Below are 57,671 nucleotides of genomic sequence, written 5' to 3' on the forward strand. Positions count from 1 at the left end.
GGAGCCGTACGGAAATGTGGCTCGCGCCGGCGTCGATGGCGTTCTCGACCAGCTCCTTGAGCGCGCTTGCCGGGCGCTCGACGACCTCGCCCGCCGCGATGCGGTTGACGAGGTTTTCGGGCAGGCGGCGGATGGTTCGGACCGGTTCGGACATGCGTCGCGGTACACTAGCGGTGAGCATACGGTTTTTCGAGACCAGCGGGCGCACTTATCCCGCAAAGTCGCACACAAAATATTGGGTTTTGCCGCGTTCGCCTGCTAATGCGCGCACTTCGCAAGCCCCGCCGGAGCCTACCTCGCGCTGAGTGCGGGCGGGCTCAACCGCAGTTTTATACGGATTTCCTGATGGCATCGTTGCTTTCCCGATTCTTCAAGTTCGGTTCCCAGAACATCGCAATCGATCTCGGCACCGCCAACACGCTGGTCTATGTGCAGGACCGGGGCATCGTGCTCAATGAACCGTCGGTCGTGGCGATCGAGACGATCAACGGCATCAAGCGCGTCAAGGCCGTGGGCGACGATGCCAAAATGATGATGGGCAAGACCCCGGACAACATCGAGGCGATCCGCCCCTTGCGTGACGGCGTGATTGCCGACATCGAAGTCGCGGAAGAAATGATCAAGCATTTCATCCGCAAGGTGAACGGTTCGAAGAGCCTGCTGCGCTATCCCGAGATCGTGATCTGCGTGCCGTCCGGTTCGACTTCCGTGGAACGGCGCGCGATCCGCGATGCGGCGAGCAATGCGGGGGCGAGCCAGGTGTTCCTGATCCTCGAGCCGATGGCGGCGGCGATCGGCGCGGACATGCCCGTCACCGAACCGGTGGGTTCGATGGTGGTCGACATCGGCGGCGGCACGACCGAAGTCGCGGTGCTGAGCTTGCGCGGTCTTGCCTACACCACCTCGGTGCGCGTGGGCGGCGACAAGATGGACGAAGCCATCGTTTCCTACGTGCGCCGCCACCACAACCTGCTGATCGGCGAATCGACGGCGGAGCGGATCAAGAAGGACTTCGGCATCGCCACCGTGCCCGCCGACGGCGTGGGCGAGACGATCCACATCAAGGGCCGCGACCTTGTGAACGGCGTGCCCAAGGAAATCACCATCACGCAGGCCAATGTCGCCGAGGCGCTGTCCGAACCGATCGGCGCGATCGTCGAGGGCGTGCGCATCGCGCTCGAGAACACCGCGCCTGAACTCGCGGCGGACATCGTCGACCAGGGCATCGTGCTGACCGGCGGCGGCGCGCTGATCCGGGGGCTTGACGATCACCTGCGCGAGGAAACCGGCCTGCCCGTGAGCGTGGCGGAAGACCCGCTCTCGTGCGTGGCGCTGGGCACCGGCCGGGCGATGGAAGATCCGATCTACCGCGGCGTGCTGATGACGGCGTGATGCCGCTGGGCTGCGGGGCGGCAAAAACGAAGAAGGGTTGCTAGATGGCGCGGTCGCCAGACCGGCGCCCGGGCTTTTCGCGCAGGGCGCAATACGGGATCTTCACCGGCTACGTCATTGCCGTGGCCGGCTTCCTTGCGGGCGCGGGGCTGCTGATCGTGAGCATCGTCAACCCGCAGGCGTTCAGTTCGGTGCGCAGCGCGGCAAGCGAGATCGCACGGCCTGCGGGCGAAGCGGGGGCCGAGACGCGCGCGGCGGGCCAGAGCGTGATCGCGGCCATCGGCGCCTATTTCCAGGCGGGGCGGCAGAACGCCGCGCTTTCCCGCGAAGTCGCCGCGGCGCGGGCAAATGCGCTGACGATGCAGGCGCTGGAAGGCGAGAACAGGCGGCTGAAAGCGCTGCTCGGGATCGTCGAGCCGCAGATGAAGCCGATCACCGCCGCCCGCCTGATCGGCTCGACCGCCGCGAGCGCGCGGCGCTTTGCGGTGCTTTCGGCGGGCTCTGCGCGAGGGGTGCGGCCGGGCCAGCCGGTGCGATCGGCGGCGGGGCTGATCGGGCGGGTGATCGAGGCGGGGCCGGGCACGGCGCGGGTGCTGCTGGTGACGGACCCGGAAAACGTGGTGCCGGTGCGGCGGGTGCGCGATGGCCTGCCCGCATTCGTCGAGGGCAAGTCCGACGGGCGCATCGCGATCCGCCTGCTCAATATGGGCAACAACCCGCTGAAGCGCGGCGATGTTTTCGCGACCTCGGGTTCGGGCGGGCTCTACCCGCCGGGCATTCCGGTCGCGGTGGTGACCGAAGTGCTGCATGACGGGGGTGTGGGCCATCTGGCGAGCGATCCCGCCGAAGCCGATTTCGTGGTCGTGCTGCCGGTGTTCCAGGCGCCTGCCGTCGAAGCGCTGGGGGCGAGCCAGCAGGCGGCAGGACCGGCGCCCGAAGCCAGCGAGGGCGGAGGGGGCAACTGATGCCGTTTCCCCGGCTGCCCGACCTGCCCAGCCTGCCGCGCCGGCCGGAAGACCTCGTCCCGCAGCGGATCAACCGCGCGCCCTCCCCCCTGCTCGCCTCCGGCCTGCCGTGGGTTTCGGTGATGCTGACCTCGCTGGCGGTGTTCTCGCCGGTGATCGCGTCCGCGCCGGTGGTGCCGCCGCTGGCGTTCATGGTGTTCCTCGCGTGGCGCATGCTGCGGCCGAGCCTGCTGCCGCTGTGGGCGGGCCTCCCGCTCGGCGCGTTCGACGATCTCTACAGCGGGCAGCCGTTCGGATCGGGGATCGTGCTATGGTCCGCCGCGATGCTGGTGATGGATACCGTCGACAACCGCCTGCTGTGGCGCAGTTTCGTGGCTGACTGGGCGGTCGCTTCGTTGCTGATGACGGGCTATCTCGTGCTTTCGGCAGGGATCGCGGGGCTGGCTGCGGCCTATCCGCTGCCGCTGGTGATCGGGCCGCAGCTGCTGGTGACGCTGGCGCTCTATCCGCTGGTGACGCGGGCGGTCGCCCTGCTGGACCGCGTGCGCCTCCTGCCGCTCAGGACGGTCTGACCCGCCATGCGCCAGAAGTGGTCCTGGCCCTGGTCGAAGCCGGCGAAGCCGCTGCCGGTGACGGGCGCGCAGCTCACCCATTCGTTCGAGCGGCGCACGTTCGTGCTGGGCATGGCGCAGGCGGGTGTGGGCATGCTGCTGGCCGGGCGGCTGACCTGGCTGGCGGTGGCGGAGAATGCCAAGTACCGCGCGGCGTCCGAAAGCAACCGCGTCAACCTGACGCTGATCCCGCCCCGGCGCGGCTGGGTGATCGACCGCACCGGCGCCTCGCTGGCGGCCAATCGCGCCGATTTCCGCGTCGATCTAGTGCCGGACCGGGTGGTCGATGCCGATGCAACGCTGCGGACCCTGTCGCAGCTGCTCGGGCTGACGGCGGACCGGGTGAGCGACATCAAGGACAAGCTGGAGAAGGCGCGCGGATTCCAGCCGGTGGAAGTCGCCTCGAACCTCGATTGGGACAAGTTTGCTGCCGTCAGCGTGCGCCTGCCCGAACTGCCCGGCGTGATCCCGCAGCGCGGCTTCTCGCGCTATTATCCGACGGGCGCGGCGGTCGGCCACCTTGTCGGCTACGTCGGCCCGGCTTCGGCGGAGGATTACGAGAAGGAGCCCAACCCGCTGCTGATCACGCCAGGCTTCAAGATCGGCAAGGACGGGCTCGAGAAGCACTTCGAGGAACGCCTGCGCGGCATTCCGGGCGCGCGGCGGGTGGAGGCGACGGCGGGTGGCCGCGTGGTGCGCGATCTGGGGACGCGTGAGGATGTGCCGGGGAGCCCTATCCAGCTGACCATCGATGCGGGCCTGCAGGACTATGCGGCGCGGCGCATCGGGCTCGAATCCGGCTCGGTCGTGGTGATGGACTGCGCGACGGGCGACCTGCTTGCGATGGTTTCGATGCCGAGCTTCGATCCCAACAGCTTCGCCGACGGCATCGGCCGCATCGAGTGGAAGATGCTGTCGGAAGATGACCATGTGCCGCTGCGCAACAAGGTGCTGCGCGGGCTCTATCCGCCGGGTTCGACGGTGAAGCCGATGGTGGCGCTCGCGTTCCTCGAAGCGGGGCTTGATCCGGAAGCCAGCGTCGGCTGCGCGGGCGGGCTGCGCGTGGGCAACCGCGTGTTCCACTGCTGGAACCATCGCGGGCACGGCACGACCAATATGTCGAAGGGCATTTACCAGTCCTGCGACGTGTACTTCTACCATTTCGCCCAGCAGATCGGGATGGACAAGATCGCCGCCATGGCGCGGCGGCTGGGGCTGGGTCAGGAATACCCGATGCCCTATCCCGGCCAGTCCTATGGCACGGTGCCCGATCCGCAGTGGAAGCAGCGCAAGTATCAGAAACCATGGGCGATCTATGACACGGTGAATGCGACGATCGGCCAGGGCTACATGCTGGTCAATCCGCTGCAGCAGGCGGTGATGGCCTCGCGCCTTGCCTCCGGGCTGCAACTGACCCCGCGCCTGCTGCTGGACCGCCATGCGCCGCGTGCGCCTTCGCTGGGGATCAAGCAGGAACACCTCGACATCATCCACGCGGCGATGAACGAAGTGGTCAACGGGCGCGGCACGGCGGGCAAGGCGCGCATTCCGGTCGAGGGCGTGCAGATGGCGGGCAAGACCGGCACCGCGCAAGTCGTCGGGCTGAACGTCGGCAACGGCAAGGGCGGCCTGTGGAAGCACCGCGACCACGGGCACTTCATCTGCTTCGCGCCGTTCGACAAGCCGCGCTATGCCTGTGCGGTCGCCATCGAGCACGGCGGCGGATCGGGCGCGGCTTACCCCATCGCGCGCGACGTGATGACCTACCTGTTCGACCGCGCCAAGGCGATGGAAGTGCTCGAAGGCTTCGAGAGGGAATGGGGCGGCAACGTGCAGCAGCGCATGGCGGCCAAGTACAACGCCTATGCCGCCAAGTTCGGCGCCACCGCGCCAAAGGCGCCCGACGAGGAGCAGGCGGCGGAGGCGGTCGCGGCGGACAACACGCCGGTGGCCGAGCCGACCGCGGCGCAGACCGACGCGGCGCCGCCCGCGCCAGAGCCTGAGGCACCCCCTGCCCCGGCTGAAACCGCAGCGCCTGCCGCCGCACCGACGCCTGCTGCTGCAGCGCCTGCCGCGCCTGCACCGGGAGCATAGGGCATGCAGCGCGCCTATATTCCGGCGTTTATCGCGCGCCAGCCGTGGGGGGTGATCCTGCCGCTTTCGGCGCTGGTCACCTTCGGCGGCGCGGTGCTCTATTCGGCGGCGGGCGGGCACCTGATGCCCTGGGCGCTGCTCCACGTGGTGCGCTTCGTGGTGTTCCTCGGCATGGCGATGGTCGTCGCGCGCATCCCCTCGCAATGGTTCAAGAACGCGGCGCTGCCGTCCTATGCACTGCTGTGCGTGCTGCTGGTGCTGGTCGAACTGCTGGGCCGCGTGAGCGGAGGCAGCCAGCGCTGGCTCAATCTGGGCTTCATGCAGTTGCAGCCCTCCGAGCTGATGAAGCCGGGCATCGTGCTGGTGCTGGCGTGGTTCTACAGCGTGCTGCCGCCGAGCGAGATCCGCAGCTGGCGGGCGATTGCCCCGGCGGTGGTGCTGCTGGGCCTGCCGGCGGGCCTCGTGATGCTGCAGCCTGATCTGGGGACTGGTCTTGCGATCAGTTTCGGCGCGGTCGTCATCATGTTCCTCGCGGGCCTGCCGCTGTGGCTCTTCATCACCGGCGGCGCGACCGTCGCGGTGGCCGCCCCCCTCGCCTTCTTCACCGTGCTCCATGATTACCAGCGCAAGCGCGTGCTGGTGTTCCTCGATCCGGAAAGTGATCCGCTGGGTTCGGGTTATCACATCACCCAGTCGAAGATCGCGATCGGATCGGGCGGCCTCTTGGGCAAGGGCTTCGGGCAAGGCTCGCAGAGCCACCTCGATTACCTGCCCGAAGCGCATACCGACTTCGTCTTCGCGACGATGGCGGAGGAATGGGGGATGGTCGGCGGGTTCTTCGTCCTGTGCGTCTTCGCGCTGGTGCTGCGCTGGGGCCTGAAAGTGGCCCTCAATGCGCCGGACCGCTTCTCGCGCCTGCTGGCGGCGGGGATGGTGACGACGATTTTCTTCTATGTTTGCATCAACCTGATGATGGTGATGGGCCTTGCGCCGGTGGTGGGCATTCCCCTGCCCTTCGTCAGCCACGGCGGCTCGTCGATGATGACCAACATGCTGTGCATCGGCACGCTGATGGCGGTCGATCGCTGGTCGCGCGCGCCGGGTAGAACCTTGCGATAATTTTTCAAAAATGGGGCTTGGCAGCCGGTGAGAAATCGCTAAAGGGGCCGCTCCCGGTCGCCGGTGACGGTACGGTGTGGACGCATAGCTCAGTTGGTAGAGCAGCTGACTCTTAATCAGCGGGTCCTAGGTTCGAGCCCTAGTGCGTCCACCAAATTTCTCATGAGTTTTAATTAGTTACTGCCGCACATCGATGCTGCGGGATATGGCGCTCACGCGCTAGGTAGCTTTCTAGGTAGCAGCACATTCAAGCGTCGCTGAGGTTACTCAGCCTCCATGGAACCGGTGATTCTTTCACGCAACGTGACTAATGATCGATGCTCGGGCTTGGCGCTTTGCCTTGGCCACGGTCGACGACGAAATCTGTGAAGGCAATGAATCACTCGTCGAGCTTACTCGCGCTCTTCCAGGACTTGTAAATGCGGCCAATCGGTCGATGGCATCAAAGTTTCTCTAGTCACTGCTGCGCGATCTTGCGCGTTGCTGGCGAGACATTCTTCCTGCCGCGGGCGCCAAAGGCCCGCTTCCCCGTCCATGGCCTGACGGCGGGGTCTTGGACTCCCCAGAAGGGGGCGTCTGACAATCCTGTCGCCGTCTTTAGGTCGCTCGGCGCGCAGCGCGAAGCGAGGTCTCGCGATGCATGCCGCATTTCATTGGCAATCTTGTGGCGGGGTTTGCCGACGGCTTCGCACGCATGGGCACGCACGCGAGCTAAGTTCTTGATAGCCGGTCTAACGGCAACAGGCTAAGAGCGAAGTTGGAGAAGTGCTGCGCGACGACCGTTGCAGCTGCATAGCAGATTTGCATACCGCCATCATCGCTGGTTCAAAGTGACGTAATTCCTACCGGATGTTGCTGATCTATTTTGTAACAAGGAAGGTCTTTGGATCGGTATAGGCCATCAATCCCTCGATCCCATTCTCCACCCCCATGCCCGATTGCTTGCGCCCGCCGAAGGCTGCGAAGGGTGACAGGGCGAGCCCCTCGTTGATCCAGACATTCCCAGTATCCATTCGTTCAGCGATCCGCATGGCGGCGTCCATGTCGGCGGACCAGACGGTTCCGGCCAGCCCCATGTCGGTGTTGTTGGCTTTGGCAATCGCATCTTCGACATCCGTAAAGCGCACGAGCGGCAAGATCGGCCCGAACTGTTCCTCCTGGACGATACGGCTGTCTTCGGGCGGATTGTCGACCAGCGTGACGGGAACAAAGAGGCCATCTCCCTCTGGCGCTTCCCCCTGGAGCAACTGGTAACCGTTCGCTTCGCAATCGGCGAGCAAGCCCTTGACGCGGTCGTACTGCGGCTTGTTCTGGATCGGCCCGAGCGCGGTGCCCTGCTGGCTGCCATCACCCATCGGCACAGCCAGCGCCAGCTTTGCCAGTTCATCGCGGAACGCATCGTAGATGTCACTGTGGACATAGGCCCGCTTGGTCGCGACGCAGACCTGCCCGCTGTTGGTGAAAGCCGACCAGAACAGCTTTTCCGCCGTTTCCGGGACGTTGACGTCCGGCATGACGATCGCCGCATCGTTGCCGCCCAGTTCCAGTGTCAACCGCTTCAGCGTCGATGCCGCGTTTGCCATCACCCTGCGTCCGGTCGCGGTCGAGCCGGTGAAGCTGACCTTGTCGAAGCCCGGATGCGACGTCATCAGCGGCCCAAGTGCATCCCCTCCAGTGATGATATTGAGCACTCCGGCAGGCACAAAATCCCGCACCAGTTCGCCGATCCGCAGCACGGTCATCGGCGTGAACGGTGACGGTTTCAGGACCAGGGTATTGCCGGCCAGCAAGGCAGGCGCGATCTTCCAGATCGACAGCACCACCGGGAAATTCCATGGCGAAATCCCGGCCACCACCCCGATCGGTACATAGCGGGTGACCTGGCGGCGTCCCGGCCCGGCCTCGATCTCGCGGTCAGGCAAAGTCAGGGTAGCGGTTGCCTGACACCACTGCGCGGCGGCCATGACCTCGAACTGAGCCTGCTCCGCGGGTTTGCCCTGCTCGCGGGTGAGCATCGCGGCCAGCTCCGCCGCATTCGCCGCGATGGTCTCACCGATCCGGTTGACGATTGCCGCCCGTTCAGCCCAGGGCGTGTCACGCCAGGCTGGGAAGGCGTTTCGGGCCGCGGCGATGGCCGCTTCAAGTTCTGCCGCACCGGCATCGGGCACAGCGGCAAAGACCTGCCCGGTCGCGGGGTTGCGCACATCGAGTTGGCTATCGGACGATGCCGCCTTGCCGCCGATCGTCATGGTCAGGGTGTCTTGGGTCATTTTCGGGTTCCTTCAGGCCGGGAGTTCAAGGATTGCCTTGACGCATTTGCCGGAATGGCTGTCGGCAATCGCCTGGTTGATCTGGTCGAACGGATAGATGGTCGAGAACCGCTCGATCGGCAGCTTTCCGGCGGCGTGCAACGCGATCAGCTCGGGCAGGAATGTGTCGGGGTCGCTGTCGCCTTCGATGATTCCCTTGATCGTGTAGCCATAGGTGATGGCCGGCACGATCGGCAGCGGCAGGGCCGCATCAAGGCTGCCGGGCACGCCGACCAGGCCCAGTGCGCCGTGCGGTGCGAGCATGTTGAGTGCAGCGGAAATCGCCCCGACATTGCCGCTGGTGTCGACCACGTTGTTCGCGCCTTGCGGGAGGATGGCCCTGACCTGTTCGGCAGTGTCGCCCGTAGCCGGATCGATGGCATGGTCCGCGCCGAGTTCGAGCGCCAGTTGCCTCCTGGCCTCCTGCGGTTCGATCATGATGATCTTCGAACAGCCCGCGATCTTGCCGCCCAGCACGGCGCTGAGGCCCACGGCGCCGCCCCCCAGGACGACCAGGTTCGATCCGGCCTGCGCCTTGAGCGAGCGCAGCACTGCGCCAACCCCGGTCTGGATACCGCAACCGAGCGGCGCAAGGCTGGCAAGATCGGCATTGTCCGGCAGGGCAATCACATTGCGCTCGTCGGCAATGGCGTGCGAGGCGAATGACGATTGCCCGAAGAATCGGGCCGATACCTGGCCAGCATCTTGGTGGACGCACGAGCTGCCATCGGACCGAACGCAGGCAAAGTTTAGCGCAACGAAGTCCTGGCAATAGGCCGGATCGCCGCTGTGGCACTGGCTGCACTGCCCGCAGGAATTGAAAGTCAGCAGAACCTTCTGGCCGGGCCGGACCTTGGTCACGCCTTCGCCAACCGCTTCGACCACGCCCGCGCCTTCGTGCCCGAGGATCAGGGGGAAGGGCGATCCCATCGCGCCAGAGGCGAAAACCATGTCAGTGTGGCAAATGCCTACCGCGTGGATCCGGACGAGGATCTCGCCAGCACGCGGCGGATCGATCCTGACCGCTTCGATCGAAAAGGGCTGGTTCGGTTCGCGCAAGATTGCTGCCGTGCCTTGCATCACCACTCTCCTGGAATTGTCGTCACGCCTACTTTTCCAGTTCGACCGGCGTTCGGCCCCATACTTTTGTTTTGGCCGAACGCGCAGGCATGGACCTACTCACTCCATCGAATGCTGCTCCACCGGGCCACCTGGTGCCGAGACCGGCGACGGCCAGCGCATGTGAGGGACTAGAATGACCGAAGCCTATATCGTTGACGCTGTCCGCACGGCTGGTGGCAAGCGAAACGGGAAGCTCGCCAATTGGCATCCCGCTGACCTCGCTGCCGAAATGTTCAACGCTCTGATCGACCGCAATGCTTCGCTCGATCCGAAGGCGATCGACGATGTCATTCTTGGCTGCGTCATGCAAGTCGGCGAACAGTGCTTTGCTTTTCCGCGCAATGCGATCCTTGCCTCGCGATTGCCTTCGACGACACCCGGGGTGGCGGTCGACCGCCAGTGCGGATCATCGCAGCAATCGCTGCAGTTTGCGGCGCAGGCCGTAATGTCTGGAACCCAGGATGTGGTGATCGCGGCAGGTGTCGAGAGCATGACCCGGGTGCCGATGTTCTCGAACTTCTCCCTGCACGAGAAGGAAGGGATAGGCACCGGCCCGCTGAGCCCGCGCGGCAAGGAACGCTACAACCGTACAACGCAGTTCAGCCAATTCGAAGGGGCCGAACTGCTCGCGCACAAGCATGGATTCAACCGAGAGGCGCTCGACCGCTTTGCGCTGGAAAGCCACCACAAGGCTGCGGCCGCCATCGAGTCTGGCGCATTCGACGACGAAATCGTGCCTATCGATGTAGGTGGTGAATTGCACAGGGTCGACGAAGGCGTACGGATGGATGCGACGCTTGAGGCAATCTCGTCAGTCAAACCTATGCGCGAAGGTGGTGTTGTTTCAGCTGCCAATGCCAGCCAGGTTTGCGACGGGGCGAGCGCCGCGCTGGTAGCAAGTCAGCGTGCACTCAAGGAGTTCAACCTGACCCCAATTGCGCGTATCCATAACCTGACAGTGACCGCGGGCGATCCAGTCATCATGCTGGAAGAGCCGGTTAATGCGACCCGCAAGGCCTTGCTGCGTACTGGCATGTCAATCGGCGACATCGACCTCTATGAAGTCAATGAAGCCTTTGCACAAGTGCCACTGACGTGGCTGAAGGAGATCGGCGGCGATCCCGAAAAACTCAACGTCAATGGCGGCGCCATAGCTCTCGGCCACCCGCTGGGAGCGTCGGGAACAAAGCTGATGGCGACCCTGATCAACGCGCTTCATGCGAGAGGCAAGCGCTGGGGGTTGCAGACAATGTGCGAGGCGGGAGGTGTCGCCAATGTAACCATCGTTGAGGCGCTCTGATTGATGCCAATGCCACTATCAGTCACCCTTATGATCGCGTCCTCCAGTGATGCCATTAAGCAAGGCGCCTCTCGTGGTAGCATTTGCCACCCCGCCATGTCGAATTCATCAGCTTCGCCTCTCACCTTCTCTCCTCCCTTTTCAGGGGAGAAGCGATCCTTCGATCGATGCAGGGGGCACTTCGGCCGGGATAGCGTTCATCCAGATACAGCCTGGATAAGCCTCATCACTCAGCGCATCATGATTAGCAGTGGTCTTTCGCGAAGCTCCTGTCATTAAGGCTTCGATATCACGATGATTGGGGTCGAGCTTAGCGTATTCACACTCGGCTCACTAACCGATCTACACCGAGGCAAGACCGAGCGAGCGAGCGCGATGGATTGCTGCGGTCCGGTTGTTCACGCCAAGCTTGCTGTATAGATTGTAAAGGTGCCACTTAACCGTGGCTTCCGACATGGCGAGCCGCCCGGCAATTTCGCGATTGCGCAAGCCCGCTAGCAGAAGTTCCACCATCAGCTTTTCCCGGGCGGTCAGCGGCTCGAGCGGAGCGTACATCTCGTCGTTGGGCTTGGCGATCTGACTTTCAAGACCGAGGCGCGCTTGCAAATTCTGCAAGAACCTAAGTTCGTTCATCTGTCCGCCGAGACTTTGTTCTAATCTGGCCAATGTCGCCGCTACCAGCGGACGGCAAAGCTGGGCATCGTCGAGGAAGATCTGGTTGAGCCCCCGGTCACGCGCAACCGACACCGCGTCGAGGAAGGCACGGACCGCCTTCACGCTGTCACCCTGGTTGTAGTGGACCGCAGCCTTGAGGATCAACGCCTGAACCAACCGCAAGTTGCGCCCCCCGTGCCGCGCGGCGCTGATCAGGCCGGTCAGGATGCGCAGCGCCTCGTTCCAGGCCTGGTCCGCTATAGCCACCCGGGCCGAAACGATCTGGCGCAGTTCCTTGACGCTGGGCAGGTCGGGATCACCCTCGTCGGGCCGCCGTTCACCCAGTGGCTGGACTTCCGTGATGCCGCTTGCCTCCTCGATCGCCTCTTCGCTGCGACCGGCCCGAAACAGCAGCAGGACCCGCTCGTACCGCAAGGTAAAGGCGAGGCGCGGGGCATAGGCCTTGGCCAGGCCGGCCTCCATCTTGCGGGCCAAAGTCAGCGCGTCCGAAGCGCCCCCCCTGAGCGCTGTCACTCGCAGGCAGGCCGCGAGGCCAAACGCGGCGGTTTCGCTGACCCCATGTTCGGCAAGCATGTGGAGGTTTTCGTTGACCAGCGCTTCGGCACTGTCAATCTCGCCCAGATGATAGTGGGCCGCTGCGGCAAGAAGAGCCAGGGTCGATGAGATGTTGCTGGGTGCTGTGGGTGTTTCGGTCCATCCAGCTCCCAGTGCTTCAAGCCGGGCGAGCGCCTGCCGCGGCTCGCCCGCGACCAGATCCATTGTCATTCCGATCCCGCAGACCCAGGCGGTGCCATAGGCGCTATCGCTTTCGGCAATCGCCCGTTGCGCCAGATCAAAGGCGCGCCGCGCCGCCGGGACATCAAGGAAAGCCAGCGAAGACAGCACTAGGCTGCAGGCAACGGTCGCGCGGTCGAACGGATCGGCACTTGGATTGCTGCTCAGCCAGTCGCTGGCCGCGCGCCGTGCCGAAAGCATGTCGTCCATGAAAGTCGCCGACAAGGTATCGAGCAGCCCGATCTGGTTCTGCAGGCCCGCATCAATTTCGCCCCCGCTACCGATCTGCGCATTGCGGTGGAGGCTTGCGACCAGGCTGGCGGCCTGGCGATAGCGGCGGGCGAAGAACATGGCCCAGGCTTGCCAGTAGAGCAGCGTCGAATCGTCTTCGATCATGCCCTTGGGAAAGCGCGACAACAGCTGCAGGAAGGTCGCCAAATCTCCGCGAACCGAAACTAGCTCCGGTGCCAACCTGGCAAGAAGCGACCGCGCCCGGCCGGCATCGCCCGAAAGCAGGGCCATATCGATCGCTTCGGCCAACTGATCGTTGGCCTCGTACCAGCGACCGGCTGCGCTGCGCATCCCGGCCTGTTCCTGACGGGGAAGGCGGTCGAACTGAATCAGCAGGTACTGGCGGAAGATCGGATGATAGCGGAACCAACCGCTGTCGCTTTCCAGCCTGACGATGAACAGGTTGTTGCGCTGCACCTGTTCGATCATCTGGGCGGCGTCGGCGTGGGGAGTAACTGCCTCACAAAGCGCAAGGTTGAACTGTTCCAGAAAGCAGGTCGCCACCAGGAAATCCTGAACCTCGCGCGGCTGACCGCGCAGGACTTCTTCCGAGAGATATTCGGCGACGTCGGCATCGCGCGAGGAAATCTCATCGAGCAGGCGCTTGGTGTCGGCCCCTTCCTTCAGGGCGAGCAAGAACAGGCGGATGGCGACGGGCCACCCTTCGGTCCGTTCCAGAACGCCAGCCAGATCGGCCCTGCTGCCATCGGGCATGACCGTGCGGGCCAGCGCGCCCAGTTCGCTCTTGGTAAAGGCCAGGTCCCGGACCCTCAGTTCGGCGACCCGGCCAGCAAGCATCAACTTGCGCGTCGCAAAGCCCGGCTTGACGCGCGAGGAGATCACCAGGTGCAGGTAGGGCGATTCGGTCGCCAGCAGAGCTTCGATCAGCGCGTCGGTTTCCGGTGACTGCGCCAGGTGATAATTCTCGATCATCACAGTGACATCGGCCTTCCGCCGATCAAGACCAACGGCGATCAGGCCAGCCGACAAGGCGGCGCTGGCTTCAAGACCAAGGCTGTCGTCGGCGGCCAAACCGCCTTCGGCAGAGCTCACTTCCAGCAGGAACGCGGCGAGCTTGCGGGGCACCACATCGGTGCGGTCGCAGTTATACCAGAATGCCCCGCCGCTGGCCGCCCCAAGCGCTTCGTAAAGCGAGGTCAGCAAGACAGTCTTGCCATAGCCAGCCGGGGCGACAGCTAGCACAAGATCCTTGGACTGAACGTCAAGAAGGAGCTGATCGATCAGGGCATCCCTGCGGATCAGGTCACCGCCCGACACCGGCGGCGCGGTTTTACCTCTGGGGTAATTCAAGCTGGCTATCCTGCGCTCCAGATCCCAATCCCGTTTCGCAGGCTATAGCCGCAGATGCCCCAGGCACCCATACTTTTGTATGGGGCCTGTGTATGGGTGTCTGGGACTGCGCCTTCAATGGCCTAGTGGTTCGCCAGCTCCTTCGTACGCGGTGACAACCCGAAAGTCGGGGGCATCAGCGGATCCCTGGCCAGAATCTCATCACCACGCAGCTTCATGATCTTGATGTAGTTGTAGAACGGTGCGGTCGGGTAGAGGTGGTGGATCAGGTGGTAATTGTGGTTGGCCATCAGCGGCGAGAGAATCCATTCGCCGCCCATCCGCAATGCCGTCGCCTTGTATTCGTCTTCCTTGGCATAGGTTTCAAACGGTTGGTGAGTCAGGAAGCTGAACACCAGCACGAACAGGAATGAGCTGATCCGGGTCGGGATGAACCACAACATCAGCAGCTCCATCCCATATCCCAGCCAGACGATCAGCGCGCAGCTCGCGAGGATGAAAGCTACGTAGGCAAACAGAGCCGGGTACTTCCGGCGCGCAAAATCGCCGCCCTTCTGGAAGAACCACTTGGTATAATAGTAATCGAAATTGAGCCAGCGTAGCGGGAACCACATGTCCAGCTTGTGCGCGTAGCCATCCGGATCGCGCTCGGGATCATTCGCATATTTGTGGTGCGCCATGTGGATGTACCGGGCCACGTCCATCGGCGCGAGCGGGGCGAAATAGACCAGGCCGATCCGGCCGAGCAGCTCATTGACGAACTTGTTCTTGCTCACCGCATTGTGCGAGGAATCATGGACAACGCTGAACAGGTAGTACGCGGTAACCCCGTTCACGATTGCACCCAGCCAGAGCGGAAACCCATGGGCGATGGCGGCGTACCAAACCCCGCCGATAATGCTGGTGCAAACGACGAACAGTGCCACGGTCGGCCATGCTACCTTGGGGCAGGACCGCAACGCATTGAACTGGGCAACTGCATTCTGCGGTGACGTGGACATCAGACTCTCCTGGACCAAGTGTTTCCGCATCAATGCCTGCCCACGATGGGCAGCGCCTCGACGAAAGTTTGGCTTGTCGATTTTTCCGCGCGGCCTGGTCCTAGCCCACTGCCCTGTCCCGCCCCTTCCAGAAGGGTTCGCGCAGTTCGGTCTTCAGGATCTTTCCGGCTCCGGACAGCGGCAGGCTGGGCCTGACTTCCATGCTGCGCGGCACCTTGTATCCGGCAATCAAGGCCCGACAATGGGCCTGGAGTGCCTCAAGTGACAGCTCACTACCTGGCCGCAAGACCAGGGCGACATGCACGGCTTCACCCATCTGCTCGTGGGGAATCCCGATCACCGCATTGGCGGCAACGGCGGGGTGGCTGGCGACGGCATTCTCGACCTCGGCGGAATAAATGTTCTCGCCGCCCGATATGATCATGTCCTTCGCCCGGTCGACGATGAAGACATAGCCCTCCTCGTCCATCCAGGCCATGTCGCCGGTATGCAGCCAGCCGCCGCGCAAGGTTTCGGCGGTTGCTTCGGGCATGTTGTAATAGCCCTGCATTACATTCGGCCCCTTGACGATGATTTCGCCAATCTCGCCGCACGGAAGCTCGCGGTCTTCGGGATCGACAATCTGGAGATGGACATCGAAAGTCGATCGCCCGGCCGCGCGCAGCCGGTTCGGGCCATCATTGTCCACGACATGCTGGTGCCAGGGCAGCGCGCAGATGAAGGCCGCGCTCTCGGTCATGCCATAACCCTGAGTCAGGCGCACGCCCGGGAAGGCCGCCATGGTGCGCCGCAGCAGTGTTTCGGAGGCGGGTGACGCGCCGTAGAGGATGTTACACAGGCTCGACGTGTCGAAATTCCCGATCGCAGGGTGATCGACGATCGCCTGAAGCATGGCCGGAACCACCAGCGTGTCGGTGACCCCAAACCGCGCGACATGGTCGAGCACAGCATCGGGACTGAAGGTGGGGAGCATGACATGGGTGCAGCCGCGCAGGACCAGACAGGTGGTGAGCAGCATGTCGGCAAGGTGGAACATCGGTGCCACGTGCAGCCCGACTGCGCCCTCGTTGAACACGCCCTCGGCCAGCATTGACAAGCCGGATGAGCACAGATTGGCATGGCTCAGCATCACGCCCTTGGGCCGTCCGGTGGTGCCGCCGGTGTAGAAGATGCCCAGCAGGTCATCGCCGCCAGCCCCTGCGTTCTGCAAAGGCTCTGCCGCTGCAATCAACGCGTCAAGGCCAGGAAGGTCATCCGATTCCTCGGTCCCGCCCATCAGGAAGATATGCTGCAGACCGGGGCATTGCTCCCGCAATGTGGGAACCAGCGCGGCATGATGCTGGTCGACCATCAGCGCCACGCAGCCAGCATCATTGAGAGAATAGGCTATCTCGGCGGGGCTCCAGCGGAAGTTGACGGGCACGATCACGCCGCCTGCCCAAGCCGTCGCCAGATAGACCTCAAGGTAATGATCGCTGTTGAGTGCCAGCACCGCGATGCGCGCACCTTTGGCAAGGCTCCGGGATGCCAGGCAACCGGCCAGCCCGGTGACCCTCTCATAGAGCTCCGCGAAAGTCTGACTGCGGGCACGGCAGATCGTCGCCGTCACGTCCGGATGGTGCTGGACTGCTCTTTCGAGACCTTGTGTGAATTGCATGGGTTGCCTCCTTCCTGTCCGCCGGCCGTAAATGCACTACTACAGTGCGCGAGGCGCTGCTGCCTGCTTGTCCGATGCCCAATCAGCTATCATTGCCTCCGCTGCTCGGTCCTCGGGGATTGTCGCCCGGGTTCGTGAAAACCGCGGCGCGGGCGCAGGATGAGCAAACCCGTCGCGATCGACGTAGGTGCCACGGGACTTCATATGGGGATGCTGTCCAGCCTCGCGGAAATCAAGGACGGGGACGAAGCACGCGTCGATACCTTCGATCTGGTTTGCCCATTCATCCCTGGACTTGGTGAGAAACTTAGCCGCGAACCATGCACAACGGTCCGGCCAATTTGTGGTGTCGTGTTGGTCCTTGACCCATTCGGCAGGTGCGCCAACTGCTGCAAGCAAGCGCGAATAGAATTGCGGCTCGATGGCTCCGACCGCGATTTCCTTACCATCCTTGCAAAGATAGCAACGATAAAATGGGGCCGCGCCACCCAGCATGTTGGCCTCGCGATCAAGCGAGATTCGTCCGGAAGGCACCAGCCCTGCAAACATACTCATGATCGATGCGACACCATCGACTATCGCGGCATCCACCACCTGTCCAAGACCAGACCGCTCGCGCTCCCACAACGCAGCCATGATGCCGAAAGCAAGGAACACGGATCCACCGCCAAAATCGCCGATCAGATTGAGGGGCACTGTCGCCGGTTCGCCAGGCTTCCCAATCGCAGCCAGCGCGCCCGTCAGCGCGAGATAGTTGATGTCATGGCCAGCCATACGCGCCAACGGCCCATCCTGACCCCAGCCGGTCATCCGCGCATAGATCAACCGCTTGTTCAGCGAACAGGCGTCGTTGGGACCAAGACCAAGCCGTTCCATCACACCGGGTCGGCTCCCCTCGATGGACACGTCCGCCTGAGCGATCAACTCGAGACTCTTAGCCCGTCCAGCTTCCGACCGGATATCTAGAGTCAGGATTGCCCGCCCGCGATCTGCAACGGGATTGGGCTGACCGTTACCGTTAGGCCGATCAATACGCAGGACATCGGCTCCCAAATCTGCCAACAACATTGCACAGTGCGGACCTGGTCCGATGCTCGCAAATTCAACGACCCTCAGTCCAGCAAGGGGTCCGCTCGTCATGGCATGGCCCTTCCTGGCGAAGTCGCCGGCGCAATCGGGTTGAACTGATCAATCAGGACTTGATGATGAACCATCTTGCTAAGTCCAATACCTTCGGGGGTGGCCAAGGTAGTTTGAAATTGCGCATCCGCTTAATCGCGATAGACGGGCAGGCGCTTCTCTGCATAAGCCAGCAATGCCTCTCGGTGATTATGCGAAGCGAGAAGTCCTTGCTGCTCGGCAGCTTCGGCCAGGAGCAAGTCGGGGTCGGATGCTCCCGCGGTTGCTGCATTTGCCAGACGCTTTGCGGCTTTGACCGCGTCCGGGCTGGACGATGCAATTTCTTGCGCAAGTGCGCGGGCGGCCGTCAACGGGTCTGCCGCCAATCGGGTCGCCAAGCCAAGCTCCAACGCTTCCTCGCCCGAAACTATTTTCCCTGAGAACAGCAAGTCGCGCATCACATCCGTGCGGACGAGCTGACGTAGCAACACTGTGCCCGCCATGTCGGGGATCAGTCCCCATGCGATTTCCCGGATCGACAACCTGGCATCCGGCGCGACGATGCGGATATCCGCGCCCAAGGCCAGTTGCATTCCGCCGCCAAGCGCGTGCCCCTGGATCGCCGCGATAACCGGCACGGGTAATTCGCGCCATTGCATAGCGACATGCTGAAAAAGGTTTGCATCGCCATGGGTGCGCGCCGCCAGGTTTGACAGGATTTTTGTTCCGCCTTGGGCCAGCGCATCAAGGTCGATTCCGACTGAAAAGCTGCGTCCGTTCCCGCTCAGGACCACTGCCCTCAAACCCTCTTTTGCCGCGAGCGTGTGACCGGCTTTGACGATCAGGTCGAAAGTCTCGAAGTCAAGTGCGTTGAGTTTCTCGGGGCGGTTGAGCCGAACTTCGGCGACCCCATCAAGAACAACCAGTTCAACCCGATCCGCCAATGTTCCGCTCCCGATGTGGCTTTCAGGCTTCACGCCAGCGCCGGATGCCTGTGGTAGCGATTGATCGAGGCGCGTCGAGTTCTGGCCAACCAAAAGTATGGGGTGGCTCCATCCGATCCTACCCTAGTCGGGGTCACAGTTCTGATGGGAAGCCCTCGACGCATGATCACCGACACATTCAATCCCGAGGTTCTGCGCGGCCAGGTGGCTTTCATTACGGGAGGCGGCAGCGGCATCAATCTGGCGATTGGCAAGGCGCTCGCCCGGTTGGGAGCCAACGTCGGCATTTGTGGGCGAACGGCCGAGCGGCTCGACGCGGGGCGGAAGGAACTTGAAGCGGCCGGTGCCAAGGTCTTCGCGGCGGTTGCCGACGTCCGCGATGACCTGGCCGTGCAAGCTGCCGTTGCGGCTTGTGGCGAGGCGCTGGGGCCGATCAGCTTCGCGGTGTGCGGGGCCGCCGGCAACTTTGTCGCGCCGGCCGAAGCCATTTCGCCCAAGGGCTTCCGCACCGTGGTCGAGATCGACCTGCTCGGCGCATTCCACGCCGCACACGCCTGTTTCGAGCAGCTGCGGCAGACACGAGGGAGCCTGCTGTTTGTCTCGGGCGGGCAGTCCTATGTGCCCTTCGCCTATCAGGCCCATGTCGGCGCGGCCAAGGCCGGGATCGACAACCTCATGGCAAACCTCGCGCTTGAATGGGGGCGTTACGGGATCAGGGCGAACAGCATCGTGCCCGGACCGATCGAAGGCACCGAGGGCATGAACCGGTTGGGTGGGGACAACGCCGAAGCCATCTGGAAGGCGATGACGCCGCTTGGCCGGATGGGGACAATGGAAGATGTTGCCAATGTCGCGGCGTTCCTGGCCACGCCCCTCGCGTATTACATTTCAGGCGCGCGCATTGCCGTTGATGGCGGGCAGAACCTGACCGGTTCACACGTTTTCAACCGGGCAATTGGCGATGCGCTGGATGCAGCGAAGGGGGAAACGGCATGAACTTCGTAAAGATAACCACCGTCCTGCTCTCGTTGATTGCCTTGCTGACCGGAGCGATGGACGTGATCGTGGGAGTGGCCGGGCAAGCCAACATCGGTGTCGGCACAGCGGCAGTGGCTCCGTTCGATCCAGTGCTCGACAGCCAGGTCCGCTTCCTTGGCGCGGTCTGGCTTGGGCTCGGCGTGATCCAGCTGGTCTGCCTTGGTGACTTGCGCCGCTACGGTCTCATTCTCCAGCTTTGCTTCGCCTTCGTGGTGCTTGGCGGGATAGGACGGGCGCTGTCGCTGCTGCAGGCGGGTCATCCGTCGAGCGATATTGGCACCGCCTTCATCGCTGTCGCCTTGGCCATCGAACTCTTGCTGGTGCCACTTGCATGGCTGGCCTTCCGACGCGGAACATTGGCCGCCGACGAGGGCTTCGTTCGATGACCAAATGGCAAGCAACCAACGGCAACAAAGAACGGAATGCTCGTCAACGCCATCAACGCCCGATCCAGAGGGAAATCGCTCTTTACCGCGCCAAAAACAAATGCGGAACATTGACTCAAAGGAAAAGGTCGTGAGCCGAGTTTTCAAAGACGCCCGCAAGGCAGCCTATTTCAATCCTGAGGGAGCCGATAAGCCGCTTCGCAGCCCCGTGCCTCTCGACACGCTCAGGGCTGCCCGCGCCTATCGCAAGCGGCGCTTGGTAGACCAGGTTATCAAGCATGATTGTGCGGCCATCCTGCTCTTCGATCCGGTCAACATTCGATATGCGCTGGATGTGTCGAACATGCAGTTGTGGGCGACGCACAACCCGTTCCACTATGCATTGGTCTTCGCTGATGGCCACGCGATTGATTTCGAGTATCCCGGTGCCGAGCATCTCGTGAACGGACTCGAGACAGTCGATGAGATCCGCAGCGCCAATCCGTTCTTCTATATGTATTCCGGTCCCTATCTTGAGGAACGGGCGGGGCAATGGGCTGCGGAAATCGCCTCGGCAGTGCGCGAGCGTGGTGGTGGCAACCTCAGGCTTGGCACCGACAAGCTCGAACTTCCGGGCGCCGATGCGCTGCGGCGGCAAGGGCTGACGTTGGTCGAAGGCCAGCAGATGACCGAGCAGGCCAGGCTGATCAAGAGCCTAGATGAAATCGAACTGATGCGCTGGACGATTCGAGTGTGCGAAGCAGGAATGGCGCGGATGTATGAGCACTCGCTCCCCGGCAAGACCGAGCAGGAAATCTGGGCGGAACTTCATTACGAGAATATCCGGTCAGGTGGCGAATGGCTGGAAACGCGACTCCTGACTATCGGAGAGCGCACCAATCCTTGGTTTCAGGAATGTTCCGACCATGTCGGCAAGTTGGGGGATATGCTAGCTTTCGACACCGATATGATAGGACCCTATGGTTATTGCGCGGATCTTTCGCGATCCTGGACCATCGGCCACACACGGATGACCGATGAACAGAGCACGTTGTACAGCACCGCACTCGAACAATTGCTCCACAACACCAACTTGATCCATCCGGGCATGGAGTTCCGGGAGTATATGGAAAAGACTTGGCGAATTCCCGAACGCTTCATGGCCAACCGCTACTCCTGCGCATTGCACGGTGTCGGCATGGCTGATGAATATCCCGGCGTACCCTATGCTACCGACCCAGCCGACCTGTTGCCTGGCCGGTTTGAAGACGGCATGGTCTTTTGCGTTGAGAGCCTGATCGGCGAGCAGGGAGGAAGTGAATGCGTCAAACTGGAAACCCAGGTTCTCGTGACACCCAACGGCACAGAACGGCTCGACAGTTTTCCATGGGAAACACGGTGAGCGGTCAGACCGCTCAGCTTTGCCCTGATTGCAGCCAATAGTATACCAACATGGGCACGGGATGGTGTGTTTGGCGATTTACATCGCGATAATTCGCAACTAGCAACTATTTTGGTATACTAGGACCAAGGGCAGCCATGGCAAACACCAACGCAGACTGGACGCATCGGGCAGCAAGAGTATTGACTGGGCCACAGAGCAACCTCGCGCCCGCATTGCCGATCGCTCCCATTTTCGCACAGCGCGCGGCTGGCCACCGCATCTTCGATGTTGAGGGTCGAGATTATATCGACCTCGCCCTGACCATGGGGCCGCTGATATTCGGTCACGGACACCCCCAGTGGATCTCAGCCGTCGAGGCGCAGCTGCGAACTCTGCCCTCGCCCCTGCCCGGCCAGTTCTACTCCCCGCTCGAAGTTGAACTCGGCGAGCGGATGACCAGCGCGATCCCCTGCGCAGAACTGGTAAAGTATGGCCTGTCCGGTTCCGAAGTTGTCCAACTCGTGTTTCGTCTGGCCCGGGCCTTCACCAGCCGTCCCTATGTGCTCCGTTTCGATGGTCACTATCACGGCTGGATGGACAGTGTTCTCGGTGGATCAATCAACCCCGACCCAGACGCACCGCCACACCCAATCGATCTTCCGGGAACTGCGGGCGGCTTCAATACGTCTACCGAAGGTCGATCACCGGTGGCACTCCTCGACCAATACAAGATCAAATGGAACGATGCTGATGCTCTGGAAGCGGTACTGGAGCGATACGGCGACCAGATCGCTCTGGTACATATGGAACCGATCATGTGCAACTTCGGTGGTTGCCCGCCCCGCCCGGGCTATCTCGAAGCGGTTCGCAAGCTGTGCGACCGCTTCGGTGTTCTGCTGTGCTTCGACGAAGTGATAACCGGTTTCAGGGTCGATCTGGGCGGAGCGCAGAAAGTGTTCGGGGTCACTCCCGATCTGGCCACCTACGGCAAGGCGATTGCGGCCGGCCTGCCCTTCGCCGCCGTGGCCGGCCGCGCCGATGTCATGGAATTGCTCAGCGATCGCCGGGTCGTGGGAGCTGGCACGTTCAACTGCTTCCCGCTGGGCATGGCCGCCGCAATCGCAACCTTCGACCTGCTGGCCGAAGACGACGGAGCATGGTACCGCAATGTCGACCGCATCCAGGCCCGCTTCAGGGAGGGGCTGCGCGAAATGGCTGCCGCGCACGGCCACGACGACCTGTTCCTGCAAGGACCGCGCGGCCAGATCTACGTCGATTTCCTAAAGGCGGATGTTGCCTATTCCCCGACCGAACTGGAAGCCGCCGATGCAGCCCGACGCGCCGCCTTCCGCGTGATCTGCATGGAGGAAGGCCTGTCGATCGGCGCCGGCAGCCGGATCTACATTTCCGGGACAATGGCAGAGGATGACATCCGCGAAGCCCTTGCCCGCCTCGACAGGGTATTCGCACGCCTGCCCCGGCCGGCCGGCTGACTTTCCGGTTCCGAGCAGAGCGCAGCCCTGCGGCATCAACCGGCGATGGGGTGGATGTCGGTTTCCAGCTCGATGTCCGACGCCGGTCGGGCCGTGCACAGCAAGACAGTTCCGGGATCAGTGGGCGCAGTCACGCCGGGCAGATATTCGACCTTGCCTGCGACAAGCCTGGCCGCGCAGGCCCCACATGCCCCGTAGCGGCAACCGTTGGGGGCCGCATAGCCTGCCGCTTCGATCCATTCCAGCAGATTGCTGGCATCGCCCCAGGCCCCTTCAAGTGTCGCATTGACCTTTACCCCAAAGGAGCCGGCCGAAGCGCTTCCGGCCTGGAAGTGAGCCTTGCCGGCGGGAATGAATAGCTCGCTGGTCCATCTGGCGTCAGCGACCCCGTGCGCGCGCAGCTGGCCGCCAAGACGTTCGACAAAACCGGGAGAGCCGCACAGCATGATTCTGGCGCCCGCGCCGAAAAGGGGACTTGAAACGAGCCTGACTGCATCCAGCCTGGCCTGGCTAAAGGCAAGGCGCTCCTCGCTGCAGCGCGGCGCCTTCGCCAGAACATCGATCTGAAGGTTGGGCAAGAGGCGCAACGCCGATCGCAACTCACCTTCGAAGGCGAAGCCTGCCGGAGTATCCGTGCAGTGAAACAGATGGATCGGACGCGTCGGCCGCAGCGCGATCGCGCTGCGCAGGATACTGAGGAACGGGGTTATCCCGACTCCCACACTGGCGAGAACAAGCGGGCTGGAATCGGCGGGATGGACCGCGAAACTGCCCATTGGCCCGTTTATCCTGAGAGCATCACCAACCTTGATCCGATCGACGAGCATAGCAGTGAAGCCCGCATCGCGCGATGGATCGCGGCGGACGCTGATCCGGCAGGCCGTGTCTGCGACCCCGCTCGATAGCGAATAGACCCGCGAATCCCCGCCGCCCGGCATTCGGACAATCACATGCTGGCCCGGCAGGAACGGCAACAGCGCGCCATCTTCGGGCTTCAACCAGAACGAGGTAATTTCCGCCGATTCCCGGATCACTTCTGTGACGCGCCACAACCGGTCGCCGCGGGGGCTGGGAGCGGACGCTTCACGACCCGGTTGTGCGAAGGCGGGGATATCATAATACCTTCGTTCTCCCAGGTTCGGTTCAACGCCGACTTCGGCCCCGCATTCCAGCATTCCGCCCCGGATCACGCGGGCATAGACCCCAAGCACATGGCCGGTCTTGTCGCGCAGCCTCGACGAAACCGCGGGATTGTCGGGCAGGTCGGGCTGTGCATAGCGCGGCATGGCGCAGCGAACGGTCGCCTGGGTTATCGCGATCACGGCATCGCCGATGCACAGGCGGTGCCCGATCCAGGCCTGTTCCGGCCAATCGGCCAGCGTGTCGCAGTCCAGCACCAGGTTTGCCCGATAGCGTTCCAGACGTGCGATATCGTCCGAACCGCCGGCCAGCTTCTCCAGCGATTGCCGGGTCACGACATGCAGGGGCGCAACATCGAAATGGCTGCCTGGCCAGGTGACATACTGGCGCAGGACCAACCTGACTTCGTCAGGAACATCGGCCTTGGGAAGTTCATCCTGGAGCGACAGTCCGAGCAGGCGCTTGACCCCGTCGGGATTGAGCGGCACCCGTCGCCGGTAGTGTGCGTCATCTTCCATCAGGGGCAGCAGGCTTACTACCCGGCCGAGCTGCGCGCCCAGCAGCGCGGAGGCAAATGGATCGGCCGAATCGATCAGGTCGCCCGCCGTGGTGACGATCATGACACCGCCGCTTTTCTCGTCATACCGGGCCTGCAGGCCCAACATCACGGGAAGGCGCTTGGCGCTCAATATTTCCCCATTTCCCTCGTCGCGCAGACACAGAATCCGGTCGCCGGGCAAGCCGGCCGTGTCGAGTCGCGAACGGATCAGGCGTTCGCCGCCGAGTGACTTGACCGGATAGCGCCACAAAGCATCAAGCGTTCCAACCTGCATACCCCCTCCATCAGGCCCCACTGCTCACCGCGCCGCTACCGGTTCTTCGACCCATTCAGTCCTCAGCAGGCGCCGACGTATTGCGCGGCATCTCCGATTGTCTTGCCGTCGGGAAAAGTCGGCGTGATTTTGCCTGCACAGTCCGGTTGTTCGGCAAGCGCCCAGCGACCGGTCAATGGGAACAGCAGGCTACGACCAGGCGAATTGCGCCTGGCGATACGCAGCCCCCAGTCAAACGGCATGATCCCGTCGCCCTCACCATCAAAGAAACATGCGGAGAACGCCACATGCGGCGGCTGACAAAGGAACCGATCGGCAGCGAAGTCAGCCACCGAGGCGTACCGCATGCCAGCCGATGTGATCGGCCACGAAGGTGGAGATGAAGTAGTACGAATGATCGTAACCCGGCTGCATCCGGATCGTCGCCGGGATACCGGCCTTGCGACAAGCCATGACCAGCAGCCCGGTCTTGAGCTGCTCGTGCAGAAAGTTGTCAGCATCGCCCTGGTCGACCAGCAGATCGGGCAGACGAGCACCATCCTCGATCAGGGCACAGGCATCGTACTCGCGCCAGGTCGACTTGTCGGGCCCCAGATAGCCGGCCAGCGCCTTCTCGCCCCAGGGGCAGTTCAGCGGGCTAACGATTGGGGAAAAGGCGCTGACCGAGCGGAAGCGATCGGGATTGCGCAAACCGATGGTCAATGCACCATGGCCACCCATCGAATGGCCTGTAATCCCCTGACGCGCCATATCGACCGGGAAATTCCCACCGATCAGCGCAGGCAATTCCTGCTCGATATAGCTGCGCATCCGGTAATTGGCCGACCACGGCGCCTGTGCCGCATCGACATAGAACCCGGCGCCCTTGCCGAAGTCATAGCCTTCGTCATCCGGCACCAGATCGCCGCGCGGGCTGGTATCCGGGGCTACGAAGATAACCCCATGCTCCGCGCATGCGGCGCGGAATTCGCCCTTTTCGGTCACATTGGCATGGGTGCAGGTCAGGCCCGACAGATACCACAGCACCGGCAGCTTCTGCCCCGGTGCGTGATCCGGCACGAAGACCGAAAAGGTCATCGGCGTGCCGGTCTCGGTCGACTGATGGGTATAGACGCCCTGCGTGCCGCCATGGCTCCGCCAGGCCGAGACCTGCTCCATCAGAACACCACGACCGAGCGGATCGACTTGCCCGCATGCATCAGGTCGAAGGCGGTGTTGATCTCTTCAAGGCCCATCACATGGGTGATCATCGGATCGATCTGGATTTTGCCCGCCATGTACATGTCGACGATCTTGGGCACATCGGTGCGGCCCTTGGCCCCGCCAAAGGCCGTGCCGCGCCAGTTTCGGCCGGTCACGAGTTGGAACGGCCGGGTGGCGATTTCCTTGCCGGCCTCGGCCACGCCGATGATGATCGAGGTACCCCAGCCACGATGGCAGGCTTCCAGCGCGGTGCGCATAACTTCGGTATTGCCGGTGGCATCGAAGGTATAGTCCGCGCCGCCATCGGTCATCAGAACGATCTTGGCGACCACGTCCTCGCGGCTCATGCCCTTGGAGTTGAGGAAGTCGGTCATCCCGAACTTGCGGCCCCACTCCTCGCGGGTCTCGTTGATATCAACGCCGATGATCTTGTTCGCCCCGGCCAGCCGCGCGCCCTGGATCACGTTGAGGCCAATGCCGCCGAGGCCGAAGACCACGACATTGTCACCGACCTGGACCTTGGCCGTGTTGATCACCGCGCCGACCCCGGTGGTCACACCGCAGCCGATGTAGCACGAGGTCTGGAAGGGCGCGTCCTCGCGGATTTTGGCGACGGCGATTTCGGGCAGGACGGTGAAGTTCGAGAAGGTGCTGCAGCCCATGTAGTGGAAGATGGTCTGCCCCTTGTAGCTGAACCGGCTGGTGCCATCGGGCATCAGCCCCTGGCCCTGGGTCGCGCGGATCGCGGTGCACAGGTTGGTCTTGCCCGAGAGGCACGACTTACACTGGCGGCATTCGGGCGTGTAGAGCGGGATCACGTGATCGCCTGGCTTGACCGAAGTCACCCCGGCACCAACCTCACGCACCACGCCGGCGCCTTCGTGGCCCAGGATTGAGGGGAATATCCCTTCGCTGTCGAACCCGTCGAGGGTGTAGGCATCGGTGTGGCAGATACCCGTTGCCATGATCTCGACCAGCACTTCGCCCGCCTTCGGACCCTCCAGGTCGAGCTCGACAATCTCGAGCGGCTGTTTCGGCGCAAAGGCAACGGCGGCACGGGTCTTCATGTTGTACTCCTTAAACTTGAGAAGTCGAAACCAGATTGGCGGCGGCGATGATCACCATCGCGCTCGCTGTTATGTATTCCTGTCACTTACCGCTAATGCCCTGCAATAACGTCGCTTGTTTCGTGGCGTTCGCCTCTGACGAAGGTGAGTGCGGCAATGCTTATCAAGGGCACAGCAGCAATTGCGAAGAAGAGGCTGCTTGGCGTCCAGTCTCGAGCCATCAGAGCACCTGTCACCAACGGACTTAAAATAGATCCGAGCCGACCGAAACTGAGAGCCCAGCCCACTCCGGTTGCACGCAATGGAGTGGGATAAAGTCCGGTCGTGTAGGCGTTCAAACACAGTTGTGCAGCAAGTACGAAAACACCAGAAACGAGAGCCATCAGTAGAGCGAAGTCCGATGCTGCAAACATGCCAAGACCAGCAATGAAGACGATTGATCCGAAATTCACGGCAATCAGAACCGGGCGGGCACTCAGGCGATCACTCAGCAGGCCGAACGCAAGGCTGCCGAAGACACCACCGAGGTTGTGCAGCATCTGGGCATAGGCCCCCGTATCCTGGCTATGTCCGGCCTGTGTAAGCAGACTGGTGAGCCAACTTGCAAGGGCGAACAGGACGAACTGCGTCGCAAAGAACGTGATCCAGAGAAAGACAGTCTGCGATCCCCGATTGGCCTTGAACAGATCGGCGACGCTCCCCCGAGCCACTGCCTGTTCACCTGTCGTAAGCTGCGCGCCTGCGGTCACGCGCGCTGTCGCATTAGCCTTCGTGAGTAGTCCGATCGCACGTGCTCTGGCGGCAGTCGTGCCCTGCGCTGTGAGGTAGCGGGCGGACTCTGGAAGGAGCGCGAGGAGAGCGAAAACCAGGATTGCCGGCGCGATGCCTCCTGCGAAAAAGACACTTCGCCATCCGAAGTTGTTAATCAGGAATGGCGCCAGGAGACCCGCCAATGTGCCGCCCAGAGCGTGTCCGCTGAACATCACGACCAACAGGAAGCTGCGATGCCTTTTTGGCATGTATTCGGCAACCAGAGCAGCGCCCAGCGGGATGGTGCCGCCGATACCGAGGCCAGTCAGCAGCCGCAGTGCCTCCAACTGCTGAATATTCTTGGCGAAGGCCGAAGCGAGCGTTGCCAGGGTGACGATTACGAACATTATGATCATGACTGGTCGGCGACCAAACCGATCACCGAGCATACCCCCTATCGCCCCTCCAAGGGCCATGCCGACGAGCGAAGCCGCCAGAGCGGGCGCGAACGTCGGCAGGCTCAGGCCCCAGTCCCGTGCGACCGTCGGTGCGATCACGCCAAGTGCTGTCGTATCGAACCCGTCAACAATGGCCACTAACGTGCACAGCAGGATGAGTCCGAAATGGAAGGCGGAGAACGGCGCATTGTCTAGCACGTCGGAGACGGCTATCATTGGACGTTCGTCCTTATTGGAAGCCATTCAATCTCTCCCGGCTTGCCATCGTCGATCGCAAAAGCTGCAAGACCTCAATTCTGGTATACCAATATGCAGGCCTGCGCAATCCGCGCATTGATTTTCTGCCGATAATCGTAGGATTTTTGGCTCATAGTGCCTGCCCCCATAGGTCGTAGTATACCATGGGCCGCCTGCACCGTCTCTGCATAGACCTACTTTAGAACCCATCTGGTTTCGGGCAGCTCATCGACACATGCCCGATCCAGCGGATCAACCGGATTCTCGAAGAACTTGACGATCATACGACCTGCGCATTCGGAATGGTTCAGCAGAACGAAGTGAAAGGTCAGCGGAAACTCGACGATCCGGGCAGTGGTGAAGTTGCCTGCGGTCTCCTCGCTCTGGAACCGTGGAGTAACGAGGTCCAGTTGACCAGCAAGAAACAGAGCTGGCGTATCGGACCGGGCCACGGCAATCGTAGCAGGATCGCTCATACTGAAGCCCATTCTGGGGCAGAACCTGGCCCAATCATAGCTTTCGAACGCCGTCATCCTCGCGCCCGAAACCACTGCTGGCGCCAGTTTACGGGTCGGGAAGGCGCCAGTGCCAGGGCGATCCATGCGGGGAAACTCGTCGCGGCAGACCGAACTCGGCCAGGTGAAGGCCGGATCCTTCCCACCGCTATTGGCTTCCGGGTTGGCGAGGCCCTGCCAAGCGAGCAGGTCGCCCTTGGCAGCGCGCTCTACCGCCAGCGGAATCTTGCCCCGCAGGTCCGGATGGGCCAGCGCCAGCCTGACCTGATCGAGGAATTCCACGTTGGAGACCTTGCGGCCCTCGATCACGCGGGGGCGGCGTTCAAGACTGGAGGCTGCCTTGCCCAGATTGGCTTCGAACCGGGGGAATGCTGCGGCGCACTCCGGCGCGGCCGAGCATTCGTCGATCAGCTCGACAAGCGGCTGGACCACGAAGGCCTTGCCGAAGGCATTGGACTCCATGCCCGACATGCCGTCGAGCACGACGGCTCCGATCGCCTTGCCATCAATTACATTGAGGCGCTGCGCAATCGTGGTGCCATAAGAGACGCCATAGACGTTCCAGCGATCAATGCCGAGTGCAAGCCGCACGTCCCGCAGATCCTGCGCGGCCTCGTAAGCACCATAGGCATTGAGGTCCATCCGCTCGGTAAGGCTTTTGCGGCAAGTCTCGACCTTAGCCGGATCAACCTTGGGATCGGCTGCCTCCATGCCTTCCGGGAATTCCGGGCACGACATGTCAGGCTTCCCCCACGGTGTCGATCCGCGATGATCGACATAGATCACCGCATCCTTGCGTGACAGGATTTGAGCCAAGCCCGGTTGCCTTTGCAGGTTCTTGAGGCCCGCGCCATTGCCCCCCATGACGAACAGGATCGGAGCGCGGCCCGCAGCCAGCTGTTCAGGCTGGACGATGGCGAAGTGGACAGTCACCGTTCGGCCATTGGCCCTTTCCCGGTCCTCGGGAACCTCGATCTTGCCACACTGGACGCGCCCGCCAAGCGCCGGTGCAACCTCGATCGGGCAGGGAGCGGGTGCCACAGCACGCTGGGGAATAGTCATGGTCTCCGCCCTACCAACCTGGGCGATTCCGGTTAGTGCGAGCGTCGCACCTCCGAAAAACCAAGAGTTCCAGCGCAGAAAATTTCCCTTGGGCATCGATCTAAGCTCCCTATTATTTGTCAAATTGTCATGACGGTTTCACCAAAAAGGTGCCCTTCACAACCCACCGATTTCGATGAAAATATTGAATCCAGTCAGTTTCCGTTACGCGGGATACGATTGGACCATTGCCTCGCAAACAGAGCCTTATCGTTCAGCTTGGCCTCGATGCTTTCCTCGACGATAAATTCGCTGGGGGTGCTGGTCATCGTGGTTTTGACGCGTGCTTCCGTTTTCCATCCATCGCGCGACGAAGCATTCTCGGAGGTAAATGCAATGCGGTAGGAATTGACATCTCCCTCCGTGATCGTGGCATCTAACGAAAGCCCTGAACCCAATTGCATTTTTATCGGCTCCAGATTTTGGAGCTCCATTGGCAAGGCAACTTCCATAACCCCTTTGCGCTTCCCGGCTGCTCCCTCAATTCTTGCCAGCCTGCTCGTCGGCTTCATTTCCTGTGCAGGAGATCGTGCAGGATTGGGCAATGTCTTGATCGGCATATCTGGTTCGGTTGTCCTGCCAATGCGTAGGGGCAACTCCAGATGGGTCACGCCAGTAATCAAGTGCAGCGCAACATCTTCGGGCGCGGGCCAAACAATTGGCCACTGGTTTTGGGATATCGAAAGGCGAAGCCGGGAGCCTTTTCTTATACGCCGGGAAGTATGCTTCAAAAGCACCTCGTGGGTCTGTTCGGTTCCTGGTGCAATAGGGACATAGGCCGTATGATCAGAGTTGTGCGCGAGATTGCGGACGCCGTACGTCAACAGCCAAGATCGTCCGTCTGGCGTAACTTCGTTAAGTCGTACTGCGATCTTGGCAATGGGCTTGTCAGCGACGAAATGAAGTTTCAGTCTTGGCTGCCCAACAATATCAATGCCTTGTGTGAGCGGCGCTGTTTCGAATAGAATCGAAAAGTCGTCGTCAAATGATTGCTCGACAGGTGCCTGGGATGTCATGTCGATCGGAGACAGGACTGGTATAGCCGTACCTACAAGGACATTAGCGGGAATCTCGACTTTGCCTTTGGGCGAGCGCTTGCGGCTTAGTATTCCGCCCTGTCCCAATCGGTAAGAGGTCTTGCTGATCTGGGCAGACGGCCAGGCCTCATCCGCTACCCAACGGCCCGGAACGTCTTGGGGATAGCATTGTGCCACCGTTGCTTCGGCCACGAACGACCGCAACATCGGCTCTTTCATCAAGCCTGTGTCATGACCATTCAGCCAATGGTCCCACCAGCGCGCTTCCTCAACCGCCCAATCGAGCCGCGGTCCCGGATCGCCCTCCTGCGGCCAGTCATGACCCCATGGGCCGATTATGCCCTTCCGTGGGCAGTCAAGCCTCTCCAATATTCGAGGCACGGTATCAATGTAGGAATCCTCAAGTCCGCCGATTGCATAGACAGCGCATTTGACCTTTGAGTAATTCGAAAGAATTCTATTTCTCCAGTACTGATCAACCAGCTGGTGGCGCATCCATTCAGAAACCAGAGGAAGCTGTGCCTGCAATCGCTCAAGCCACATTGACTGCCAGACTTCGCCCACGAGCTCCGGATCGGGCGGCACCGTCATGACCTGTTTCCAGATTGTGCCCCAAACCACTTTTTCGTTGATGACGCATCCGCCCAGTGTATGGACATCGTCTGTATAGCCGTTTTCCGTGCCCATTGCGGCGATGATTGCCTTGAGCTCGGGAATATCTTTGCCTGCCGCCTGGTAGGCCGTGATCGCACCGTATGAAATGCCCCTCATCCCGACATTGCCATTGCACCAGGGCTGGCGTGCTATCCACTTTATCAAGGGTGTAACGTCAGCTTGTTCGGGCAAGTCATACTCGTTGACAATTATGCCGCCTGACTCACCAGTGCCGCGCACATCGACCCTCACTAGGGCGAAACCACGTGGGACCAACCACGATGCGGTTCGGTCGTCGACACGCCGATAATTTCTACGTTTGCCGTAACCAATATACTCGAGGATCGCTCCTACCGGGCGGGCATCAGCATCTTCGGGCAGGAAAATTCGCGCTGCCAGCTTCACGCCGTCAGGCATCTCAATCAAGCTGTGCTCAACAACTTTCAGCTTCCGGTTTGCTGGCGGTAACCAAACGTCCGTCTTGGCCCAAGCCGGCCGATACCAACCGCCAATCGCCGAAAGCGCGCCCGCGCCAGCAATGAACTCCCGCCTCGACCCTTGCATGCTCTTCTCCTCGTCGCAGACACCGGCCTCGCGCTCCGCCCGAGGACTCAATCGGTCGCCCTATTGAAGGTCGCGCGGGATGCGCTCATTCCATTCGCGTTCACGAACGACCTTGCCGTCCCTCAATAGCTGCCGGACATGCCTATAATGGAAGGCCCCGGCATCGCTCTTGAGCTCCGTCGTGCCGCGCCATTCGACATCATGCTCTCGCCATTTGCTTTTCATGAACGATCGGCCAACAAAGCTGGCTTTCGCGGGATCATCATCGGCAACGGAAAATTCGACTGATACGTCCTCCCCGTCAGGGCTGGCCCACTGATAACCGCGTTTGACGGTCGTCGTCCGCTTCAGATCGTCGCGCAGGATTTGACTTCTGACCGGGCCGTTCCAGGTCGTTTCAGCATGGCCGCTGCCTGCTGCTTCCGCTTCAGTCACTGTCAGATTGCGGCTACCCATGTCGGCCGCCGCCTTTTCGGCAGCTTCGGGCGCTTGCGGCGGAATGACCGGCAGCGCGAGCGTCGAGCCGCCCTCCCCCACGCCGAGCGTCATGACCAGCGGCTTCGCCGACGGCCAATAGGACGGGAACAGGGCATTGGAGACCGAAATGCGCATGCGGTGACCAGGTTGGAAGATCCATGAGGTGGCGTGAAGTTTCACTTCCAAGGGATACCGGGTTCCGGGCACGAGTGGCTCCGGCTCGACAGATGATTGGCGTTGTGCGCCGTTCAACGCCCCGCCCGTGACCAGCGTTGTGGTCCCGTCAGGAGCTACGTCGGATAGCTTCACGAACCAGTTCGCATGATCGACATCGACTGAGGACAGCAGCGACGCGACCGGAGAGCCAAGAATCTGCAATTCACTCGTCAGCGGCGAGCTTTCATAGATGAGCGCTGTCGCGTCGCCCTCGCGCTGATCCGGAGACACATCGATCCAGCCCAGTCCTGCGCCGACCCCCGTACTGGCAATCATGCGCAATCGGTGATCCGAAGCCGGCCCCGCAATGGGCGCTAGGGCGTGGCTCTCGGTCAAAGAGAAGATCTGCGGCCGGATGGGCGCATTGTTCCAGCGCGCAATCGAGCGCCACTCGCCAGGGATTTGCGAGCGCGAAATGATCGGGCGGTAGGGGCGCCGCATGAAGACACTCACTTGCGGCTTTTCAAGCACGCCGTTCTGCTTGCCTTTCAGGAAGTAATCCCACCAATCGAGTGTTACTCGCCCAAGATCGGCGGTCGGCCCGGGATAATCCGAGCTGTGATTCCAGGGGCCGATCACCGCCCGCACAGGCCCACGCGAGTTTTCCAAAGCGCGAATGGCCGCGTTTCGATAGGGATCATGCCACGCTCCGACCATCATAGTCGGCACATCACCTGCAGAGGGATTAAGATCACGGCGCAAGCCGCGGTGCCAGAACTCACCGTCCCGCTGCTGCCGCAGAAATGTAAGACTCATCGGCTGCTGGTCGAACCGGTTTCGCAGGATCTCCTCATCGAACGGATCCTGATCCGGCGGTGTCACAAACAGCATGCTGTCGGCGGCGACTGTATAGTCGTCCATATGGAGGATACCCGAAGGATAGCGAACATCTTCGGAGTAAATGTCTTCGGTCGCCATGAATGTGACGATGGCTTTGAGCGCAGCCGGTTTCCTGGCACCCACCAGCATGGCGGTGAAGCCACTCCACGAGGTCCCAAACATGCCTATGCGGCCGGTTGACCAAGGCTGACTTGACAGCCAGTCCACGGCCTCAGCCGTATCATCAAGCTCGGTTTGGGAGTATTCCCGGTCTGCCAGCTTCCCTTCACTGGCTCCCGTTCCACGAAGATTGAGATAGGCTACGACATAGCCTGCCTTGACGTAGTCGGCATACCACGGGCGTCCGTGGCTTCCACAAGGACTAGCATATCCATCGACCGTGAGAAGAACTGGGAATCTCTCTTTCGGAGGCGCCTTGGAAGGTTTGGCAAGGCAGATTTCCAGTTGCACTCCATCCTTCATCGCAATCTTTTGTCGCAAGAAGCTAGCTTGCGGGGCATCTTTGGCACTGGCGTAGGACGTGGTAAGGATCGCAAACGCTGCCGCGAAACCCAGACTTAGACGACTCATTGTACGAGAACTGCGCGAAACCAGGCAGCCCGGTTCGATCTCGCGCTTCTGTAGCTTCTGATCGCCGTCACTTGCCCAGACAGCAATTTCTCCCGCCATTCTCCGTCCTCCACTCGGTGAGTGGCCGAATCATCCAGCCTTGACACTACCATACAGTTCTGTATTGTAATGCCAAGCGCGATGAAATCGGGTTTCGTCAATATCTCCGGGGCGCCGATCCACAGCCTCCCACTGGCGTCAAATCTCAAAGACTCGGTGCAACGACCAAGCCACGCCCCGCAAGTACTCACCGCATCCGAAGGAGTTTGTTGAGTGCACAGAAGTTTTCGACGGGTCTCCTGCCTGATCGCCGGGGCGGTTGCTGTCTCAGTTGCTGGCGCTGCGTCGGCCGGAACCACGGCAGTTTCAGACGCCAGGCGCCTAACGTTGCAAAACGTCGGTGCTGAGAATACTGAATATCGGGACCGCAGGGCCTTGAGACTCATCGTTTCTCCTGAAGCGGAAGCAGCTGATATCGACGCGACCTTCGCGGTGCTTCCCTATCCGCCGATCAGAGATTTTGTAATTGAGGCGGATGTAGCAGGCATGCCCGTATCCGCGGAAACCACCGCGAGAGGTTTTGTTGGTATTGCCTTCCACATCGCCGAAGATCGGAGCAGTTTCGAAGCCATCTACTTGAGGCCGACCAACGGCCGCGCCGAAGATCAGGTGCGCCGGAATCGCGCCATCCAGTACATCTCCCATCCAGACTATCCTTGGCACAGATTGAGGACTGAGGATCCGGGGCAGTTCGAGTCCTATGTGGATCTCGAACCGGGGCGATGGACTCGCATGAAAATCGTGGTCGAGGGTGCGCGCGCCAGCCTGTTCGTTAACGGTGCCAAGCAACCTAACCTGATCGTCAGCAATCTCAAACTTGGCGAGCGTTCGGGGCGAGTTGGTCTGTGGGTCGGACCAGGTTCGATCGCCCATTTCTCCAACGTTGTAATCAAGCCGATTCCCGCTCGATCAAAGCCGCATGAGCTGACAAAAGACAGCGAGCCAACGTCCGCCACCGCCCGTTAAACGGGACGTCATTCTGTTACGAGGCCTTCTGCCAGCATCGCCTTGCGCATCGGCTCCAGATAGGGCGCAAAATCGCGCCATCCGCTCAACCCTCTCGTATGAATGGGCTCCCTGATCTGGGCCGCGCTGTGCGAGGTGTTCGCAGTTGACCCCTTGTGTGGTGACAGGCAATCTTCATTCCAGTCGAGGCCGCAGGCAGCCACGAGTTCGCGGATGCCGGTTGTCGGATCGCGCACCAAATCGTCATAAAAAACATGGTGAATCCTGCCGGGCAGTTCGCGGCTCCAGTGGTCCATCAGCCTATGGAATGCCGCGATGTAGCGTCCAAGCTCAACCTGATCATAGGAAAAAGGATAGCCTTGTACGAACAGCGTCTTGAACATGCCCCAGCCCACCGCAAGTGGCGGCTTGTGGACATGTACGATGCGCGCACGTGGCAAAGCTTTGGCGATGAGCCCAATATAGAGATAATTGAGCGGCAGTTTGTCGATAATATGCAGTGACGGGTCCCGGCCTGCCGATGCGAGCGCGTGATAGAACTCACCCAACATGACTGGATCCAGCGTCTTGCTGAACGGGATCAAGGCATGTTTGCCGCCCCCCCGGAATCCACTCGCTTTTGCGCAATGCTCCAGCGCGCGCGCGAAGGCCGACATCTCTCCACCAGATACGACGTCGGGATGAGCTTCAAGAATGCGCTCCACCAGGGTCGTCCCCGAGCGCGGCAGGCCAAGGACAAAGATCGGCGCAGCACCGGAAAATCCCTCGCCCATCGACGCCAAGGTAGAACTAGTAAAGGTGCTGCGAATTGCCGCTAGCGCCGCGAGATCATCGTCAATGTCATAATCCAGATGGCATCGCCGCAACTTGGTGGCTGCGTCCAGGGCAGCAAAGGCCTGGGCAACATGACCAAGGTCCTCCCGCTCTTTTGCAAGCGCATAAAGTAGCCGCATTCGATGCTGCCAAGCCGGGTGATCACCGCCCAGTGCTGTCTCGATCTGTGCAATGTGATTGCGAACGCTTGTTTGGCGCCTGAGATGACTACGATTCAACCACGCTTCGCTATCTGCAGGGTCCACAGCTATGACGGCATCATAGTCCTTTTCGGCAGATTCCAGCTCACCAAGAAAGCGAGCCGTCGCCGCGCGATTGAAACGCACGCCGACCAGGTTCGGCTCGCGTGTAAGCACGCTGTCGAAAAAGCGGTTGGCTAGGCGGTAGTCGCCCGCAGCGGACGCGAGATCGCCAGCCATCGCCGCAGCCTGAACATCAGCGACAAGCTCGTCGAAAGATCTCGTCAGGCAAGCTCTCGCGAGGTCGGGCCTGTTCCCGGCAAGAGCGCCGCGCGCCTGCTCAAGTGCTGCCCTCGTTTTGCTCACTGTCTCAACGTCAGGCGAATTCCCACTGTCCGCGGCCGCGCAATATAGTCCCCACGGTACAAGGCTCTGATGTTCGGCGGCGCAAGGTTATTTCCGGCAGTTTTCGCTGAAATGCCATCGACGTCAAACACGTTCGTCACAAAGATCTGCATGCGCAGCGCCGAACTCCAGTCATAGGCGACCGACATGTTCGTCATGGCGAACCCATCGAGCCTAGCAAATCCCGGAGAATTTGGATCGAGGCTAGACAGTACATCGCTCCGCCAGTTCACATCGGCATGGAAGTCGATGGTCCGATCCTTGTTGCTACCCAGCGGAACCGAAATATCAATGGCGGCACCCACCTGGTGCCGCGCCGAACCGGGCAGCCGGGTACCAGAAGGTGCGATAAAGTTGCGCCCGCCGAAGGCAATCGGACCAATAACTTCGGTCGTCTTGGCATCGGTATAGGCGTAGGAAATTGATGCTGTGACCATTGAGGTCGGACGCACCTGAGCCTCAAACTCGATCCCTTGCGATCTGGCCCGGCCGCCATTGACAATTGTTGGTGTACCGGCCCTGGAGGCAATTTCAATCTGGATGTCTTGCCAGTCGATGCGAAACGCAGCAAGTGAGTAGCTGATCGCGCGGTCCAGCAACCGGCCCTTGATGCCGAACTCGTAATTGTTGGCGCTGTCCGGACCATAGTTCAGGAAGGTGCCCGGATCGCAAGCCGGACAGGATCGTGGTCCGATCGGGTAGGCGTTGGCGCCGCCCGAGCGGAAGCCTTGGCTAAAGGTGAAATAGGCCAGCTGGTCGCCGAATTCGTACGATGCGTTCCCTTTGAAAATGGCCTTAGTTTCCGAACGCGAGCCGGAACCTTGCGACGTGCCATTCGCGAGATAGGCTGGATCGCTTGACGCGCCATCACCGCCAAAAAACCCCAGGGTCGGAAATGTCTGCACTGTACTCTGGCGGAACTTCTGATTGAAGATTCGCGCTCCTCCAGTGAACGACAAGGCTGGGGTCGCATGCCAGGTAAATTCCCCGAAACCCGCCAGCTCCTCAAAACGCACCTGACGATCGAAGGTGAAGGATGTGTCGGGCGGATTGAGCGTGCCAGGCCGAACCCCTCCGAAGTAGAGGACCACGTCATTGGCATAGGTATCAAGGAAAACGCCGCTTCCCGGCAATGTCGAATAGGCAGCAAGTCCTGGCACGGTCGAGAAAGCGAAAGTGCTCTGTTTACGGTTCTGGTAATATCCCCCAATCACATATTCGAACGTGTCACTATCTTTCGAAACCAGGCGTAACTCCTGTACGAATGATCTGTCCTTGACGATGTCGTAGTTCGTGGTCGAGGCGCGCGGATAGTTTCCATAATACTGGATGAATGCGTTGGCGATCTGGGAATTATCGTACAGGTCATCCGAACGGCTGCGGGAATAGGACGTCGCGGACGTCAGCGTCGCAAAACCGAAATCGACTGTCCCGGTAAGCGAAGCAAGATCGGTATCCGTATCAATTGGGCTCACTGGGATAAGTTGCCGGTTCTCATAACCGGAGGTGCCCGTTCGGAATGGAAAGGCGTTTGCCTTGGTGTTCTGGTGAAGATAGCTCGCCTCGATGTCCACGGCATCGGTGGGCTGCCAGCGCAACGCGGCGCGGGCGAACCAGATTTTCGCCCAGTCAATGTCCTTGATCGCCCGGGTCACGGCCGGGCTGGTCAGGGGGCTTGCCGGATTGGCCAGCACAACCTGTGCATCCGGATTGAACCTGATATCTTTGTCATAAACATAGGCATTGGTCGCGTTGATGATCCCGGCCTGATACTCGTAGCCCCCATTTAGGCGCAGGGCTAAAGTGGAACCGATGGGGACGTTCAGCATGGCATCAGCGTCATAGCCAGCTTTGCCAGCATGTCGCGTCGTTGATGCGGCGAGATTCGCTTCATAATCGAACTTGCCAATGTCGGGGCGATTGCGGATCAACCGAATTGTACCGCCAACCGACCCCGCGCCGAACAACGTACCCTGCGGCCCGCGCAAAACTTCGACGCGGGCAATGTCGCTCAGCTTGAGGTTCGCAAAAACAGGGATGTCGTCGATATAGGTCGATGTCGCAGAACTTCCGAGCTTGGGAAACGATGTTCCCCCCCCGCCAATCGCGTCAGTCGATACGCCGCGAATGATGAAGTTGTTGTTCGAGCCGTTGGCACGCGGTCCATAGTCAACCGCAATCAGACCGGGTGTGCTATTCCGCAACCCAGCAAGATCTGTGATGTTAGCCTTCTCCAGCGTATCTCCTGAGACCGCGCTGATGTTGTAAGGGATTTCGAGGACGGTCTCTGCCCGTCGGGTGGCAGTGACCACAATCTCGTCGGCCTGCGATGAGCCGCTGCGGTCAGCCTCCTGAGCGCTCGCAGATTGCGGATGCATCATCACTGCGAGACTTGCAGTCTGCAGCAAAATTGACCGCTTGAATCTCATCAATCCCTCCCTTTTTGACCTCAGCATTTTTACGGCATCGAATCAAAACCATACAGCACTGTATTGTATTGAAGACCCATTGGCAATATGGAAAGTAGCCCATTCGGATTCGCGAGAGGTCATGATGAGTCAGTTTGTATCTTCAGCCATGAAGGCGTCTTTGCCATTCCGGTGTTACACAGAACCAGCGTTCTTCGAGCGGGAGCGCAGCGCACTCTTTAGCCGGGAATGGGTATGTGTAGCGCGTTGCGAAGACGTACCAGAACCCGGCAACGCTATCGTAGTGCCGGTCCTTGGAGAGAGCGTGATTGTCGGGCGTCTCGAAGACGGCAGCCTGCGCGCCCACCAGAATATCTGCCGTCACCGCGGATCAAAACTTTGTGGTGATGATTCGAAATGGGGGGTTACCCTCAACGGGGGAATTGACCGGGGCTTCATTCGCTGCCCCTATCACCAATGGACCTACGGTTTCGACGGCGCGCTGATCAATGCACCTCACCTGACTAAATCGGACGATTTCAATGTGAAAGATTTCAGCCTGATCCCGGTTGGTATCGCAACCTGGGGCGGGTTCATCTTCTTGAAACTGCGCCCAGAGCTTGGGGAAGAGATACCCAGGGCACTTGGGGTTGCTGATATTGGTCTCGCTCCGAAACGGCTCGCAAATTACCCGCTGGACCGACTACAGACCGCGCATACCATCAAATATGAGGTCGCCGCGAACTGGAAGGTCATCGCCGAAAACTACAATGAATGTTATCACTGCAGCGGTGTCCATCCGGAACTTTGCGAGATCGTGCCGGTATTCCGCAAGAAGGGCGGTCTCGAACTCGACTGGGAAAATGGTGTACCCCATCGCGAAGGAGCCTGGACCTACACGTTCACCGGCACGACGTCCCGCAAGCCGTTCGCAGGGCTCGACGAATTCGAGTTGGTTCGGCACAAGGGCGAACTCGTCTATCCGAACATGATGCTCTCAATGAGCGCAGAACATGGTGCCGCCTTCATCCTCTGGCCTATCTCAGCCGAAAAGACGATTGTCGAATGCCGCTTTCTCTTCGATCCGGAGGAAATTTCCCAACCCAATTTCAACGGTTCCGACGCGATCGACTTCTGGGACATCACGAACCGCCAGGATTGGGCAGTCTGCGAACGCGTCCAGCAGGGTATGAGCATGGGAGCGCTCGAACATGGCTGGTATGCACCAATGGAAGACGACAGCCTCGACATCCGCAAATACCTTGCTGACAGGTTGGGGGCTGGAGCCATAAGTCAGTAGAGCAGTACCTTGTCGTAGAGCGCTCCAAGGCGCTTGCGCTCGGCGCTGCTTTCGCGGATGCCGAGGGTGTAGTAACCTACCTGATGATAATAGATGATGCGACCGCGGACCTCCGCTTCGTCGCCCGTGAAGCCATAAGATTTGAACATCTCCGCAAAGGCAGCAACTCTAATGTCGTCGATGCGGTGCACAGCTTCCGCAACGTCGGGATCGGTTCGTGCCCAGTCACGGATTGCCGAATCAAATGCCGGGTCGAATTCGGTTTCGTCGATCCACAAGCGGCCGACAGTCGCATCAAAATCCTCGCGATCGCCGCGTGCGCCGGCCGCCTTGATCGCCGCCAGCATTGGTTCGGTGTTACTTGCTTCCCACAAATGCAGCAGTGCATCGAGCAGCGCGTCGCGATCTTCAAAATGCCAGTAAAAGCTGCCGCGAGTTACCTTCATGCGCTTTGCAAGCAAATCGACTTTTACGCCGTCAATACCGCTTTCAACCAGCATAGTTTTCGCTGCATTGATCCAGTCTTCGCGACTTAAGCGCGACGAGGTCCGGTTTGAACTGGACGTTGGGGGCTTTGTCCGCCGACGCAATGTACCGGCGCTTCCTTCGCTGCTCACCGCACCTCCCACCAGTCCGTACCCCGCTCAAAATTACGAACGATCAAACAACAGCATGCCAAATTCGCATAAAGCGGGGCAACCTGATGTCCCCACCTCATAACAGAACGGCAAGAATGGGGACCTTGACCACCTCAATCCCACCAAATTTGCGCAACGCCAGGATCTACGAGTCGCCAGTTGGCCCGCGCGTTGGCAATAGGCTCCGCAGGAGCAGAGTTCAACGCTTGCGATTTCCATACACTGCTGTATGGTCATTGAATGACCTGAGGCTGCTGTGGAAATGGCTTCGTAATCCAGATGACAAACAAAATGTTCCTTACCATTCGCTGCACTGATCGGCCAGGACTCGTCGCGGCTGTCACAGGCTTTCTTGCCGAATCCAACTTCACAATCGTGGAGTCGCACCAGCATCAGGATGCCGACGACTTCTTCATGCGGATCGTATTCAAGCCGGTGTCAGCAGCGATACCCTCGCTGCCTGAGGTTGAATCCTCTTTCGCACCCATTGCATCACGGTTCGATATGACAGCGACCTTCACCGATGCCTCAAGGAAGCCAAGAATCCTGCTGATGGTTTCGCGCTTCGGGCATTGCCTGCATGATCTGCTCTACCGCTGGCGCGCTGGCCAACTGCCAGTGGAGATCCGAGCTGTTGTTTCGAACCACGAGGACATGCGCTCATTCACCGAGTGGAACGGCATCCCGTATCATCACCTGCCCGTCACTCCGCAGACCAAGCCAGAGCAGGAACGGGCTCTTCTCAAACTGGTAAAAGAGAATCACATCGATCTGGTTGTTCTGGCTCGGTACATGCAGATCTTGTCACCAGATCTTTGCGCAGTGCTCGCTGGGCGGTGCATCAACATTCATCACAGTTTTCTTCCAAGCTTCAAAGGTGCCAAGCCCTATCACCAGGCCCATGCCCGGGGTGTGAAGCTCATCGGTGCGACGGCTCACTACGTTACAACCGATCTCGATGAAGGCCCGATCATCGAGCAGGACACGCGGCGCGTAAGTCATTCTCGTACCGCCGAGGAACTCACGCTTATTGGTCAGGAAGTCGAGGCATCAGTCCTCTCGCGTGCCGTCCGCTGGCATGTCGAGCAGCGTGTCATACTGAACGGATCCCGAACGATTGTGTTTGATTGAACGGAATGAGCCCAGCAGGTTGACGACCTGTTGCGGGCTGTCCAATGCCACGTTTGTCAAGCCCCGCGTCACAGTTTCCTTATCTTTGCGCAACGCCGTCAAGTGCGGCAATGGCGCGCTGGCGGATCGGTGACGACTCCAGCCTCCCAAGGGCGGCCTTTAACGCCTCCGAACGGCGCGCTTCGAGAGTTCCACCCCTCGACTGGCTCGCTACAACGGCAAAGGCGAGCGCAGTTTCCACCAGCATCGCATGATCGCCGATCACTTGCGCAAGAGTCGCGCGCTGGATCAGCAGATCGGTGGTTGCCTCGACGCGCAGCGCGGCATCAACGATAGTCAGCGTTTCTTGGGCTATGGCTGCACGCTGCCGGGGATCGACGGAAGCAATCCGTTCAAGGCGCCAGGCCGAGCGTAGCTGATTTGCGGCTGCATACCCCGGTTCAACAGGTGTCACGGACGCAAGTTGCCGATCCATCCCCGCCAGCGCCGCATAATCACCAGCTGCGCCTTTCGCTCTGGCCAGCGCCACCAGCCCACTTTCCGTCACCGGCGTGAATGGTAGCAGGCCTGCCTGCGCCAGCCGCAGGCGGGAATAGTCGCTACCGGCCCGCACGCCCGCAGGCCTTTGGGTAAAGGCATCGAGTCCCGTCCGGGTCAGGATTCCCCGCCCCGGCCCTGTTTCAAAAGCCATTGAATTCCTGTCGTCGCTGATCGGAAAGGCCCCTGCAATAGCCCGTCGCACTGCTCCCTCATCAAGGAGGAGCGACCAGGCGAAATCGTCCGCATCCAGGATGCCCGCTCGATCGAGCAGCCGGACATCGGCCGGCCCTACTACAGCAAGCCCGCTCTCTGGCAATATGGGAGCATCCGAAGCCATGACGATCAAGTTGAACGGAACCGGTTCGTATACCCGGACATTGGGGAACTCAGATGCAAGCGTCGCGAGGAAAGATCGGAGTAACCGTGGATCAACAAAGGACGCGTTCATCCATTGGACAAACACTCCATGATCGGCGAGGCGCGCCTTGGCGAGCGCAACAAACTGTCGCGTGTATAGATTCGAGGAACCCGCCGTCCAAGGATGCGACGGCTGTGACACAATGATGTCGTAGCGTTTGCCAGTGCGCAGCATTGCGTTACGTGCATCATTGTGGACGATCTTGACCCGGGCGTCAGATAGCGGATCCACCGCACGCTGCGACGCAATCCTGCGATTGGCCTCGATGATACGTTCTTCGATTTCGACAACATCTATGGTGCTGATCCACGAAGGGACCGGTTCCAGGCTGACGCCTCCGCCAAGACCGATCACCATCATTGATCTGGCCTGCGGTCGTGCGAGCGATGGAAGAATAGTCAGCCAGTGTTGATCATTCAGGGCTGGTGGCGTACCCGCCCGCGGCACCAGTGCTTCCGGCAGCCCATCACTTCGAATAAGTACACCGTCATCACGGTCGCGCACTTCGACTGTTGCAACGCGCCCCACATTGAGCGAAACCAGATCACCGGATGTGTCTCTGTCTACGACACCGGCCTTGAGCAGCGAGTAGGGTTCCGGCACTCCAATTACGAGCCCGCCGATACTCGCAAGCGCGCCTGCTGCGAATGCATAAGTTTGTTTTGATATGTGAGAAACGGCCGCAGCAGCTAAGAAAAGTAGCGTTACTGCAACAAGCAGCGTTCCGCCGAAGCCGTACGATTCCAGCAGATAATGGCCAGCCAACATAGCGCCTGCTACCGCCCCCGCAGTATTTGAGGCATAGACCACAGCCGCGCTTTTCGCAGGGTCTCCGCCTGCCGCCTCGACGAAGCGCGGATAGGCCATGCCGAAGGCAATGGCTCCCGGAAACAGAGCCAGAACCGCGGATTTCTCAGCAGCTCCCGTAACAAGGATTGCGAGATAGCCCAGCGAGGACAAGATTGCGCCGAACGTGAGCGCCATGGCTGCACTTCCCGGCTTCCGCGCAGCATAGAGTCCACCGAGCGCAAGTCCCGTCAGCCATAGGCCCAGCATGAACGCAAAGCCTTGAGTCGTCCCCCCAAAGGGAATTGCCAGCAGCCTTGTCCAGAATACCTCAAGTGCGAAAGTAGCGACCCCGGACAGAAACGCCGCAACCAGCACCCGTTGAACAGGCGAAGCAGCGGTTCCCGCATCGTGCTTCTTTTCGGGGCCGTTGGAGCGCAGGTGGCGCCAAGCCAAGACAGCGGCCACAATATTGGCCGCTGCGGCCAACTGGCTGGCCACAGTCAGTCCCAAAGACGGTAGCAGTAGGAAGCCTGCCAGCATCGCTCCTGCCGCTGCGCCGAACGTATTCAGCGCATAGAGGCCAGCGACATCGTCCACACCGCAGCGCACCGCGCGCACCAGAATTGGCAGCGTGGCTCCCATGGCGATGGTCGGTGGTGCAAAGGCCGCTGCAACGATCGTAAGATAGACCCAGAACTGGGCCCAACCTGCATCAGGCGGCAAATGCGCTCCGCTCGACAACAGTCCGATCAGCAGCGTCTGCAACAGAGGAAATAGCAGAGGAACGGCGATGGCCCAGACCGCAATAAACAGCTCTAGAAACGCGTAGCGTCTGCCTGCATCGACGCCAGAATTGAGCCAGCGCGCGGCCATCCAACCACCCAGCGCAAGACCGCCGAGAAAGCTTGCCAGCATGATCGCGACGGCGCTTTGTGCCGTTCCAATCGCCACCGCCATCTTGTGGGTCCAGACGACCTGGTAAACCAGCGCTGCCATGCCAGACAACGCCATGCAGATAGCGGCGACGACGTACTTCGGATCTCTCTTTCTTGCGATGCTCATTCAAGCCCCGTCAGGCCATGAACTGGCAGAGCCGGGCAGAAATTGCCACCCATGCTCTGCCAGTTCGCGTGATCAGAACCGGTAGCGTGCCTGAATAGTGAAAGTCCGCGGCGGTTCGGTGAACGCTGAAATCGAGTTAAATCCGCCCGGGATCGTGTTCTTGAAGGCAGCGGTGCGCTTATCGGTAAGATTGCGAACGGCCAGCGACAGGTCCCAGCCACTTTCACTCGACAGGCCGACCCTGGCGTTAAGCTTGGCAAATTTCTCCTGGAAGGAGTTCGGGTTGATGTCGGTCAAGGTCGCGAACCGGCTCGTGAAATAGAGGTCGCTACCTGCCCGGAGCGTAAGCCCACTCCCGATTTCCTGGGACCAGTCCGCTGAAATGTTGCCCGACCACTTCGGCGCATAGGGGGTCGTAACGCCCGAGAGATTCTGGGTGTTGTTCGCCGTATTACAGCCAAGAGCGGCCGTCTGGCCAGCGAAGCACTGCGCGGTGGTAAAGTCCTTGTAGGTTGCGTCTAGATAAGTGACGTTAGTCGAAAGCCTGAAGTTCCTTGTCACCGCGAACTGGAGTTCCGCTTCCACACCTTGAGTCCGCGCGGATGCGGCATTGGTTGTCTGGAAGAGAGCGGTTGCGGGATCGAAGGAAGAAACCTGCAGGTCCTTGTAATCGCTCCGGAACGCCGTGAGATTTAGCAGGACTCGTCGGTCGAAGAAGCGGCTCTTCAAGCCGATCTCATAAGCGTTTGCATTCTCCGGATTAAACGGCCCGCCATCCGTTCCGGAGAAGCCCCCGGACTTGAAGCCCTTCTTGAAGCTGGAATAGATCATCACGTCTTCAGCCGGACGATACTCAAGCGTGATGGCGGGCTGGAGCTTCTCATCCTTTCGGCTCGCGGTCAGGATTGGAAGTGGAGTGCAGCCCGAATAGGGAGTGGATTCACACCCGGCAAATGCGAGATCCTTCTTGACCTCTTCGTAGCGCACTCCGCCGCGGATCGTCAGCGGACCGAAGGCATAGCTCGCCTCCCCGAACAGCGCCCATGATGAGGCATCTTCGACGCTGTCCTGAACGCCACCGATAATCCGAGCGTTCACAAATGCCGGAGTTCGGCTAGTCGAGCCTGCCGGAGGCGGAACCACAAGCGGCAGAAGATTACGCGCATCGTTGTCCGAGGTGCTGACAACATCGTTGTTGTTCTTGTCGACATAGGCTCCCAGGAACCATTTGAACGCACCGTCCTTGGGCGAAACCAGACGGATTTCCTGACTGATCTGATCATAGCGTTCAGTGAAAGTGGCCGTGGAATAATTAGCCACGCCTTGATCAGTATCGATAAACTGGTAGTTCTTGTACTTGTAATAGCCCGTTACCGAGCTCAGCGTCACTCCATTGCCAAATTCATAATCCAGCAAAAGTGTGCCGCCGCCCGAGCGCAGGCGGTTATAGAATGAACCACCATTATCGTCAGTATAGAGGTCTGGCCGCGCTGCTTCTGCCGCTGACGGGATCAGTCCACTCGAGGCCTTGAAGCGATCGAACAGACAAGGCTCACGAACTGCGTCGGAAATGTCACGGCGGAAATTGGGCTGACAGATGATCGACTGGTTATTGCGCCCTCGGTCGTCATTGTTCCCAAAGTAGCCGATGGCCGTCAATTTGAGCCTGTCTGCCAATTCTCCTGTGATCGTCATACGACCCAGAAGATCTTCAATCTCGGGCTCCTTGCGACCGGTTACTGTGTTTGTCAGATAACCATCAGACTTTCGGTAGCGCAAGGCGACACGGGTGGACCAGTCCTGTCCAAGAGGGATGTCGACCGCACCAAATGCAGCCCTTTCATTGGTGACCGGCTCATAGCTGAACTCGAGCTCGCCGCCAAACTTATCGCCGGGCCGCCGCGTGGCCACGTTAATGGCGCCCGCAATCGCATTCTTGCCCAGAAACGTTGGTTGCGGCCCCTTCAGGAACTCGATTCGGTCGATGTCAAGAAAGCCAAGGCGCTGGGTGCGGGCCCGGCCATAATACACCCCGTCGATGTACATTGGCGCCGACTGCTCGAAGCCCAAATTCTGCCCCGAGCCGATCCCGCGCACGGTAATGGTATCGGCCATGCCGCCTCGCGACACGCGCAGACCCGGTACTTGGACATCCTCGAAGTTCTGAACTGCACCACTTCTCAGAAGGTCGCCGGTGACAGCTTGCACCGAGATTGGCACGTCCTGCAGGCGCTCAGGCCGCTTGGTCGCCGTAACGACGATCTCTCCAAGTGCCGGCTGCTCGTCGCTCTTTTCGGCGGACTGCGCAAACGCAGGCGAAGCGAGCGGCAGCGCTAGCATAGATGCGGCCATTAGCCGGCCGAAGGAATTGATTCTTCCCAGTGCGTCTGTCACGAAAAACCTCCCCCATGGTATACTGAGTGTGTGGGAATATGCGTCATTGAGGCGTCTGTCAACTTGGAAATCCCCCTTTGGTATACCATGATGCCGGGGCGGCTTCTGCAACACCCCACAGCGCAGCCTCATTGCGAGTCACGAGGTAGATCCTGCCAACATGGTGCACCGCGATATGAGCGGGGTATCAAAAGGGTCACCAGGCCCTTCTGACAAAACGCCATGACATCGACTTGGCCAATCTGCATTGGCCTGGCCTCTTCTCCCCGCAGCAACACAGCAGAATGCGTCGCCAGCTGCACGCTATCGACATTGTAAACGGCAACGAAGCTGTCGGAGACATCGGTGATGATTGCGGGTGCCCCGGCAAGCTGCAGCTTCATCGCAGCAGCACGATCGGCCATACCGGATGCAGAGCCCAGCAGTAACCAGTCACACCGGCTGGTGCGCAGCCCCAGACAGGTGGACGTGTCGCCATGCAGGTCGCCGAAATCGGGCAACCGGCAGTTGAAGCAGCCTTCTATCGGGCTTTTCAACTCCGGATGACGAGCCAGATCAACCGACAAACGAATAATTGAGAGGTCAAGTGTCAAGCCGACCTCCCTCGCGGTCATAGGCGACCGTCTCTGAAATCCTGGCCTGCCAACTCCTCCCCAGCGAGACGATCTCGACGATTTCACCAAGGCGCCGCTGCCCCTGCTCGACCAATCCCAAGGCAACGCCCCGTCCCAGCACGGGGCTGAACTGGCTGCTCGTAACGAATCCTCCGCTCTGCCCACTGGGAGCCCGCACATGACCACCTACCGGCAATATCCCGCCGCAAAGCGAGGTCAGGCCCACCAGTTGCTTACGATATGGCGATAAGGATGAGCGACGCGTCAGCGCTCGCCGCCCAAGGAAATCGCTCTGCTTTTTGGCGATGGCTCCGCCAAAACCGATATCACCGGGCTGGGTCTCGCTGTCGGTATCAGTTCCAACATGAATGTAGCCCTTTTCGATACGCAAGATTTCGAGTGCCTCTATCCCATAGGGCACCAATCCATAGGGCTTGCCAGCCGCCATCAGCGCATCGCCCATCTGCACCGCCTGCCCCGCTGGCACCTGGATCTCGTAGCTCAACTCACCAGAAAAGCTCACGCGCTGAATACGTACTTCCGATCCGTCGAGTTGTCCCTCTCGGACGGACAAGTGTGGAAAACGCTCACTTGAGAGATCAAAACTGGGCTGCAATGCCTCGAGCACATTTCGTGCGTTCGGGCCCGCAACAGTCCAGACAGCATATTGCTCAGTCACGTCTTGAACGACAACATCCATCGGCCATTCGCATTGAAGCAGATCCTCCAGCAGGCGGACCATCCGGTCAGCGAAGGCACTGGACGGGCTGAGCAGGAAACTCCCGTCTTGGAGACGAGCATAGACCCCGTCATCCAGGATCGTACCGTTCTCGTTGAGGACAAGCCCGTACCGGATCCGCCCGGGCTTGAGCGTCGAGGGGGTGCCAACATAGACCCGGTCGAGGAACGCTGCAGCTTCGGGGCCGGCCACGAGAATTTTGCCAAGCGGCGAACCGTCAAAAAGACCAACGCCACTTCGGACCGCTGCGGCTTCACGCTCAGCTGCCGCCTGGATGTCTTCCCCGCCAACCGGATATGCCGCCGGCCTTTCCCATCCAAAATCCTCGAACACAGCACCTTCGCGTACATGCCATTCGTGTGCGGGCAGATACCGACGGGGTCGGAAGCGTTCACCGCGTAGATCAGCACCGATCAGACCAAAGGCTGTAGGAACGAAGGGCGGACGAACCTTGCTTGCGGACAGCGTTCCGGGTTCCGCGCCGATGGTCTCCGCGAGGATCATGGCGCCGGGGACCGAGCTCAGCTTTCCCTGGTCGACGCCCATTCCCAACACAGTGTAGCGCTTGAGATGCTCAACGCTTCGATAGTTTTCGCGGGCCGCCAGCTTGATGTCTGCCACGGTCACATCGGTCTGAAAATCGACGAACATGGTCTTTTCATCCCCGCCGTGGACAGTCCAGATGGGCTCCGCCTCAATCGGTTCGGGGCCTGCCCATTCGACATTGGCGACCAACCCATCCGGCTGGAAACTCTGGCTGCGCTCGTTGAACTTCGTCTGACCGCCAGCCATGGTCCACAGTTGGGAAGCAGGGTTCCAGCCTCCCGAGACCCCGACAAAGTCGCACGCGAGACGACTCAGGCCATCCGGCTTCTCTATGGTGACGCCGGTGACGCGTCCGCGCCCATGGGCCGACCGGACTAATGACGAAAAGAATAGATCGATTCCGTGCGCACGGGCGCGATCGGCAAGTTCGGGCAGCACCTGCGGCCTTGCATCGACAATGGCGCGCACCCCTACACCACACTGCGCAGCTTCAATAGCGGACCGCCAGCCCAGATCGTTGTTGACGAAGAAAATGCCGGATCGACCCGGCGCCACCGCATAATCCGCGACATATCTGCCGATCGCACCGGCGAGCATGATGCCGGGCAAGTCGTTGTTCGCAAATGCGATGCCGCGCTCTTGCTTGCCCGTCGCGAGAATGATCTGCTCAGCCCGGATGCGGTGGAGTACCCGACCTTCCGATGCGGCCAGCACAAAACCATGATCCCAGATTCCAAGAGCTGCAGTCTTTTCAAAGGTCCGAACACCTTCAAGGCTTGGAAGACCCTGATCCAGATCGACAAGCAATACCGATTTGCCGTCTCGCGCTGCCTGTGCCGCAGCGGCCAACCCCCTTCTGCCTCCACCTATCACTAGCAGATCACATTCCACATGACGCGCTTCGTAGCGCTGCGGATCGGGCACGACCGGCACCTTGCCAAGTCCGGCGGCGCGCCGAATCAGCCATTCGAACCAGTGCCAGTCCGGCCACATGAATGTCTTGTAGTAGAATCCGGCAGAGAACAGTCCGCGGAGACGATCATTCACGCCAGCAATGTCCCAGGTCAGTGAAGGCCAGGCATTGATGCTCCGGGCAACCAGCCCTTCCTCCAGAGCGATCATGGTGGCCTGCACGTTGGGAATGGAGGATAGGCCGTGCTCAAGTTGAACCAGAGCGTTGGTTTCCTCGCAGCCGGCTCCCATAATACCGCGTGGCCGATGGAGCTTGAAGCTCCGTCCGACAAGCTGCACGCCGTTGGCGAGCAAGGCCGACGCCAGTGTATCGCCCGCAAGGCCTGCATAGCGCTTGCCATTGAACGAAAAGTCGATGGACTGGCCGCGATCGATCCTGCCGCCGCCATGGGAAAGTCGGTAACCGGTCACGGCCGCGCAACTCCCATTACGTAAACCGCTACGACCTCGTGAGTTTCAGTATGCCGGATCAGATTGAACCAGACCCCGCAACCGTGCACATGGACCCATCGCTCGGCATGCTCGCCCTTGGGGTTAGCGCGCAGGAAGAGATACTCCTCCCAAGCCTGGTCGTCGCAGTCCAGCTCTGGTCGGTCGATATGGGCTTCGCCGCCATAGGCAAATTCGCGCTCGTCGCGCAGGCCACAGTTCGGGCAGGCAATCCGCATCATGTCAGTGTTCAATCCCGGCTGCCGCAGCTTCGTCGATGAGCGCGCCATCCCTGAAACGCTGGAGTCCGAAGGCGGTGGTTAGCGGATGGGGCTCATCCTTCGCGATCAAGTGCGCAAAAGCCTCACCGCCGGCCGGGATCGCCTTGAACCCGCCTCCGCCCCAGCCGACGTTCAGATAAATCCCCGGTACCGGACTGCGGTCAATGATCGGCGAGCTATCGGCCGTGTAGTCAACGATTCCAGCCCATTGGCGCAGGAGGCGCAGACTACTGAAGGTCGGAACAAGCTGGACGATGCCGGCAAGCACTTTTTCCATTGTCGCTGCGCTTCCGCGCTGGGCAAAGGACGGATAGGGATCGATGCCGCCACCGCACACAATGCCGCCCTTGTCCGACTGGCTGCAATAGCTTCCGATCACGGCTGAACCGATCACGGTGTGCAGGACGGGCTTGACCGGTTCGGAGACAAAGGCTTGGAGCCCATAGCTGGCGACAGGCAATCGGAAACCGGCCATCTGCGCGACCACTGACGAATGACCGGCCGTGGCGATCCCCACCTTGGTCGCACCAATGAAGCCTTTACTTGTTTCGACGCCCTGCACGCCGCCGCTGATGTCCCGACGGAACCCGGTGACTTCGGTATTCTGAAGGATGTCGACACCCAGGGCATCGGCTGCCCGTGCATAGCCCCAGGCTACCGCGTCATGCCGGACAGTCCCTCCTCGTTTCTGGCGCATGGCCCCGTAAATGGGAAACCTTGCATTAGGATCGCCATTCAGGACAGGGCAGAATTTGAGCACTTCCTCCCGTCCGAGCAGTTCGGCATCGATCCCGTTCAACTGCATCGCGTTCACAATTCGGCGCTGAAAATCGACCTCGAGCCGGCTGTGCGCGAGATTAAGGATTCCGCGGGCGGAATACATGATGTTGAAATTGAGCTCCTGCGAGAGGCTGGCATAGAGACGGAGCGAATGGTCGTAGAAGTCGGCACTTTCCTTGTAGAAATAGTCCGAGCGCACGATGGTCGTGTTGCGGCCGGTGTTGCCGCCGCCGAGCCACCCCTTATCAATCACAGCAATGCGTCCAGGCCTGTAGTGCTTGGCCAGATGGTAGGCGGTCGCAAGGCCGTGGCCGCCAGCTCCGATGATAATCACATCGTAGCTGCTCGCCGGTTCGGGGGAGCGCCAGACCGGATCCCAATCCGTATTGCCACCAAGCCAGTTCCTGAGAAGCGCGAACGCCGAATATCGGCTCATCGGCGCAAATCCTTCAGAATGACTTGTGCTGAATTCCGGCCAGGAGCTCCCGTCACGCCCCCACCGGGGTGCGTGCCCGCGCCGCACAGATACAAACCGGCCACAGGCGTGCGGTAGCCCGACCAATCGGGGTGCGGGCGCATGAAGAACAACTGGGCGAGATTGAGATCCCCGTGGAAGATGTTGCCTTCGGTCAGTCCGTAGGTGCGCTCCAAATCCAGCGGTGTGATGACTTTACGTGCGACGATGCTGCCAGGGACGTTGGGCGCGACCCGGCCAATCTGTTGCACCACCTGATCGCCGAGCGCTTCACGTCGCGAGTCCCAGTCCCCCTCTCGCAGCCGAAAAGGAACATACTGGACAAAGCAAGTGAGCATGGTGCGGTCCGACGGGCAGAGCGTGGGATCGACCAAACTTGGAACCACGCAATCGACCCACAGCTCGTCTGCCACTTCGCCGAACTTTGAGGCATCATAGCAGCGCTGCATAGCCTCCATGCTGCCCATGACCGAAAAGACCGCGCGTTCCGCCGGAGTGGCGTCGAGCGACATGCCCCTGATCGAAGGTGGCTCGCTCAGGACCATGTTCACCTTGGCCGAAGGACCGGCCATTTTGATGGCGGCGATGTCCGATCGAAATGTCGGGTCGAGATGTTCCGCGTCGACCAACCCAAGGAACGTTCGCTTTGGGTCCGCATTCGACACGACCGCCTTGGCGTGAAACACTCGGCCATCGACCAGCTCGACGCCGGATGCCCGCCCGCCCTTTACGTAGATCCGCGCAACCTCTGCATTCGTGATGATTTCGGCGCCAAAGCCCCGGGCAGCGTTGGCCAGCGCATCGCTGACTGATCCCATCCCCCCGATAACATGGCCGCTGAAGCCCTGGATGCTATTATCACCACCGCCCAACAGGTGGAACAACAAGCCTAGGGTCGAGCCCGGATCATATGGCCCCCCATGCTTGCCGTAAACGTTGTTGGCCAGAAAGAGCCGGTGCGTCTCCTCGCTTTCGAAGTGTCGCTCGAGAAATTCGGCGAGGGAACCGGTCAGAAACCGCGTCATCGATGCAATTTCATCTCGCGAGATTCCCCAGAATTGGCGGGCCATTGATGCCAATTCCCCGAGCCGGTCGACCAAGCTCCCGCTCAGAGCCGGCGGAGGCTTGAGAAAGAACGGCTGCAGGTAGCGAGCGAGCGCCTTGAGTTGATGCTCGACCGCTACGAAGTTGTCGGCATCCTTCTGACTGTAGGTCCGAAGGCTTGCCGCAGTCCGCAACGGATCGGACCAAAGCGTCACGAGGCCCTCATCGGATGTCGGTACATTAAGCGCCGGGTCGCATGCGACCATTTTCAGCCCATGATCGGCGAGCCCCAGTTCCTTGACCACGGCGGGGGTAAGCATGCTGGCGATATACGAGCAAAATGACACACGGCACCCCGGCATCACTTCCTCGGTCACGGCAGCCCCGCCCACAATTTGGCGACGCTCGAGGACCAGAACTCTTGCACCCGAACGGGCAAGATATGCGGCCGCAGTCAGACCGTTGTGACCACCGCCTACCACAATTGCATCGAAAAAATCGGTCACGTGACTCGCCTGCCCTCTGGACTCTCGAAACAACCTCTCTACCATACACTAGTGTTTGGAGTTCGGAAGGTCAAAATTTGCTTGGACGCTTCGCCTCGATTTCGGGAATGCTTGCGGGATCGCTGATTGCCGAGATTGGCGGTTATACGATGCGGTTGTGTCCCGCAGGGTGGTGTAGGAAGGTTTTCCTGAGAGGGTGGCCACCGTCGATCTTCTGGTAGGGTTCGGATGCGAACTCGAACCTGGAGAAGAAGACGATGACCGAGGACAGAATGGCCCTTGTTGAGCTGATCGAGCAAGGGGCTGATAGCGATTTGGTGCGCGAGATGCTGGCTTTTGCCGCCGAGCGCATGATGGATCTGGAGATTGAGGCGAGAACGGGCGCTGCCGCTGGCAGTCGCAGCCCGGCGCGGCTCAACCACCGCAACGGCTACCGGGAACGGGGATGGGATACCCGTGCCGGACGGATTGACCTGGCGATCCCGAAGCTCAGGAAGGGCAGCTACTTTCCGAGCTTCCTGGAGCCGCGCCGCACGGCGGAGAAGGCCCTGGCGGCGGTGATCCAGGAAGCCTACGTCCACGGCGTCTCAACCCGCTCGGTCGATGACCTGGTGAAGGCAATGGGCGCCAGCGGGGTGTCGAAGAGCCAGGTCAGCCGCTTGGTCGCCGAGATCGACGAGCGGGTGAACGCATTCCTGACGCGCCCGATCGAGGGCGAGTGGCCCTACCTGTGGATCGACGCCACGTATCTCAAGGTGCGCGAGGGCGGACGGATCGTCTCGACGGCGGCGATAATTGCCGTCGGCGTCAACACCGATGGCCGGCGCGAGGTGCTGGGCGTCGCCACCGGCCCGTCGGAGGCCGAACCCTTCTGGAAAGCCTTCCTGCGCTCGCTGGCGGATCGCGGCCTGCGCGGGGTCAAGCTGATCATCGCCGATGACCATAAGGGGCTGCGCGCCGCCGCCGGCAAAGTGTTCAATGCGAGCCAGCAACGCTGCCGCGTACACTGGATGCGCAACGCGCTGGCCCATGCCGCCCCCAAGCAGCGGCCCGCCGTCATCGCCATGATCAAGACCATCTTCGCGCAGGAAACGGCCGAAGCGGCTCACCAGCAGTGGGAACAGGTCGCCGATGCCCTGCGCGAGAAGTTCCCCAAACTGGCCGACATGATGGATGCATCGCGCGAGGACGTGCTCGCCTACATGACCTTCCCCAAAGAGCACTGGGCGCAGATCGCGTCTACCAACCCTTTGGAAAGGGTGAACAAGGAGATCAAGCGGAGGGCCGACGTCATCGGCATCTTCCCAAATGACGCGGCTGTAATCCGCCTCGTCGGCGCGCTGATGCTGGAGCAGAATGACGAGTGGGCGGTATCGCGCCGTTACATGACACTGGAAACAATCGGCTCGGTAAGCCATAACCCCACCGTCAGCCTGCCAGCCCTGGCGGCCTGACCCCAACCCGATCCTGCCGTGGATCGACGGTTCCTACACCACCCTGCGGGACACAACCAAATTTTCCTCCATCCGCATTCGACCTTGGCCGTAAAATCATAAGCTGATTTGGCACTCAGACGAACGTGGCAGCTTGACCCCTGCCCTGCTAGCGCAGGAGGATGCCGCGCAAATCCCGAGCCCTGCCGCCCAGCCCGTTCCGCCGCTTCAATTCCTCGCTCGAGGTGATCCGCCTGGTGGTTCTGATGTATGTGCGGTTCCCGCTCTCGCTGCGCAATGTAGAAGATCTGCTGCACGAGCACGGTATCGACATCTGCCATTTGTGGACCTCGGGTAATCGCGGTGGGCGAGTCGAGTTATCGATAGTGCCGCGATCCGGGCGCTGTGCCCGGTGCTAAGCACCATCGGAGGGTTCGATGCCGCACTCAGTAGGTTTGGATGTATCACAGAAGACCACGGCGATCTGCGTGGTCGATGCCGAAGGGCGGCGGGTCTGGAGAGGAGCCTGCCCGACGGATCCTGGTCAGATCTCGCAGCTCATCTTCAAGCACGCAGGCACTGACGCGAAATTGGGTGTCGAGACCGGTGCGATGACGCCGTGGCTTGTACACGGACTGCGCGCCGCTGGTCTTGACGTTGCCGTCTTGGACGCCCGCCGGGTGAAGGCGGCGCTGCAGATGAGGTTGAACAAGACCGACCAAAATGATGTGGAAGGGCTGGCGCAGGTGGTGCGGACAGGCTGGTACCGCTCTGTCCACGTCAAGTCGCTGGATGCCCATCAGGCTCGATCCCTTCTTGGTGCGTGAGCCCAACTCGTCGGCATGAGGACGCGGCTCTCCAACATGGTGCGTGGCGTGCTTAAGACCTTTAGTCTGCTCCCGGGCGCGGGCCGCGGCCTTAGGTTCGATCGCCGTGTCGAGGCAATGATCGAGGATGTCCCAGAGGTCGCATTGATCGTGCGGCCGCTACTTGTCACCTGGAGGCAGTTTCGCGAGCAGATCGCAGTCTTTGATGCCTTCGTCCAACGCCGGGTACGGGCTGACGCGACCTGTCGGTTGCTGATGACGGTGCCCGGCATCGGCGCCCTTTCGGCGCTCGCCTTCGTCAGCACGATCGAAGATCCCGGGCGCTTCTCGCGCTCCCGATCCGTCGGCGCTCATCTCGGCCTCACGCCGCGGCGCTACCAATCGGGCGAGATCGACCGAAGCGGGCACATCTCCGGGTGCGGCGACGTCCTGGCGCGCACGCTTATGTACGAGGCCGCAATCGTGATCCTCCACCGGGTAAAGAGACCGCTGCACCTGAAGGATTGGGCACTAGCGATCGCCGAGCGAGCTGGGCCAGGCAAGGCGCGGGTGGCACTGGCGCGGAAGCTGTCGGTGATCCTGCACAGCGTGTGGCGTTCCGGTGAGTCGTTCCGCTGGGAGCCAACCGCACTCGCCGCTTAAATGCCAGATCATCCGGCGCGAGCCGGATGTACGTGTCGCCTCGGGCGAGGTGCGGGCGACTGCGCGGTTGGGGCCATGGGCACGTGATCTAACGTCAGCCCGTTGTGGACCTTGCAGCGCTCGCGCTTTTCCGACCGGACCAGATGCTGCGGCGGCCTATGCCGACCGCGAAGAGAGCCATGACCCGGAAGGCGACAAAGAAGAAGTTGACGAAGGAGGCGCGATTAGAGAACGCCCCGAAGAGCGCCAGCGAAATAGTTGAGTTGGCGGTAGGTCGATTGCTGCCATCTGCCCGGCCTGTCGATGCAGCGCAATGCTGCTGGCCCGTATGGGAGTTCGAGGACTGGATCCACATGACGAGAGCGTGCGCAAGGCACGATGGCAGATCCTGGTTTTCCAGCCCCGTTCTTCGACTGTTGCGCCATACTCTCGTTCGCTCTGCGCCACCTAAATGGCTGCTGCAGCCAGAGCCTGGTGGTCTTCGTTCTTGGTTATCACAGCCCAGACGATCCGGGCTGTCTTGTTGGCCAGTGCTACGGCAACCAGCATCGGTGGCTTGCGCCCGAGCATCTGCGTGAACCACAGGTTCTTGTC

The 57,671-nt window shown here is 60.8% G+C and carries 41 protein-coding genes, 1 tRNA gene and 1 pseudogene (1 of these 43 running past the window's edge); 17 read left to right on the forward strand and 26 right to left on the reverse strand.

The window, feature by feature from the left end; translation table 11 throughout:
* The first annotated feature begins 345 nt into the window (after nucleotides 1-345).
* From IP83_RS15495 to IP83_RS15520, 6 genes are all read left to right on the forward strand, one after another.
* Nucleotides 346-1,392, forward strand: a complete 1,047-nt coding sequence (locus tag IP83_RS15495; protein ID WP_054123136.1) for a rod shape-determining protein — start codon at nucleotides 346-348, stop codon at nucleotides 1,390-1,392.
* Nucleotides 1,393-1,436: 44 nt separating this feature from the next.
* A complete protein-coding gene (gene mreC / locus IP83_RS15500; RefSeq protein ID WP_054123137.1) occupies nucleotides 1,437-2,357 on the forward strand; it encodes a rod shape-determining protein MreC in 921 nt (306 codons plus the stop codon).
* Nucleotides 2,357-2,929, forward strand: coding sequence for a rod shape-determining protein MreD (locus IP83_RS15505; protein WP_054123138.1), 573 nt, complete (start codon nucleotides 2,357-2,359; stop codon nucleotides 2,927-2,929). The genes mreC and IP83_RS15505 overlap by 1 nt, the downstream gene beginning before the upstream one ends.
* Nucleotides 2,930-2,935: 6 nt before the next feature.
* Nucleotides 2,936-5,062 (forward strand): penicillin-binding protein 2, encoded by a 2,127-nt coding sequence (gene mrdA, locus IP83_RS15510; protein ID WP_054123139.1) that lies wholly within the window; start codon nucleotides 2,936-2,938, stop codon nucleotides 5,060-5,062.
* Nucleotides 5,063-5,065: 3 nt separating this feature from the next.
* Nucleotides 5,066-6,181: a rod shape-determining protein RodA gene (gene rodA / locus IP83_RS15515; protein WP_054123140.1), complete on the forward strand. Its 1,116-nt coding sequence runs from the start codon at nucleotides 5,066-5,068 to the stop codon at nucleotides 6,179-6,181.
* Between the two features lie 78 nt (nucleotides 6,182-6,259).
* Nucleotides 6,260-6,335 (forward strand) — tRNA-Lys (locus IP83_RS15520).
* Nucleotides 6,336-7,041: 706 nt separating this feature from the next.
* On the opposite strand, the gene IP83_RS15525 is transcribed toward IP83_RS15520, so the two are convergent.
* Nucleotides 7,042-8,451 carry an aldehyde dehydrogenase family protein gene (locus IP83_RS15525; RefSeq protein WP_054123141.1) on the reverse strand — a complete coding sequence of 470 codons (1,410 nt, stop codon included), beginning with the start codon at nucleotides 8,449-8,451 and terminating at the stop codon, nucleotides 7,042-7,044.
* A 12-nt stretch (nucleotides 8,452-8,463) separates the two neighbouring features.
* Nucleotides 8,464-9,570, reverse strand: coding sequence for an NAD(P)-dependent alcohol dehydrogenase (locus IP83_RS15530; RefSeq protein WP_054123142.1), 1,107 nt, complete (start codon nucleotides 9,568-9,570; stop codon nucleotides 8,464-8,466).
* A gap of 175 nt (nucleotides 9,571-9,745) precedes the next feature.
* On the opposite strand from IP83_RS15530, the gene IP83_RS15535 reads away from it, so the two are divergent.
* The gene (locus IP83_RS15535) at nucleotides 9,746-10,912 is read left to right on the forward strand and encodes an acetyl-CoA C-acetyltransferase (protein ID WP_054123143.1); all 1,167 of its coding nucleotides are present in this window, start codon (nucleotides 9,746-9,748) and stop codon (nucleotides 10,910-10,912) included.
* A 342-nt stretch (nucleotides 10,913-11,254) separates the two neighbouring features.
* On the opposite strand, the gene IP83_RS15540 is transcribed toward IP83_RS15535, so the two are convergent.
* The 5 genes from IP83_RS15540 to IP83_RS15560 all read right to left on the reverse strand — a co-directional run bounded on the left by IP83_RS15540 (nucleotide 11,255) and on the right by IP83_RS15560 (nucleotide 18,717).
* The gene (locus IP83_RS15540; protein WP_156309767.1) at nucleotides 11,255-13,684 is read right to left on the reverse strand and encodes a LuxR C-terminal-related transcriptional regulator; all 2,430 of its coding nucleotides are present in this window, start codon (nucleotides 13,682-13,684) and stop codon (nucleotides 11,255-11,257) included.
* 401 nt (nucleotides 13,685-14,085) lie between these two features.
* Nucleotides 14,086-14,964 (reverse strand): fatty acid desaturase, encoded by an 879-nt coding sequence (locus tag IP83_RS15545; RefSeq protein WP_054123145.1) that lies wholly within the window; start codon nucleotides 14,962-14,964, stop codon nucleotides 14,086-14,088.
* Nucleotides 14,965-15,064: 100 nt separating this feature from the next.
* Nucleotides 15,065-16,621, reverse strand: coding sequence for a class I adenylate-forming enzyme family protein (locus tag IP83_RS15550; RefSeq protein WP_054123146.1), 1,557 nt, complete (start codon nucleotides 16,619-16,621; stop codon nucleotides 15,065-15,067).
* A 39-nt stretch (nucleotides 16,622-16,660) separates the two neighbouring features.
* Complete coding sequence (locus IP83_RS15555; RefSeq protein WP_054123147.1) at nucleotides 16,661-17,761, reverse strand: CaiB/BaiF CoA-transferase family protein; 1,101 nt, start codon at nucleotides 17,759-17,761, stop codon at nucleotides 16,661-16,663.
* 131 nt (nucleotides 17,762-17,892) lie between these two features.
* Nucleotides 17,893-18,717, reverse strand: a complete 825-nt coding sequence (locus IP83_RS15560; protein ID WP_231625073.1) for a crotonase/enoyl-CoA hydratase family protein — start codon at nucleotides 18,715-18,717, stop codon at nucleotides 17,893-17,895.
* 27 nt (nucleotides 18,718-18,744) lie between these two features.
* Here IP83_RS15560 and IP83_RS15565 point away from each other — a divergent pair, with 27 nt between their 5' ends.
* The 4 genes from IP83_RS15565 (at nucleotide 18,745) to IP83_RS15580 (ending at nucleotide 22,964) form a co-directional block, all read left to right on the forward strand.
* Nucleotides 18,745-19,680 (forward strand): SDR family oxidoreductase, encoded by a 936-nt coding sequence (locus tag IP83_RS15565; protein WP_231625074.1) that lies wholly within the window; start codon nucleotides 18,745-18,747, stop codon nucleotides 19,678-19,680.
* Nucleotides 19,677-20,108 carry a DUF4345 domain-containing protein gene (locus IP83_RS15570; RefSeq protein WP_054123150.1) on the forward strand — a complete coding sequence of 144 codons (432 nt, stop codon included), beginning with the start codon at nucleotides 19,677-19,679 and terminating at the stop codon, nucleotides 20,106-20,108. The genes IP83_RS15565 and IP83_RS15570 overlap by 4 nt, the downstream gene beginning before the upstream one ends.
* 130 nt (nucleotides 20,109-20,238) lie before the next feature.
* Complete coding sequence (locus IP83_RS15575; RefSeq protein ID WP_197274400.1) at nucleotides 20,239-21,489, forward strand: Xaa-Pro peptidase family protein; 1,251 nt, start codon at nucleotides 20,239-20,241, stop codon at nucleotides 21,487-21,489.
* Between the two features lie 137 nt (nucleotides 21,490-21,626).
* A complete protein-coding gene (locus IP83_RS15580) occupies nucleotides 21,627-22,964 on the forward strand; it encodes an aspartate aminotransferase family protein (RefSeq protein WP_082364757.1) in 1,338 nt (445 codons plus the stop codon).
* Nucleotides 22,965-22,999: 35 nt separating this feature from the next.
* On the opposite strand, the gene IP83_RS15585 is transcribed toward IP83_RS15580, so the two are convergent.
* The 8 genes from IP83_RS15585 to IP83_RS15615 form a co-directional block, all read right to left on the reverse strand.
* Nucleotides 23,000-24,937: an MOSC N-terminal beta barrel domain-containing protein gene (locus IP83_RS15585; RefSeq protein ID WP_054123153.1), complete on the reverse strand. Its 1,938-nt coding sequence runs from the start codon at nucleotides 24,935-24,937 to the stop codon at nucleotides 23,000-23,002.
* Nucleotides 24,938-24,999: 62 nt separating this feature from the next.
* Nucleotides 25,000-25,269, reverse strand: coding sequence for a hypothetical protein (locus IP83_RS20345; protein ID WP_125955336.1), 270 nt, complete (start codon nucleotides 25,267-25,269; stop codon nucleotides 25,000-25,002).
* The gene (gene fghA / locus IP83_RS15590) at nucleotides 25,262-26,095 is read right to left on the reverse strand and encodes an S-formylglutathione hydrolase (protein WP_054123154.1); all 834 of its coding nucleotides are present in this window, start codon (nucleotides 26,093-26,095) and stop codon (nucleotides 25,262-25,264) included. The genes IP83_RS20345 and fghA overlap by 8 nt, the downstream gene beginning before the upstream one ends.
* Complete coding sequence (locus IP83_RS15595; protein ID WP_054123155.1) at nucleotides 26,095-27,207, reverse strand: S-(hydroxymethyl)glutathione dehydrogenase/class III alcohol dehydrogenase; 1,113 nt, start codon at nucleotides 27,205-27,207, stop codon at nucleotides 26,095-26,097. The genes fghA and IP83_RS15595 overlap by 1 nt, the downstream gene beginning before the upstream one ends.
* Nucleotides 27,208-27,299: 92 nt before the next feature.
* Nucleotides 27,300-28,631: an MFS transporter gene (locus IP83_RS15600; protein WP_054123156.1), complete on the reverse strand. Its 1,332-nt coding sequence runs from the start codon at nucleotides 28,629-28,631 to the stop codon at nucleotides 27,300-27,302.
* A 215-nt stretch (nucleotides 28,632-28,846) separates the two neighbouring features.
* On the reverse strand, nucleotides 28,847-30,229 hold the full coding sequence (locus IP83_RS15605) for an alpha/beta fold hydrolase (RefSeq protein WP_197274401.1): 1,383 nt from the start codon (nucleotides 30,227-30,229) through the stop codon (nucleotides 28,847-28,849).
* 194 nt (nucleotides 30,230-30,423) lie between these two features.
* Nucleotides 30,424-32,523, reverse strand: coding sequence for a CocE/NonD family hydrolase (locus IP83_RS15610; protein WP_156309769.1), 2,100 nt, complete (start codon nucleotides 32,521-32,523; stop codon nucleotides 30,424-30,426).
* Nucleotides 32,524-32,583: 60 nt separating this feature from the next.
* Entirely contained in the window at nucleotides 32,584-34,725 is a 2,142-nt protein-coding gene (locus IP83_RS15615; protein ID WP_082364760.1) for a CocE/NonD family hydrolase, read from the reverse strand.
* A gap of 375 nt (nucleotides 34,726-35,100) precedes the next feature.
* Between IP83_RS15615 and IP83_RS19645 the strand changes: the two genes are divergently transcribed.
* Nucleotides 35,101-35,691: a hypothetical protein gene (locus IP83_RS19645; RefSeq protein ID WP_125955331.1), complete on the forward strand. Its 591-nt coding sequence runs from the start codon at nucleotides 35,101-35,103 to the stop codon at nucleotides 35,689-35,691.
* Between the two features lie 8 nt (nucleotides 35,692-35,699).
* Here the strand turns inward: IP83_RS19645 and IP83_RS19650 are convergent, their stop codons facing one another.
* A complete protein-coding gene (locus IP83_RS19650; RefSeq protein ID WP_125955330.1) occupies nucleotides 35,700-36,944 on the reverse strand; it encodes a sulfotransferase in 1,245 nt (414 codons plus the stop codon).
* A 122-nt stretch (nucleotides 36,945-37,066) separates the two neighbouring features.
* A complete protein-coding gene (locus IP83_RS15635) occupies nucleotides 37,067-39,538 on the reverse strand; it encodes a TonB-dependent receptor (protein WP_197274402.1) in 2,472 nt (823 codons plus the stop codon).
* Between IP83_RS15635 and IP83_RS15640 the strand changes: the two genes are divergently transcribed.
* On the forward strand, nucleotides 39,528-40,817 hold the full coding sequence (locus IP83_RS15640; protein ID WP_197274403.1) for an aromatic ring-hydroxylating dioxygenase subunit alpha: 1,290 nt from the start codon (nucleotides 39,528-39,530) through the stop codon (nucleotides 40,815-40,817). The genes IP83_RS15635 and IP83_RS15640 overlap by 11 nt on opposite strands.
* Here IP83_RS15640 and IP83_RS15645 read toward each other — a convergent pair.
* Entirely contained in the window at nucleotides 40,811-41,446 is a 636-nt protein-coding gene (locus IP83_RS15645) for a TetR/AcrR family transcriptional regulator (protein WP_369817032.1), read from the reverse strand. The genes IP83_RS15640 and IP83_RS15645 overlap by 7 nt on opposite strands.
* 300 nt (nucleotides 41,447-41,746) lie before the next feature.
* Here IP83_RS15645 and purU point away from each other — a divergent pair, with 300 nt between their 5' ends.
* A complete protein-coding gene (purU, locus tag IP83_RS15650; protein WP_231625075.1) occupies nucleotides 41,747-42,586 on the forward strand; it encodes a formyltetrahydrofolate deformylase in 840 nt (279 codons plus the stop codon).
* 79 nt (nucleotides 42,587-42,665) lie between these two features.
* Here the strand turns inward: purU and IP83_RS15655 are convergent, their stop codons facing one another.
* The 7 genes from IP83_RS15655 to IP83_RS15690 form a co-directional block, all read right to left on the reverse strand.
* Entirely contained in the window at nucleotides 42,666-45,395 is a 2,730-nt protein-coding gene (locus tag IP83_RS15655) for a spermidine synthase (RefSeq protein ID WP_054123166.1), read from the reverse strand.
* A gap of 72 nt (nucleotides 45,396-45,467) precedes the next feature.
* Nucleotides 45,468-47,789 carry a TonB-dependent receptor gene (locus IP83_RS15660; RefSeq protein ID WP_197274404.1) on the reverse strand — a complete coding sequence of 774 codons (2,322 nt, stop codon included), beginning with the start codon at nucleotides 47,787-47,789 and terminating at the stop codon, nucleotides 45,468-45,470.
* 128 nt (nucleotides 47,790-47,917) lie between these two features.
* Nucleotides 47,918-48,382: a hypothetical protein gene (locus tag IP83_RS15665; RefSeq protein WP_156309771.1), complete on the reverse strand. Its 465-nt coding sequence runs from the start codon at nucleotides 48,380-48,382 to the stop codon at nucleotides 47,918-47,920.
* A complete protein-coding gene (locus IP83_RS19655; protein WP_082364765.1) occupies nucleotides 48,372-51,071 on the reverse strand; it encodes a 2Fe-2S iron-sulfur cluster-binding protein in 2,700 nt (899 codons plus the stop codon). The genes IP83_RS15665 and IP83_RS19655 overlap by 11 nt, the downstream gene beginning before the upstream one ends.
* A complete protein-coding gene (locus tag IP83_RS15680) occupies nucleotides 51,068-51,331 on the reverse strand; it encodes a sarcosine oxidase subunit delta (RefSeq protein WP_054123171.1) in 264 nt (87 codons plus the stop codon). Before IP83_RS15680 ends, IP83_RS19655 begins: the two co-directional genes overlap by 4 nt.
* Nucleotide 51,332: 1 nt before the next feature.
* Nucleotides 51,333-52,586, reverse strand: a complete 1,254-nt coding sequence (locus tag IP83_RS15685; protein WP_054123172.1) for a sarcosine oxidase subunit beta family protein — start codon at nucleotides 52,584-52,586, stop codon at nucleotides 51,333-51,335.
* Nucleotides 52,583-54,175, reverse strand: a complete 1,593-nt coding sequence (locus IP83_RS15690; RefSeq protein WP_197274405.1) for an NAD(P)/FAD-dependent oxidoreductase — start codon at nucleotides 54,173-54,175, stop codon at nucleotides 52,583-52,585. The genes IP83_RS15685 and IP83_RS15690 overlap by 4 nt, the downstream gene beginning before the upstream one ends.
* A 257-nt stretch (nucleotides 54,176-54,432) precedes the next feature.
* Here IP83_RS15690 and IP83_RS15695 point away from each other — a divergent pair, with 257 nt between their 5' ends.
* From IP83_RS15695 to IP83_RS19670, 3 genes are all read left to right on the forward strand, one after another.
* Nucleotides 54,433-55,629: an IS256 family transposase gene (locus tag IP83_RS15695; RefSeq protein ID WP_054123174.1), complete on the forward strand. Its 1,197-nt coding sequence runs from the start codon at nucleotides 54,433-54,435 to the stop codon at nucleotides 55,627-55,629.
* 416 nt (nucleotides 55,630-56,045) lie between these two features.
* Complete coding sequence (locus IP83_RS19665; RefSeq protein ID WP_082364767.1) at nucleotides 56,046-56,435, forward strand: transposase; 390 nt, start codon at nucleotides 56,046-56,048, stop codon at nucleotides 56,433-56,435.
* Between the two features lie 15 nt (nucleotides 56,436-56,450).
* The gene (locus IP83_RS19670) at nucleotides 56,451-57,077 is read left to right on the forward strand and encodes an IS110 family transposase (RefSeq protein ID WP_082364768.1); all 627 of its coding nucleotides are present in this window, start codon (nucleotides 56,451-56,453) and stop codon (nucleotides 57,075-57,077) included.
* Nucleotides 57,078-57,524: 447 nt separating this feature from the next.
* Here IP83_RS19670 and IP83_RS20350 read toward each other — a convergent pair.
* A pseudogene (locus IP83_RS20350) lies at nucleotides 57,525-57,671 on the reverse strand (IS110 family transposase); its annotated part runs 81 nt beyond the window's last position; the annotation flags it as partial.

Source organism: Novosphingobium sp. AAP93 (assembly GCF_001296055.1).
In the GTDB taxonomy this organism is placed as follows: Bacteria; Pseudomonadota; Alphaproteobacteria; order Sphingomonadales; family Sphingomonadaceae; genus Novosphingobium.

What these genes read in the sequence shown, in the direction of transcription:
- IP83_RS15635 (WP_197274402.1), bottom strand. Translation starts at nt 39,538, where the DNA reads ATGAGATTCAAGCGGTCAATTTTGCTGCAGACTGCAAGTCTCGCAGTG.
- IP83_RS15685 (WP_054123172.1), bottom strand. Translation starts at nt 52,586, where the DNA reads ATGAGCCGATATTCGGCGTTCGCGCTTCTCAGGAACTGGCTTGGTGGC.
- IP83_RS15655 (WP_054123166.1), bottom strand. Translation starts at nt 45,395, where the DNA reads ATGAGCATCGCAAGAAAGAGAGATCCGAAGTACGTCGTCGCCGCTATC.
- IP83_RS19650 (WP_125955330.1), bottom strand. Translation starts at nt 36,944, where the DNA reads ATGGCTGGCGATCTCGCGTCCGCTGCGGGCGACTACCGCCTAGCCAAC.
- IP83_RS15600 (WP_054123156.1), bottom strand. Translation starts at nt 28,631, where the DNA reads ATGATAGCCGTCTCCGACGTGCTAGACAATGCGCCGTTCTCCGCCTTC.
- IP83_RS19670 (WP_082364768.1), top strand. Translation starts at nt 56,451, where the DNA reads ATGAGGACGCGGCTCTCCAACATGGTGCGTGGCGTGCTTAAGACCTTT.
- IP83_RS15695 (WP_054123174.1), top strand. Translation starts at nt 54,433, where the DNA reads ATGACCGAGGACAGAATGGCCCTTGTTGAGCTGATCGAGCAAGGGGCT.
- fghA (WP_054123154.1), bottom strand. Translation starts at nt 26,095, where the DNA reads ATGGAGCAGGTCTCGGCCTGGCGGAGCCATGGCGGCACGCAGGGCGTC.
- IP83_RS15605 (WP_197274401.1), bottom strand. Translation starts at nt 30,229, where the DNA reads ATGACTATTCCCCAGCGTGCTGTGGCACCCGCTCCCTGCCCGATCGAG.
- IP83_RS19665 (WP_082364767.1), top strand. Translation starts at nt 56,046, where the DNA reads ATGCCGCACTCAGTAGGTTTGGATGTATCACAGAAGACCACGGCGATC.
- IP83_RS15505 (WP_054123138.1), top strand. Translation starts at nt 2,357, where the DNA reads ATGCCGTTTCCCCGGCTGCCCGACCTGCCCAGCCTGCCGCGCCGGCCG.
- purU (WP_231625075.1), top strand. Translation starts at nt 41,747, where the DNA reads ATGTTCCTTACCATTCGCTGCACTGATCGGCCAGGACTCGTCGCGGCT.
- mrdA (WP_054123139.1), top strand. Translation starts at nt 2,936, where the DNA reads ATGCGCCAGAAGTGGTCCTGGCCCTGGTCGAAGCCGGCGAAGCCGCTG.
- IP83_RS15595 (WP_054123155.1), bottom strand. Translation starts at nt 27,207, where the DNA reads ATGAAGACCCGTGCCGCCGTTGCCTTTGCGCCGAAACAGCCGCTCGAG.
- IP83_RS15495 (WP_054123136.1), top strand. Translation starts at nt 346, where the DNA reads ATGGCATCGTTGCTTTCCCGATTCTTCAAGTTCGGTTCCCAGAACATC.
- IP83_RS15580 (WP_082364757.1), top strand. Translation starts at nt 21,627, where the DNA reads ATGGCAAACACCAACGCAGACTGGACGCATCGGGCAGCAAGAGTATTG.
- IP83_RS15550 (WP_054123146.1), bottom strand. Translation starts at nt 16,621, where the DNA reads ATGCAATTCACACAAGGTCTCGAAAGAGCAGTCCAGCACCATCCGGAC.
- IP83_RS15535 (WP_054123143.1), top strand. Translation starts at nt 9,746, where the DNA reads ATGACCGAAGCCTATATCGTTGACGCTGTCCGCACGGCTGGTGGCAAG.
- mreC (WP_054123137.1), top strand. Translation starts at nt 1,437, where the DNA reads ATGGCGCGGTCGCCAGACCGGCGCCCGGGCTTTTCGCGCAGGGCGCAA.
- rodA (WP_054123140.1), top strand. Translation starts at nt 5,066, where the DNA reads ATGCAGCGCGCCTATATTCCGGCGTTTATCGCGCGCCAGCCGTGGGGG.
- IP83_RS15555 (WP_054123147.1), bottom strand. Translation starts at nt 17,761, where the DNA reads ATGACGAGCGGACCCCTTGCTGGACTGAGGGTCGTTGAATTTGCGAGC.
- IP83_RS15545 (WP_054123145.1), bottom strand. Translation starts at nt 14,964, where the DNA reads ATGTCCACGTCACCGCAGAATGCAGTTGCCCAGTTCAATGCGTTGCGG.
- IP83_RS15530 (WP_054123142.1), bottom strand. Translation starts at nt 9,570, where the DNA reads ATGCAAGGCACGGCAGCAATCTTGCGCGAACCGAACCAGCCCTTTTCG.
- IP83_RS15615 (WP_082364760.1), bottom strand. Translation starts at nt 34,725, where the DNA reads ATGGCGGGAGAAATTGCTGTCTGGGCAAGTGACGGCGATCAGAAGCTA.
- IP83_RS15680 (WP_054123171.1), bottom strand. Translation starts at nt 51,331, where the DNA reads ATGATGCGGATTGCCTGCCCGAACTGTGGCCTGCGCGACGAGCGCGAA.
- IP83_RS15570 (WP_054123150.1), top strand. Translation starts at nt 19,677, where the DNA reads ATGAACTTCGTAAAGATAACCACCGTCCTGCTCTCGTTGATTGCCTTG.
- IP83_RS15525 (WP_054123141.1), bottom strand. Translation starts at nt 8,451, where the DNA reads ATGACCCAAGACACCCTGACCATGACGATCGGCGGCAAGGCGGCATCG.
- IP83_RS15610 (WP_156309769.1), bottom strand. Translation starts at nt 32,523, where the DNA reads ATGCAAGGGTCGAGGCGGGAGTTCATTGCTGGCGCGGGCGCGCTTTCG.
- IP83_RS15585 (WP_054123153.1), bottom strand. Translation starts at nt 24,937, where the DNA reads ATGCAGGTTGGAACGCTTGATGCTTTGTGGCGCTATCCGGTCAAGTCA.